At 52.7% G+C, this 50,087-nt stretch carries 74 protein-coding genes, 1 other RNA gene and 1 pseudogene (1 of these 76 cut by a window edge); 26 read left to right on the top strand and 50 right to left on the bottom strand.

Annotated features, from left to right (window positions below; all coding sequences use genetic code 11):
* Window positions 1–18: 18 nt before the first annotated feature.
* Both PYCH_RS00895 and PYCH_RS00890 read right to left on the bottom strand, forming a co-directional pair.
* The gene (locus tag PYCH_RS00895; RefSeq protein WP_013904954.1) at window positions 19–528 is read right to left on the bottom strand and encodes a hypothetical protein; all 510 of its coding nucleotides are present in this window, start codon (window positions 526–528) and stop codon (window positions 19–21) included.
* Between the two features lie 10 nt (window positions 529–538).
* On the bottom strand, window positions 539–979 hold the full coding sequence (locus PYCH_RS00890) for a helix-turn-helix domain-containing protein (RefSeq protein WP_013904953.1): 441 nt from the start codon (window positions 977–979) through the stop codon (window positions 539–541).
* A gap of 160 nt (window positions 980–1,139) precedes the next feature.
* On the opposite strand from PYCH_RS00890, the gene PYCH_RS10070 reads away from it, so the two are divergent.
* Together PYCH_RS10070 and PYCH_RS10065 are read left to right on the top strand one after the other, a co-directional pair.
* Window positions 1,140–1,676 (top strand): MFS transporter, encoded by a 537-nt coding sequence (locus PYCH_RS10070; RefSeq protein ID WP_237698678.1) that lies wholly within the window; start codon window positions 1,140–1,142, stop codon window positions 1,674–1,676.
* An 80-nt stretch (window positions 1,677–1,756) separates the two neighbouring features.
* Complete coding sequence (locus tag PYCH_RS10065; protein WP_237698677.1) at window positions 1,757–1,951, top strand: hypothetical protein; 195 nt, start codon at window positions 1,757–1,759, stop codon at window positions 1,949–1,951.
* 132 nt (window positions 1,952–2,083) lie between these two features.
* On the opposite strand, the gene PYCH_RS00880 is transcribed toward PYCH_RS10065, so the two are convergent.
* Window positions 2,084–2,437 (bottom strand): hypothetical protein, encoded by a 354-nt coding sequence (locus PYCH_RS00880; RefSeq protein WP_237698676.1) that lies wholly within the window; start codon window positions 2,435–2,437, stop codon window positions 2,084–2,086.
* Between the two features lie 492 nt (window positions 2,438–2,929).
* Here PYCH_RS00880 and PYCH_RS00875 point away from each other — a divergent pair, with 492 nt between their 5' ends.
* The 3 genes and pseudogenes from PYCH_RS00875 to PYCH_RS10055 all read left to right on the top strand — a co-directional run bounded on the left by PYCH_RS00875 (window position 2,930) and on the right by PYCH_RS10055 (window position 4,048).
* On the top strand, window positions 2,930–3,571 hold the full coding sequence (locus PYCH_RS00875) for a hypothetical protein (RefSeq protein ID WP_013904951.1): 642 nt from the start codon (window positions 2,930–2,932) through the stop codon (window positions 3,569–3,571).
* A 159-nt stretch (window positions 3,572–3,730) separates the two neighbouring features.
* Window positions 3,731–3,843 (top strand): annotated as a pseudogene (locus PYCH_RS10060) (GNAT family N-acetyltransferase); the annotation flags it as partial.
* A gap of 52 nt (window positions 3,844–3,895) precedes the next feature.
* Window positions 3,896–4,048: a GNAT family N-acetyltransferase gene (locus PYCH_RS10055; protein WP_237698675.1), complete on the top strand. Its 153-nt coding sequence runs from the start codon at window positions 3,896–3,898 to the stop codon at window positions 4,046–4,048.
* Between the two features lie 253 nt (window positions 4,049–4,301).
* Here PYCH_RS10055 and PYCH_RS09930 read toward each other — a convergent pair whose 3' ends face one another.
* From PYCH_RS09930 to PYCH_RS09730, 3 genes are read right to left on the bottom strand one after another with little or no spacing between them, the layout of a single operon-like run.
* The gene (locus tag PYCH_RS09930) at window positions 4,302–4,469 is read right to left on the bottom strand and encodes a hypothetical protein (RefSeq protein ID WP_158306783.1); all 168 of its coding nucleotides are present in this window, start codon (window positions 4,467–4,469) and stop codon (window positions 4,302–4,304) included.
* Between the two features lie 12 nt (window positions 4,470–4,481).
* On the bottom strand, window positions 4,482–4,814 hold the full coding sequence (locus tag PYCH_RS00870; RefSeq protein WP_158306782.1) for a GNAT family N-acetyltransferase: 333 nt from the start codon (window positions 4,812–4,814) through the stop codon (window positions 4,482–4,484).
* Complete coding sequence (locus PYCH_RS09730; RefSeq protein ID WP_048058132.1) at window positions 4,798–5,010, bottom strand: hypothetical protein; 213 nt, start codon at window positions 5,008–5,010, stop codon at window positions 4,798–4,800. Before PYCH_RS09730 ends, PYCH_RS00870 begins: the two co-directional genes overlap by 17 nt.
* Window positions 5,011–5,044: 34 nt before the next feature.
* Between PYCH_RS09730 and PYCH_RS09725 the strand changes: the two genes are divergently transcribed.
* From PYCH_RS09725 to PYCH_RS09925, 4 genes are all read left to right on the top strand, one after another.
* On the top strand, window positions 5,045–5,233 hold the full coding sequence (locus tag PYCH_RS09725; protein ID WP_013904949.1) for a hypothetical protein: 189 nt from the start codon (window positions 5,045–5,047) through the stop codon (window positions 5,231–5,233).
* Window positions 5,234–5,467: 234 nt separating this feature from the next.
* Window positions 5,468–5,944, top strand: a complete 477-nt coding sequence (locus PYCH_RS00860) for a GNAT family N-acetyltransferase (protein ID WP_237698674.1) — start codon at window positions 5,468–5,470, stop codon at window positions 5,942–5,944.
* A gap of 39 nt (window positions 5,945–5,983) precedes the next feature.
* Window positions 5,984–7,171, top strand: coding sequence for an MFS transporter (locus PYCH_RS00855; RefSeq protein WP_048058131.1), 1,188 nt, complete (start codon window positions 5,984–5,986; stop codon window positions 7,169–7,171).
* A gap of 555 nt (window positions 7,172–7,726) precedes the next feature.
* Window positions 7,727–7,867 carry a hypothetical protein gene (locus tag PYCH_RS09925; protein WP_013904945.1) on the top strand — a complete coding sequence of 47 codons (141 nt, stop codon included), beginning with the start codon at window positions 7,727–7,729 and terminating at the stop codon, window positions 7,865–7,867.
* Here PYCH_RS09925 and PYCH_RS00850 read toward each other — a convergent pair.
* From PYCH_RS00850 to PYCH_RS00840, 3 genes are all read right to left on the bottom strand, one after another.
* Complete coding sequence (locus tag PYCH_RS00850; RefSeq protein ID WP_013904944.1) at window positions 7,864–8,205, bottom strand: hypothetical protein; 342 nt, start codon at window positions 8,203–8,205, stop codon at window positions 7,864–7,866. The genes PYCH_RS09925 and PYCH_RS00850 overlap by 4 nt on opposite strands.
* A 102-nt stretch (window positions 8,206–8,307) precedes the next feature.
* Window positions 8,308–9,006 carry an acetate--CoA ligase family protein gene (locus tag PYCH_RS00845; RefSeq protein ID WP_013904943.1) on the bottom strand — a complete coding sequence of 233 codons (699 nt, stop codon included), beginning with the start codon at window positions 9,004–9,006 and terminating at the stop codon, window positions 8,308–8,310.
* A gap of 13 nt (window positions 9,007–9,019) precedes the next feature.
* Window positions 9,020–9,973: an SDR family oxidoreductase gene (locus PYCH_RS00840; protein ID WP_013904942.1), complete on the bottom strand. Its 954-nt coding sequence runs from the start codon at window positions 9,971–9,973 to the stop codon at window positions 9,020–9,022.
* A 73-nt stretch (window positions 9,974–10,046) separates the two neighbouring features.
* Here PYCH_RS00840 and PYCH_RS00835 point away from each other — a divergent pair, with 73 nt between their 5' ends.
* On the top strand, window positions 10,047–10,712 hold the full coding sequence (locus PYCH_RS00835; protein WP_013904941.1) for an HAD family hydrolase: 666 nt from the start codon (window positions 10,047–10,049) through the stop codon (window positions 10,710–10,712).
* Here the strand turns inward: PYCH_RS00835 and PYCH_RS00830 are convergent.
* Complete coding sequence (locus PYCH_RS00830) at window positions 10,693–10,968, bottom strand: hypothetical protein (protein WP_013904940.1); 276 nt, start codon at window positions 10,966–10,968, stop codon at window positions 10,693–10,695. The genes PYCH_RS00835 and PYCH_RS00830 overlap by 20 nt on opposite strands.
* 71 nt (window positions 10,969–11,039) lie before the next feature.
* On the opposite strand from PYCH_RS00830, the gene PYCH_RS00825 reads away from it, so the two are divergent.
* From PYCH_RS00825 to PYCH_RS00815, 3 genes are read left to right on the top strand one after another with little or no spacing between them, the layout of a single operon-like run.
* Complete coding sequence (locus PYCH_RS00825) at window positions 11,040–11,651, top strand: ArsR/SmtB family transcription factor (protein WP_013904939.1); 612 nt, start codon at window positions 11,040–11,042, stop codon at window positions 11,649–11,651.
* Window positions 11,652–11,682: 31 nt separating this feature from the next.
* Entirely contained in the window at window positions 11,683–11,961 is a 279-nt protein-coding gene (locus tag PYCH_RS00820; protein ID WP_013904938.1) for a Gar1/Naf1 family protein, read from the top strand.
* A gap of 44 nt (window positions 11,962–12,005) precedes the next feature.
* A complete protein-coding gene (locus PYCH_RS00815) occupies window positions 12,006–12,500 on the top strand; it encodes a metallophosphoesterase (RefSeq protein WP_013904937.1) in 495 nt (164 codons plus the stop codon).
* Here PYCH_RS00815 and cas4 read toward each other — a convergent pair.
* Together cas4 and PYCH_RS09530 are read right to left on the bottom strand one after the other, a co-directional pair.
* Window positions 12,497–13,102 carry a CRISPR-associated protein Cas4 gene (cas4, locus tag PYCH_RS00810; protein WP_013904936.1) on the bottom strand — a complete coding sequence of 202 codons (606 nt, stop codon included), beginning with the start codon at window positions 13,100–13,102 and terminating at the stop codon, window positions 12,497–12,499. The genes PYCH_RS00815 and cas4 overlap by 4 nt on opposite strands.
* Window positions 13,103–13,120: 18 nt before the next feature.
* Window positions 13,121–13,176: C/D box small nucleolar RNA (locus tag PYCH_RS09530), an RNA gene on the bottom strand.
* 279 nt (window positions 13,177–13,455) lie between these two features.
* Between PYCH_RS09530 and PYCH_RS00805 the strand changes: the two genes are divergently transcribed.
* From PYCH_RS00805 to PYCH_RS00785, 5 genes are all read left to right on the top strand, one after another.
* Complete coding sequence (locus PYCH_RS00805; RefSeq protein ID WP_013904935.1) at window positions 13,456–14,016, top strand: CBS domain-containing protein; 561 nt, start codon at window positions 13,456–13,458, stop codon at window positions 14,014–14,016.
* A gap of 104 nt (window positions 14,017–14,120) precedes the next feature.
* Window positions 14,121–15,548 carry an FAD-dependent oxidoreductase gene (locus tag PYCH_RS00800; protein WP_013904934.1) on the top strand — a complete coding sequence of 476 codons (1,428 nt, stop codon included), beginning with the start codon at window positions 14,121–14,123 and terminating at the stop codon, window positions 15,546–15,548.
* Window positions 15,545–16,048 carry a 4Fe-4S dicluster domain-containing protein gene (locus tag PYCH_RS00795; protein WP_013904933.1) on the top strand — a complete coding sequence of 168 codons (504 nt, stop codon included), beginning with the start codon at window positions 15,545–15,547 and terminating at the stop codon, window positions 16,046–16,048. The genes PYCH_RS00800 and PYCH_RS00795 overlap by 4 nt, the downstream gene beginning before the upstream one ends.
* Window positions 16,045–16,305 (top strand): (2Fe-2S)-binding protein, encoded by a 261-nt coding sequence (locus PYCH_RS00790; protein ID WP_048058130.1) that lies wholly within the window; start codon window positions 16,045–16,047, stop codon window positions 16,303–16,305. Before PYCH_RS00795 ends, PYCH_RS00790 begins: the two co-directional genes overlap by 4 nt.
* Entirely contained in the window at window positions 16,302–17,438 is a 1,137-nt protein-coding gene (locus PYCH_RS00785; RefSeq protein ID WP_013904931.1) for an NAD(P)/FAD-dependent oxidoreductase, read from the top strand. The genes PYCH_RS00790 and PYCH_RS00785 overlap by 4 nt, the downstream gene beginning before the upstream one ends.
* Here the strand turns inward: PYCH_RS00785 and PYCH_RS00780 are convergent.
* From PYCH_RS00780 to PYCH_RS00630, 31 genes are all read right to left on the bottom strand, one after another.
* Window positions 17,435–17,962, bottom strand: coding sequence for an EMC3/TMCO1 family protein (locus tag PYCH_RS00780; protein WP_013904930.1), 528 nt, complete (start codon window positions 17,960–17,962; stop codon window positions 17,435–17,437). The two genes, PYCH_RS00785 and PYCH_RS00780, sit on opposite strands and share 4 nt — an antisense overlap.
* Window positions 17,955–18,545 (bottom strand): adenylate kinase, encoded by a 591-nt coding sequence (locus PYCH_RS00775; protein WP_013904929.1) that lies wholly within the window; start codon window positions 18,543–18,545, stop codon window positions 17,955–17,957. The genes PYCH_RS00780 and PYCH_RS00775 overlap by 8 nt, the downstream gene beginning before the upstream one ends.
* Window positions 18,546–18,603: 58 nt before the next feature.
* A complete protein-coding gene (secY, locus tag PYCH_RS00770) occupies window positions 18,604–20,010 on the bottom strand; it encodes a preprotein translocase subunit SecY (RefSeq protein ID WP_013904928.1) in 1,407 nt (468 codons plus the stop codon).
* Window positions 20,011–20,044: 34 nt separating this feature from the next.
* On the bottom strand, window positions 20,045–20,488 hold the full coding sequence (locus PYCH_RS00765; RefSeq protein ID WP_013904927.1) for an uL15m family ribosomal protein: 444 nt from the start codon (window positions 20,486–20,488) through the stop codon (window positions 20,045–20,047).
* 11 nt (window positions 20,489–20,499) lie between these two features.
* The gene (locus PYCH_RS00760) at window positions 20,500–20,967 is read right to left on the bottom strand and encodes a 50S ribosomal protein L30 (protein WP_013904926.1); all 468 of its coding nucleotides are present in this window, start codon (window positions 20,965–20,967) and stop codon (window positions 20,500–20,502) included.
* Window positions 20,968–20,978: 11 nt separating this feature from the next.
* Window positions 20,979–21,689 carry a 30S ribosomal protein S5 gene (rpsE, locus tag PYCH_RS00755; protein WP_013904925.1) on the bottom strand — a complete coding sequence of 237 codons (711 nt, stop codon included), beginning with the start codon at window positions 21,687–21,689 and terminating at the stop codon, window positions 20,979–20,981.
* Window positions 21,686–22,297 (bottom strand): 50S ribosomal protein L18, encoded by a 612-nt coding sequence (locus tag PYCH_RS00750; protein WP_013904924.1) that lies wholly within the window; start codon window positions 22,295–22,297, stop codon window positions 21,686–21,688. The genes rpsE and PYCH_RS00750 overlap by 4 nt, the downstream gene beginning before the upstream one ends.
* 5 nt (window positions 22,298–22,302) lie before the next feature.
* On the bottom strand, window positions 22,303–22,755 hold the full coding sequence (locus PYCH_RS00745; protein ID WP_013904923.1) for a 50S ribosomal protein L19e: 453 nt from the start codon (window positions 22,753–22,755) through the stop codon (window positions 22,303–22,305).
* Window positions 22,756–22,764: 9 nt separating this feature from the next.
* The gene (locus PYCH_RS00740; RefSeq protein ID WP_013904922.1) at window positions 22,765–23,151 is read right to left on the bottom strand and encodes a 50S ribosomal protein L32e; all 387 of its coding nucleotides are present in this window, start codon (window positions 23,149–23,151) and stop codon (window positions 22,765–22,767) included.
* A gap of 10 nt (window positions 23,152–23,161) precedes the next feature.
* Window positions 23,162–23,716 carry a 50S ribosomal protein L6 gene (locus PYCH_RS00735; protein ID WP_013904921.1) on the bottom strand — a complete coding sequence of 185 codons (555 nt, stop codon included), beginning with the start codon at window positions 23,714–23,716 and terminating at the stop codon, window positions 23,162–23,164.
* 10 nt (window positions 23,717–23,726) lie between these two features.
* Window positions 23,727–24,119 carry a 30S ribosomal protein S8 gene (locus PYCH_RS00730; protein WP_013904920.1) on the bottom strand — a complete coding sequence of 131 codons (393 nt, stop codon included), beginning with the start codon at window positions 24,117–24,119 and terminating at the stop codon, window positions 23,727–23,729.
* A gap of 11 nt (window positions 24,120–24,130) precedes the next feature.
* Complete coding sequence (locus tag PYCH_RS00725) at window positions 24,131–24,301, bottom strand: 30S ribosomal protein S14 (RefSeq protein WP_013904919.1); 171 nt, start codon at window positions 24,299–24,301, stop codon at window positions 24,131–24,133.
* Window positions 24,302–24,304: 3 nt separating this feature from the next.
* On the bottom strand, window positions 24,305–24,865 hold the full coding sequence (locus PYCH_RS00720) for a 50S ribosomal protein L5 (RefSeq protein WP_013904918.1): 561 nt from the start codon (window positions 24,863–24,865) through the stop codon (window positions 24,305–24,307).
* Window positions 24,866–24,875: 10 nt separating this feature from the next.
* The gene (locus PYCH_RS00715; RefSeq protein WP_013904917.1) at window positions 24,876–25,622 is read right to left on the bottom strand and encodes a 30S ribosomal protein S4e; all 747 of its coding nucleotides are present in this window, start codon (window positions 25,620–25,622) and stop codon (window positions 24,876–24,878) included.
* A complete protein-coding gene (rplX, locus tag PYCH_RS00710) occupies window positions 25,622–25,987 on the bottom strand; it encodes a 50S ribosomal protein L24 (RefSeq protein ID WP_013904916.1) in 366 nt (121 codons plus the stop codon). Before rplX ends, PYCH_RS00715 begins: the two co-directional genes overlap by 1 nt.
* Window positions 25,988–25,997: 10 nt before the next feature.
* The gene (locus tag PYCH_RS00705; RefSeq protein WP_013904915.1) at window positions 25,998–26,423 is read right to left on the bottom strand and encodes a 50S ribosomal protein L14; all 426 of its coding nucleotides are present in this window, start codon (window positions 26,421–26,423) and stop codon (window positions 25,998–26,000) included.
* A gap of 5 nt (window positions 26,424–26,428) precedes the next feature.
* Entirely contained in the window at window positions 26,429–26,773 is a 345-nt protein-coding gene (locus PYCH_RS00700) for a 30S ribosomal protein S17 (RefSeq protein ID WP_013904914.1), read from the bottom strand.
* Complete coding sequence (locus PYCH_RS00695; protein ID WP_148236175.1) at window positions 26,770–27,150, bottom strand: ribonuclease P protein component 1; 381 nt, start codon at window positions 27,148–27,150, stop codon at window positions 26,770–26,772. The genes PYCH_RS00700 and PYCH_RS00695 overlap by 4 nt, the downstream gene beginning before the upstream one ends.
* Entirely contained in the window at window positions 27,036–27,335 is a 300-nt protein-coding gene (yciH, locus tag PYCH_RS00690; protein WP_193383887.1) for a stress response translation initiation inhibitor YciH, read from the bottom strand. Before yciH ends, PYCH_RS00695 begins: the two co-directional genes overlap by 115 nt.
* A 9-nt stretch (window positions 27,336–27,344) precedes the next feature.
* The gene (gene rpmC / locus PYCH_RS00685) at window positions 27,345–27,551 is read right to left on the bottom strand and encodes a 50S ribosomal protein L29 (RefSeq protein ID WP_013904911.1); all 207 of its coding nucleotides are present in this window, start codon (window positions 27,549–27,551) and stop codon (window positions 27,345–27,347) included.
* Window positions 27,538–28,170 carry a 30S ribosomal protein S3 gene (gene rpsC / locus PYCH_RS00680; protein WP_013904910.1) on the bottom strand — a complete coding sequence of 211 codons (633 nt, stop codon included), beginning with the start codon at window positions 28,168–28,170 and terminating at the stop codon, window positions 27,538–27,540. The genes rpmC and rpsC overlap by 14 nt, the downstream gene beginning before the upstream one ends.
* Window positions 28,171–28,174: 4 nt before the next feature.
* Complete coding sequence (rplV, locus tag PYCH_RS00675) at window positions 28,175–28,642, bottom strand: 50S ribosomal protein L22 (RefSeq protein WP_013904909.1); 468 nt, start codon at window positions 28,640–28,642, stop codon at window positions 28,175–28,177.
* Window positions 28,643–28,652: 10 nt separating this feature from the next.
* Window positions 28,653–29,051, bottom strand: coding sequence for a 30S ribosomal protein S19 (gene rpsS, locus PYCH_RS00670; protein WP_013904908.1), 399 nt, complete (start codon window positions 29,049–29,051; stop codon window positions 28,653–28,655).
* Between the two features lie 10 nt (window positions 29,052–29,061).
* Window positions 29,062–29,781 carry a 50S ribosomal protein L2 gene (locus PYCH_RS00665; RefSeq protein ID WP_013904907.1) on the bottom strand — a complete coding sequence of 240 codons (720 nt, stop codon included), beginning with the start codon at window positions 29,779–29,781 and terminating at the stop codon, window positions 29,062–29,064.
* Between the two features lie 20 nt (window positions 29,782–29,801).
* The gene (locus PYCH_RS00660; RefSeq protein ID WP_013904906.1) at window positions 29,802–30,062 is read right to left on the bottom strand and encodes a 50S ribosomal protein L23; all 261 of its coding nucleotides are present in this window, start codon (window positions 30,060–30,062) and stop codon (window positions 29,802–29,804) included.
* A 6-nt stretch (window positions 30,063–30,068) separates the two neighbouring features.
* Window positions 30,069–30,836 (bottom strand): 50S ribosomal protein L4, encoded by a 768-nt coding sequence (gene rpl4p, locus PYCH_RS00655; protein WP_013904905.1) that lies wholly within the window; start codon window positions 30,834–30,836, stop codon window positions 30,069–30,071.
* Window positions 30,837–30,847: 11 nt separating this feature from the next.
* Window positions 30,848–31,927: a 50S ribosomal protein L3 gene (locus PYCH_RS00650; RefSeq protein ID WP_013904904.1), complete on the bottom strand. Its 1,080-nt coding sequence runs from the start codon at window positions 31,925–31,927 to the stop codon at window positions 30,848–30,850.
* Window position 31,928: 1 nt separating this feature from the next.
* On the bottom strand, window positions 31,929–32,705 hold the full coding sequence (locus PYCH_RS00645; protein WP_048058327.1) for a putative RNA uridine N3 methyltransferase: 777 nt from the start codon (window positions 32,703–32,705) through the stop codon (window positions 31,929–31,931).
* Window positions 32,706–32,879: 174 nt separating this feature from the next.
* Entirely contained in the window at window positions 32,880–33,725 is an 846-nt protein-coding gene (locus PYCH_RS00640) for a CBS domain-containing protein (RefSeq protein ID WP_013904902.1), read from the bottom strand.
* A 123-nt stretch (window positions 33,726–33,848) separates the two neighbouring features.
* The gene (sepF, locus tag PYCH_RS00635) at window positions 33,849–34,244 is read right to left on the bottom strand and encodes a cell division protein SepF (RefSeq protein WP_013904901.1); all 396 of its coding nucleotides are present in this window, start codon (window positions 34,242–34,244) and stop codon (window positions 33,849–33,851) included.
* 75 nt (window positions 34,245–34,319) lie between these two features.
* On the bottom strand, window positions 34,320–35,558 hold the full coding sequence (locus PYCH_RS00630; protein ID WP_013904900.1) for an HD domain-containing protein: 1,239 nt from the start codon (window positions 35,556–35,558) through the stop codon (window positions 34,320–34,322).
* A 56-nt stretch (window positions 35,559–35,614) separates the two neighbouring features.
* Between PYCH_RS00630 and PYCH_RS00625 the strand changes: the two genes are divergently transcribed.
* From PYCH_RS00625 to PYCH_RS00615, 3 genes are all read left to right on the top strand, one after another.
* The gene (locus PYCH_RS00625; RefSeq protein WP_013904899.1) at window positions 35,615–36,067 is read left to right on the top strand and encodes a hypothetical protein; all 453 of its coding nucleotides are present in this window, start codon (window positions 35,615–35,617) and stop codon (window positions 36,065–36,067) included.
* Between the two features lie 212 nt (window positions 36,068–36,279).
* Entirely contained in the window at window positions 36,280–36,483 is a 204-nt protein-coding gene (gene hpkA, locus PYCH_RS00620) for an archaeal histone HpkA (protein WP_013904898.1), read from the top strand.
* A 74-nt stretch (window positions 36,484–36,557) separates the two neighbouring features.
* Window positions 36,558–37,367: a GTP cyclohydrolase IV gene (locus tag PYCH_RS00615; protein WP_013904897.1), complete on the top strand. Its 810-nt coding sequence runs from the start codon at window positions 36,558–36,560 to the stop codon at window positions 37,365–37,367.
* Here the strand turns inward: PYCH_RS00615 and PYCH_RS00610 are convergent.
* Window positions 37,339–37,959 (bottom strand): zinc metalloprotease, encoded by a 621-nt coding sequence (locus PYCH_RS00610; protein WP_013904896.1) that lies wholly within the window; start codon window positions 37,957–37,959, stop codon window positions 37,339–37,341. The genes PYCH_RS00615 and PYCH_RS00610 overlap by 29 nt on opposite strands.
* A 66-nt stretch (window positions 37,960–38,025) precedes the next feature.
* On the opposite strand from PYCH_RS00610, the gene PYCH_RS00605 reads away from it, so the two are divergent.
* Genes PYCH_RS00605 through PYCH_RS00595 form a run of 3 tightly spaced genes read left to right on the top strand, consistent with a single transcriptional unit; the run spans window position 38,026 to window position 39,412 of the window.
* Entirely contained in the window at window positions 38,026–38,499 is a 474-nt protein-coding gene (locus tag PYCH_RS00605; protein WP_013904895.1) for a DUF998 domain-containing protein, read from the top strand.
* Window positions 38,496–39,101 carry a 7-cyano-7-deazaguanine synthase gene (locus tag PYCH_RS00600; protein ID WP_013904894.1) on the top strand — a complete coding sequence of 202 codons (606 nt, stop codon included), beginning with the start codon at window positions 38,496–38,498 and terminating at the stop codon, window positions 39,099–39,101. Before PYCH_RS00605 ends, PYCH_RS00600 begins: the two co-directional genes overlap by 4 nt.
* Window positions 39,098–39,412, top strand: a complete 315-nt coding sequence (locus PYCH_RS00595; RefSeq protein ID WP_013904893.1) for a hypothetical protein — start codon at window positions 39,098–39,100, stop codon at window positions 39,410–39,412. The genes PYCH_RS00600 and PYCH_RS00595 overlap by 4 nt, the downstream gene beginning before the upstream one ends.
* Before the next feature lie 23 nt (window positions 39,413–39,435).
* On the opposite strand, the gene PYCH_RS00590 is transcribed toward PYCH_RS00595, so the two are convergent.
* Window positions 39,436–40,152, bottom strand: a complete 717-nt coding sequence (locus tag PYCH_RS00590; RefSeq protein WP_013904892.1) for an acetate--CoA ligase family protein — start codon at window positions 40,150–40,152, stop codon at window positions 39,436–39,438.
* Window positions 40,149–41,570 (bottom strand): acetate--CoA ligase family protein, encoded by a 1,422-nt coding sequence (locus PYCH_RS00585; RefSeq protein WP_013904891.1) that lies wholly within the window; start codon window positions 41,568–41,570, stop codon window positions 40,149–40,151. Before PYCH_RS00585 ends, PYCH_RS00590 begins: the two co-directional genes overlap by 4 nt.
* A 161-nt stretch (window positions 41,571–41,731) precedes the next feature.
* On the opposite strand from PYCH_RS00585, the gene pyrG reads away from it, so the two are divergent.
* Together pyrG and PYCH_RS00575 are read left to right on the top strand one after the other, a co-directional pair.
* A complete protein-coding gene (gene pyrG / locus PYCH_RS00580; RefSeq protein ID WP_013904890.1) occupies window positions 41,732–43,342 on the top strand; it encodes a glutamine hydrolyzing CTP synthase in 1,611 nt (536 codons plus the stop codon).
* A 6-nt stretch (window positions 43,343–43,348) separates the two neighbouring features.
* Window positions 43,349–43,783, top strand: a complete 435-nt coding sequence (locus tag PYCH_RS00575; RefSeq protein WP_013904889.1) for a hypothetical protein — start codon at window positions 43,349–43,351, stop codon at window positions 43,781–43,783.
* On the opposite strand, the gene PYCH_RS00570 is transcribed toward PYCH_RS00575, so the two are convergent.
* The 4 genes from PYCH_RS00570 to hmgA all read right to left on the bottom strand — a co-directional run.
* Window positions 43,768–44,424: a segregation and condensation protein A gene (locus PYCH_RS00570; protein ID WP_013904888.1), complete on the bottom strand. Its 657-nt coding sequence runs from the start codon at window positions 44,422–44,424 to the stop codon at window positions 43,768–43,770. The genes PYCH_RS00575 and PYCH_RS00570 overlap by 16 nt on opposite strands.
* Before the next feature lie 5 nt (window positions 44,425–44,429).
* A complete protein-coding gene (gene smc, locus PYCH_RS00565) occupies window positions 44,430–47,963 on the bottom strand; it encodes a chromosome segregation protein SMC (RefSeq protein WP_013904887.1) in 3,534 nt (1,177 codons plus the stop codon).
* A 205-nt stretch (window positions 47,964–48,168) separates the two neighbouring features.
* The gene (locus tag PYCH_RS00560) at window positions 48,169–49,494 is read right to left on the bottom strand and encodes a RuvB-like helicase (protein ID WP_013904886.1); all 1,326 of its coding nucleotides are present in this window, start codon (window positions 49,492–49,494) and stop codon (window positions 48,169–48,171) included.
* Window positions 49,495–49,649: 155 nt separating this feature from the next.
* Window positions 49,650–50,087 carry the 3' portion of a hydroxymethylglutaryl-CoA reductase (NADPH) gene (hmgA, locus tag PYCH_RS00555; protein WP_013904885.1) on the bottom strand. Its footprint extends 789 nt past the window's final position, so the window shows 438 of its 1,227 coding nt (coding positions 790–1,227); its start codon lies beyond the right edge, outside the window — the gene reads right to left on this strand; the stop codon is at window positions 49,650–49,652.

Genomic DNA, 50,087 nt, shown 5'->3' with positions numbered 1-50,087 from the left:
AAAAGCGAAGGGGAAGTCTCAAGCTCCCTCCTCCCCATCGTTTCCAGGCTTTTTAGGTGTCTGCCCCACCATCTTCATCCACCAGTTGCCCTGCTCCTTTCCATGGCCCATCACGCTTCCAAGGGACTCCATAAGCTTCTTGACGATGTTTATGCTGTCCATGTACTCCTTCGTCAGTTTTGTAGCCTCTTCTTTATCCATACCTGCTTCAACGAGAGTTTTATAGAACTCTGCCACACTTCTGCCCATAGCCTCTATCCTGTCTGGGCTATAGAGCTCTGCGAGGAGGTCCTTCAGCGGCCCAATAAGGTTCTCCATGACGTCGCCAAGCTTTTCCACAAGCTTTCCGACCTGCTCAAGGTCTTTGTCTCCCTCGTAGGCCTTGATGAGGTCTTCCACAATCTTCGCCTTCTTCTCAAGCAGCTCTACTTCCTCCGGCGTCTTGGCGTTTTTTATCCCTTCAACCAGCTCATCTAAAAGCCTTTCCAGCTGCTCGGGGGTTTTCTTCCCAGTCTCAACATCCACCATATCAACCACCTCAGTAATCATTAAGCTGGTCAAGCCTAATCGGCATTCCGATCATTTCAAGCCACTTCCTGACCACTTCCCTTGAGAGGGTGTAGGTCTTCCCCCTCTCGCCGGGAACCTCAACGACGATGCCGAGCTCCTTAAGCTCAGTCAGCTTTGCACGCACAGTATTTCTGGAGGCTTTCCCGCGCCTGCCTTTGAGCTCGCGCGCTATCTGACTTACGTTCGCGCGCTTGAGGTCAAAGAGAATCCTCACTATCTCCCTCGCTATGGGATCGCCCCTTACCTCCGGGACTGCCACATCGATGCCCAGCTCCCCATGCTGAGCGTAAATATTGAGCAGCTTGAGATAAGCCTGGGCTAGCTGAGAGACCAGGTTAAAGCTCTTCCTGAGCTCGGCAAGGGCTTTCTTGAGCTCCTGGACTTCCCTGGCAAGGTCATCGTCGGGCATGATTTTCTCTTGTGTGCTCAAGGCTTTAGCTTTTCTGGTTAGGTTTGAGCAGAATTATTTTAAAAGTCGGATTCAGAAAGCACCTCCATGAAACAAGCCCTCTACCGCCTCTACCTGCTCACGGCTTCACTCAGAGACCGTTGCCCTACCTTGGAGCATCTTGAACGCTACGGGCTCACTGATAAGCATAGGCAGCTACTCGCTCTTCACCCACCTGCCATGGGTCATCCTGCCACCTCTCCTCGGCCGAACCCTTGACAGAATGGCCGAAAAGGTGAGGCTGGCCTTTCTCGCGCTCATCCTTCAGGCTTTCCTGGCGGTTCTCATAATCCCTCTCTCCTCAAAAGTCTGGGCCTTCTATCTCCTCGTCTCAGGGATCTCAGCTTTAGACATCCTTCACCGATACTACGGCTTTTCGCTGGTTGCCTCGATGACCCTCCAAGAGTCCGAACTTCAGAGGCTCAACGCGACCAAGGAGACTGCTGGCGAGGCCACTTCACTCCTCGCGTATCCACTCGCAGGTTTTCTCGCCTACCGCTTCGGAATATGGAGCATGCTGATAGATGCAGCCCTCTTACTCATCGGTGCACTCACGCTGATTCCGTACCTCAGCGTTGAGGTGAAGCGGAAAAAGAGACGGAAGAAAGGTCCAAACCAGCTAAAATTAGCAGAAAGCTCGTCATCGGCTTCATGGTAACTCTCCTGCTCTTCAACTTCGCCCTTGGCTCCTTCAGGATATTCGTCTTCTCATCGCTCAGGGCCCTGTAAAAGGGGGAGGTGATATATGGCCTACTTCAGTCGCTGACAACGGTGGGGAGTTTAGTGGCCGTTCTGGGAATCACCTACTTTGCCCACAGAAGGAAACTGGATATCAGAAGGCCACTCTTAGCTGGTATGCTGCTCCAGAGCTTTGCTATCCTCATCGTCGGTGTTCCCGTACTGATAACGCTCTTCTTTCAGGGGTGCCTTTGATGCCATGGTGACACTGGTGATCCCCATCTCGCAGCTGACCTTCGCGTGGCTGATTGAGAAAAATCTCTCCAAACCCCCTGCTCTCATCGACGGCATTCATCATAGCCGTTATAGCCCTGGCATTCATGAGGTTCAGTCTGAGAGAGATTGGGTAAGATTGAAGAGCTTTTCCGCTTGGGCATCACTCAGCTCTTTCACTCCCCCGTTCTGGAGTATCGCGTTTATTTCCCGAGAAATCTTGTTGATAAGCTCCACATTGTCGGATATTTTCTCCTGAGGATTTTGACTGTTCATGGCTGTGTGGAAGTAGACCTCCAGATTACTGGCCGCCACGTGGAGCCTCCAGTATCTCTCATCCTCATTCAGCAGATAGAGGGAGAACGACGCCTTTTCCAGCGTCACAGAGCAGTAAGTGTATCTGCTTAGCCTCTCCCTAAAGACGTCATTGCTCACGTTGTTTTCGAGCATGATTCCGAGGGCGTTCATGTCTTCAAGGCAGAAAAGGGCGGTGTTTGAAACCTCAAACAGCCCATTCACAGTGGCCTCAACCTCTCTTCCCCTGATGGTATAAGTAACCGAGGGACGCGGCAACGACCAAGAGCACGGCGATGATGAGCGACGCAATGCGCCCCATTAATACCACCGGGCGTAATTGGGAAAGGGCCTTAAAAGGTTTTTCTCTGATTCTTCCAGACATTTGTCTGGAAGAGGAATAACTCCGCAAATCTATTCCGGATGGGAAGTTGAAGGGATCACAATAAGTGTAGTTGGACTATATGTGTGCAAATTTGGAATAGGAACAAGAGAAACAACTTGTGGCCATGTTACGAAAACAAATAAGGTCTCAGTGGGGCACCGGTGTTCGTGAAGCCGTACTATACTCCGAGTACAAGGATAGTGGGAATTCACTCAGGTTTCAGTGAAATTGAGAAATTGACGGAATATTCCGTGAGTTAGGAAATATGGAGGTCGCATACAATGGTTAAGCGCTCGATAATAGCCGTTTCCATTTTTCTTTTGCTGTTTTTCGGAGCTTTTGTATTTTCCCAAGCAATGAAAACGGTCGAGGTCTACGTGACCGTCTACTATCCCGGAGAACTCGAGGCTGATGGCTACTACGTAAAAGATGATCAAATAACTCTGACGTTCCACGTCCTCAAGGGCTCTGAGGACCTCAAAGGGCACTTCGAAAAGTTCAAAATTCGGTGCTTCCTCTGCAATCTCGACCTTGAGAACGCGACCGTTGTGGTTGATATTGATGGAACACCTTTGTATCCAACCTGCAGAGATTACATCATGAGCTTCGACAAAGGGGGTAACATCAAGGGAATGCACTATGTCGTTAGTCCTTACAACTTGACCGAGATTGCGAAGATTAGGATTTTGGAAGGATACGTATTCAGAGAGCTAAAATTTGAAAATAACACTCTCACAATTTTCTTATCTCCTGGAAATGGTGAAGAAGTTGAGATTATTCGGTCAAATATCATAGCAGAACACCAGAAGGGGCTTAAGAGGGGATGGGTAAAGGTTGTCTATACTGATGGGAGTAGAAAATGGGAGGGCAGAGTGTATAGCATGGGAGAAGGAGAGTGTCCGGTGCTCATCGAGGCAGAGTAACTTCCAAAGCAATGTGTAAGTCCCAAATTTTCGTCATGGGGGGTCTCTGGCTGTTGCTACATCTCTATCTCTGTCTCTGTTCATTCAGGGGGTACTTCAGAAAGCAAAGGCATAAATGCAAGAAGGCAGGATATATTGTTGGTGAGAATATGGGAATAGATAGCACGCCTAACCTGGGACGGCGGGCGCGGGTCTTCGACGAGTGGCTTCGAGATGGGCACTTCTACGTCCTCGAGCTTGATGGCAAAGTCATCGGCACGGCAAAGCTCACCCCGACGCGAAGGAAGGAGCAAGGAAGATGAAGGCGATGCTTCCAGCGATGGCGTGGGTTGCTTTTGGGTCGAGGAGGTATACGTCAGGTCTAAGTTTAGAAGGCGCGGAATCGAAAGGAAGCTCGTCAAAAAGGTAGAGCAAGAGGTCTTCAAGTGGAACAGCTGGCTCTACCTCTTCGTTCCCCTCAGGACAAGGATGCAGTAGCCTTCTGGAAGAGGCTCGGTTATGACATGATAAACACGATTGAGCTTGTCAAGGATCTGGAGCCAACACCGAGGAGCGAAAAATCCTCATACTGTTGAGTTCTTAGAAGAGCCCTTCAAGATAGCTAGATGGAGCAGAGAAAGGTTTATCAAGGAGAAAAAGAGTTTTTAGGGTTGTTGAATGAGTTTTACAAAAGGAGAGGAACTAAAGAAGAATTTTTAAGAATTGTGAACTAAGGTACTAAAAGAGTGGTTTAAGTGAAAACCTTTTCCATCCACTCAACTTTACCGATTTCCTTAAAGCCTTCTTCCTCTAAAATCTTCCAGTCTTTCATCCAAACCTGAAGGAACATCCTTTTTCCTGATTTTTCTGGCAAGACACTCGGCAACTTCCACAATTCTTCTGTTGAGTCTCTTCCCATAGATGACGACATTTACACAAAGTCCTTAAATCTAACTCGGAGAGCTCTTTTGTGGAGGTTCCAAAGGAAGAGACCGGAAGTATAAACGGCTGAAATGTTTGGAAACGCTGGAGGATTATCATAATTGGCATAACAGGTCTCTATTTTCATGTTACATTCTTCAACATCTTTTATGCCCTTTATCTGCCAGTCTTTTAATTCAAATCCATTTTTCATATAAAACTTCATGGCATTCCTGTCTTCCGGAATGACGCTTAATCCTTTCAGGCCTCGTTTCTTTGCCCATTCCTTGGCAAATGCCAAAAGCGTTGAACCTATTCCTCTCCCCCTACATCCTTCTCGCACCCAAAGAACATGGATGTGAGCTTTCCCATTGAATGGTAAAAGAAAGCTCGATTTCCCCTTTATCTTCGTAAAGAAATATGTCTCCGCCGGAGTTCCTGATGGCTTTCAGGTAAACTTCAAAGTTTTCCCATGGAGGTTCTCCAGCGTGTATTTCTTCTAAAATATCCTCATCTTCAATTCTTGCTCTTCTTATCATCAAAAAAGCTTAGTCCAGCGCCTTAAAAAAATATTTGCTTAATGGTGGAAACCAGAATCAAAAACGAATAACTGAACTGTCAAAAAGACTTGGGAAGGAGTTTAACGTTTCCCTCGAAGAGTTTTACACATACCCGACCGCTGAGGCTTATGAGGACGATAAATACCCGGATGCTGAGGGCTATCTTAGTGATGAGTATCTGCCGAAAGATGTTGAGAGATAAAGTTGTGAAGAAGGCCTTGAACGGGAGATTTCTTACTACAAACTACAAAAGATGCTCCCAGAGGGTCCAGGATTTTCATTGTGCTGGATGCATTCTTAATTGGTCTTGTTGCTGGTTACTTTAGAGCAATCAGTTATTCTTGGATTCCAGCCTATGCCTTTCACTCAGCGGCTAATTGGGTTGGAATGACTGGCTGGCTGTGGCTGGAAAGAAATTAAAACTTTAAGAAGGGTGTTGGATATAATCATCAAATCTCTACAGACCGATGACGAAAGAAATGCATGTCTTGAAGTAGCCCGCAATTTGTCAGAGTGGTTCAATGAAGCTGGACTCAGGGCTATTGAAGAGGATTTAAAAAGTGAGATCACGTTCATAGCCCTCGATAAAGAAGTCCTTGGTTTCATAACTGTCAAGTCTCTTAATGAAAAAGTCCTTGAAATTCTCTGGATGGCGGTAAGAAGGGAACACAGAGGGAAGGGCATTGGTTCCAAGCTGTTAAACTTCGTCGAGGAGTGGGCAAAGGAACATAGATTTGAAGTACTCCTCGTCAAGACATCCGGCGACCTCTCATACAAGCCCTACGATGAAACGAGGAAGTTCTACGAAAAGAACGGCTTCGTGAGTGTCGCGCTCATTGATCCCTATCCCGAATGGGGCGAGCCTGCACTGATATACGTGAAATGCCTAAAGGGAAAGGAAAAGGAGCATTAGGCTTATAAGTTCATTCTAAAAAGCTCATATGGTGTTTCTATGCGCTGGAGTGAAATTCCTAGAGATGCCAAAGCCTATATGCTCTACCACACCATCATAGCTCCCCAGCTGATAGTCTGGATTCTCTTCCCGCTTTACCTCATGAAGACTGGTTATTCCATCCTTGAAGTCGGAGCGTTTTTTACAGCAGTTAATATCGTCTCAATTCCTCTGACTTATCTCTTCGGCAGGGCCTTTAACCGCTGGGACATTAAGAAGGGGCTAATTGCCATCGATTTTCTCGATGGTGTCGCTTACGTCCTCTATGGATTTGCCAAGGGGACAGTAGCCCCGCTTATGCTCTTTGCGGGTAGGATTGTTGAAAAGCTCTCCACGGTACTCTACCCCCTTTACAGAGCATATGAGCAGATAATCTATCCCGAAGACAAGTACGAGGAGATATTCGCCTGGCACCTGCGCCTTCCAGAGATAGCAAGGCTGATAACCTTTCCCATCCTCGGTTACCTCTTCGGCTACGTCTGGAGCTCTGCAGAGCACTACCGCTTGGCGTTCCTCTTCTTCGGCCTGCTCTCGATACCGACCATCGCCTACATCTGGTTCTTCCTTCCGTCGGTTGGCAGAGAGGAGAGGATAACCTCTGAGAGTTTCACCTTCAGAGTTGGCGAGTTTAAGCTCCTGCTGGCCTTTGAAGCGCTGCTGACTCTGGCGTGGTCCCTCGCGCCTGAGCTGGTGCTCATAAACTACGTCGTCTTCGTGCTCAAGAAGACCGTCTTTGAGGTAACACTGATAGCCTGCGCGAGCAGTGTAGCCTCGGTAATAGGAACCTACGCCAGCGAGAGGGTTCCGAAGGAGAAGGGCTTCCATGTCATCGGCCTCGGAATGCTCATCAACGCCTTCTATGCCCTCGTGATGGCTCTAGCACCTCCTTTCTGGCTGGCACTCGCGGTTTATGCCCTGGGGGACTTTGGCAACACTTTCTGGTTCCCATTTTACCGCTCTTGGATGTTTTCTCTTATCCCAAAGGAGCGGGCGAGCGAGTTCCACGCGGCGATATCGAGCTACAACAGGCTTATTGGGCTTTTCACACCCTTCGTTGCCGGCGCACTGGCGAGCGTACATGCGACGCTGCCCTATGCGGTAAGCTTCGGGCTGTTCCTCTTAGCTGGGGGACTTTTCGTTAAAGGACAAGCCTTTAGAAAGGCGAAGGTCAAAAACAGCTCTCAATGAGAATGGACAATAAAGAAGGTCGCAAGAAGGATTGACGAGGAGACTTTCCTTAGGCCAAGGGAGAAGGTCAGTGTGAGCTCCGAGGCAAGAGAGCTCGTCGAGACGCTCAGGGAGAGGGGCTTTAAGGAGGAGATTCTTGAGCCCTTTAAGGCACTCGGAGACCCAACCGAGCAATTTTGAGGACGGGGCAAGGAAGAGCTCCTCGAAAAATTCGGGAACGGTTTTATCCTCGCTATAGGGGACGGTTACGCGGACGCCAAGATGTTTGAGCGGGCAGACATAGGTATAGCCATCGGGAGGCCTGCTATTACGTTAAAGACCTGCGGGAGCTTAGCGGGCGAGACCGGTTGCGGAAAAATCAACCCTCCTCAAAGTGATGACGGGTCTTTTGATTCCAGATCCTGGAACCGTTAGGGTTCTCGGCTTCGATGCCATTAGAGAATGAAAGAAGCGTTTCTCTCGCAAACGAACGCCCCCTCTACTGGAAGCCTACAGACCTAGAGAACTTGGAAGTCTTCGGCGGCCTCTACGGCATTAAAAACGCCCGGAAGAGGGTTGGAACTCCTGAAAAGGCTTGGCCCTAGCGAGGCTAAGGACAAGCTCGTGGAGGAGTACTCGACAGGCATAACATTCGGAACCCTAACCCTTCAACGGTTGGAGAAAATTGCGAGAAAGAAGGGGCTTCAAGGATTCTAAGACGCCTTTGTCCGAATTTCCTTCTTTATTGAATAGCTCAGGCCATAGGCGGGCCAGAGGCCAGGGGGCTGGGAGTAGTGGTGGAGGTTCCTCAAAACCTTCTCAGCCTCCTTCCTGTTGCTTGCTTTAACCCTAAGCTTTCCCCTGCTTAAGATGACCTCCGCCTTGGGAAGTCTGAGGACGATGTCCTCCCCCCTTACCTCCGGCTTGGCCCTCATTAAAAGGGATTTCAGTTCCTCATAAGCGTCATCCGTTATCTCCTGCTCAAGCACCTCTGCCTCAGGCTTCTTCTTAAAAAGCCTCATCAACCAGAAACTATTCGATTCCTCATCCTCCATCGGCGCTCGAAACCCCCATGAGTTTTTCATTTAAAGGTCCAAAAGAGAGCTTTTAAGCTTTTTCCTAGTGGCGGGGACGATGTGATGAAATATAAAAGTTAGTCAGAGAAGCATCCTGGCATCGACGGCAACAGCTCCATCCTCATAGGCGAAGATCGGGTTGATGTCGAGCTCCTTGATTTCTGGAAGCTCAAGGGCGAGCTCGCCGACCTTGACAATTATGTCTGCCAAAGCCTCGATGTCAACGGGCTTCTCACCGCGCGCCCCAGCCAGAATTGGGTAGGCCCTTATCTCCTTTATCATGTCGAGGGCTTCCTCCCTGGTTATCGGGGCGACCCTGAAGGAGACGTCCTTGAGGATCTCGACGAAGATTCCACCGAGACCGAACATTATAGCTGGACCGAACTGCGGGTCGCGGATCATACCGACTATAACTTCCTTGCCGAGCGGAAGCATCTTGTAGACGATGACGCCCCAGAGGTCTGCATCGGGCTTATATCTCTTGGCGTTCTCCATTATCTCCCTAAAAGCCTGCCTGGCCTCCTCATCGTTCTTGATGTTTATCTTAACGCCGCCAGCATCGCTTTTGTGGATGATCTGCGGGGAAACGATCTTCATAACCACCGGATACCCGATTTCCCTCGCGAATTTCACTGCCTCATCCTCGTTGGTGGCAACTTTGAAGTCCGGAACGGGAACGCCGTATAGCTTGAGTATCTCCTTAGCCTCTGGCTCGACGAGTGGCCTGTTCTCGGCCTTGGCCTTCTCAATGATAGCCCTAGCCTTCTCAATCCTGCTCATATCAATCACCCCGTTAGAGGGACTCACCACCGGATTGGTTTACAATGTTAAAAGTCTTTTGGAACCATTCGAGGGTCTCCCTAAGCCCATCCTCAAGGGTGTATCTAGGCTTAAATCCAAGCCGGGAAATCTTCTCCACGTTCGCGACGCTCCTCCTTATATCTCCAGGCCTAGGAGCGTCAAAGAGTACCGGACTACTAGAGCCCGTGAGCTCGATGACCTTGAGGGCAAGCTCCAAGATCGTTGTCTCCCTTCCCGTCGCCACGTTAAAAGTTTCTCCTTCGGCCCTTCTCTTTTCGGCTACGATTATGTTGGCCCTGACTACGTCCTTAACGTATATGAAGTCCCTCGTCTGCCTACCGTCTCCAAATATCACGAGGGGCTCCCCCTTAAGCGCCCTCTCCATGAATATTCGTATGACACCGGCATACTGATTGCCTCCCTGTCTCGGTCCAAAGACGTTGAAGTACCTGAGGACAACCGTCGGAACCCCATAAAGCCTGTGGAAGACCATGCAGTAGTGCTCACCAGCTACTTTACTCACACCATAGGGGGAGAGAGGCCTCGGGGGCTCATCCTCTCTCAGGGGCAGATTTGAGCTGTCACCGTAAATCGCGGCCGAAGATGCAAAGATTAACTTGCCGTGACCTTCACTCAAGGCCCTTAGAATGTTGAGCGTGCCAAGGACATTGACCTCCTCCGTCAGCAAAGGGTTCTCTATGCTCTCCTGAACGCTGACGATTGCGGCCTCGTGGAAGATGTAGTCAGCATGCCTTATCATTTCGGCTATGGAATAGTCCCTTACGTCAGCCTCAACAAATTTGACGTTTGCGGGGATGTTCTCTTTTCTGCCCGTATAGAGGTTGTCGATTACAACGACCTCATTGTCTTCTGCGAGCACCTCGGCTATATGAGAACCTATGAATCCAGCGCCGCCCGTGACGATGATAAACTTGTTCCTCAGCATACAGAGGAATGGAAGCCCTACTCCTTTAAGCCCTTTGCTCAATCCTTATAACGGTTAAAGCATAGGAAACACCATGCTGAGAGGAATAATATTTGATGTCGATGAGACCCTCGTCTATTATGAAGGTTACTCTCTGAGAAAGTGGTACGAGAGCATCGCCTTACCCGCGATGAAGGAGCTCGAGATCGTTGTGGACTGGGAAACCTTTCGAAAGATGGCGAAGGGGGAGCTTCCGAGGAGTTACGTGGAGAAGTTCGGAATCGACCACGTGGAGTTCTGGAAGGCTCTCGATAGGGCCAACAGAGAATATCGGGAGAGACTTTTGAGGGAGGGCAAGATAAAAACTTTCCCAGACGTAGGAGTCCTGAAAGATCTAAAGGCCATGGAAATCAAGCTTGCAGCCGTCAGCAACGCCTCCCAGGACAACACGGAGCTCGTCTTGGAGGCATTTGGGCTGAAGGACTACTTCGACGTAATCCTCGGAAAGGACTACGCGTACCTCGACGGCGTCAAGCCGAATCCGTACCTTGTAAAGAAGGCCCTAAGGCTGATGAATATTGGACCGGAAGAAGCCCTCGTCGTGGGGGACAGCGAGTTGGACGTAAAGGCCGGACACGCTGCAGGCGTGAGAGTTGTCCAGGTCATTAGAGAAAAGAAAGTCGAGGGCGCCGACTATTACGTCAGGAACCTATGGGAACTCCTCGAGCTCGTCAAGGATCTCAAAACTCGTGACCCCTGAAGTTCCTCAGCGCTTCCAAGTATCTAACGAGGGCATCAATATCTTCTCCCCTAAGCTCCTTGTCCGGATTTAGGGCCTCAAACTCCTTTCTCAGCTTTTCAAGCCTCTCTACCTCTTCTTGGAGCTCGAGACTTTTCTGAAGAAATTCATGAGCCGTGTGGGGGCTCTCTAAGATTCTCATCTGAAAAGCCACAATTGCCGTCCTCACGTTTGCCAAGGCCTCATCTATGAGGTTCAAGAGCTCGCCAGCCTTCATGCACCGGGTTAAGGCAAAAACATTTATAACACTTTTTCCTAACCCACCGTTAGGAAAGGAGGTGAGAAAAGATGAAATTTAACGAGGAGCTTGGAAGGCTCCTCGACGTGCTCGGTAATGAGACGAGAAGGAAGATACTCCTCCTGCTCACCAAGAGACCTTATTTCGTCAGCGAGCTAAGCCAAGAGCTCGGAGTGGGTCAGAAAGCCGTGCTGGAGCACCTGAGGATGCTAGAGGAAGCAGGATTGGTGGAGAGCAGGATTGAGAAGATTCCCAGGGGCAGACCAAGGAAGTACTACATGATAAAGAGGGGATTGCGCCTTGAGATACTTCTGACGCCCCACCTCTTCGGCTCTGAAGTCTATGAACCTAGGGACATAACCAAGAGCCCCGAGTATGAGCAGGCTAGGGAGCTCATAAAGTCTCAGGAACCCGTTCAGGTCAAGATGAGAGAGCTTGCAGAGTTTCTGAGCGAGCTGGACGAGAGAATAAGAGAGATCGTGAAGGAGAAGAGGGAGCTCGAAGAAGTCAGGATGCTCGTAGAGAGCTACATTGAGAACGTCATGAGAAGAATGCTCGATGAGAACAGGAGGATGTTCGAAGAGATACTCGCCGAGATAGAGAAGATACTCCCCCCAGGCTACGCGAGGAGGATAAAGGAGAAGTTCATGGAAAACATTTAAAGGTCTCAACGAACCCTCATCGGGGAAGCCAATGAAGAGGCTCGGGAAGGTTAGTCATTATGCCAAACAAGGGCTCCTCATAGTTAGGACGAACTGGGTTCCCACCCTGAACGAGCCAGTCGTTGACAAGAACCTCAAGCCAGTTGGAATAGTGAAGGATGTTTTCGGGCCAGTCAAGGCGCCCTACGTGGCTGTGAAGCCCAAGGTTAAGGACCCGGAGAGGTACGTGGGTGAGGTCCTCTACATCGATGATAGGAGGAAGAGGAAGCACAGGGGGCGGAAAGAGAGGGAGAGAAAGAAGGGCAGATGAGGACCAAACTCACAGCTGAATTATGATGAGAGGGGACCTCACCGATGCTCGTGGGTGTTTTGAGCGATACCCACTATCCGAAAGCCTACTTTCCAGACGTTGTCCTTGAGGTGTTCGAGAAGCAGGACGTTGAGCTGATAATCCACGCGGGGGATATCACTGAACCCATCCTTTTGGAAAAGCTCAACGAGGTCGCCCCAGTCCTCGCCGTCAGGGGGAACGCGGATCCCCCCGGCTTGAGAGAGGTAGAGGTCGTTGATATAGGTGGCATGAAGACTCTCGTAATTCATGGCCATCAGTTTCTCTCCCTAACGGCCCAGAACCTGGTATACAAGGCCTTCGAGGAGGAGGCCACGCTGGTAATATTCGGCCATACTCACAGGCCCTACTTCGAGGCCGTGGAAGCCATGAGGAGAAAGGTCTACCTGCTGAACCCCGGATCACCCACACTTCCTAGGCTCTCTCCACCGAGCTTCGCCCTGATGGAGGTTGAGAAGGAAAGAGTGAAGGTGCGGTTCTACAACCCCTGGGATGTCTAGAGGCCGTCCGGAAAGCAGAGATAGTTGTAGGGGCAAAACCTGCAGTGTGGGCCCTTCCAGCCTCCGGGAAGCTTATCCTTCTCGAAGTATCTCTTTACGGAGTAGAAGTGCCTGACGGTCTCCCTAAAGAGGGAATCATCATAGGGAACCTCGAATGCCTTGAAGTTCCTTCCTTTCACTAAGGGAAAATTGGAGAAGTTTATGGACCCCACTATTTTCTCGGGCCTATTGTCGAGCTTGACGTAGTAGAGGTAGCCATACTCAGTCTCGGCCCACCTCAGGTAAACATTCAGCTGGGCTAGGTGGTAGTCGGGAGGAACCTTGGGAAGGCTCGACTTGCCCTTTATCTCTATGGGAAAATCCCTGAAGGCATCTATTTTCCCGTGTATCTCTATGCCAAGCCTGGAGGAACGGAGCACTATATGCTTTTCGAGCTCGAATCCGAACCTCTTCCGGAGTATTTCCCCGAGAACCGAGTGGGTTCTGTTGCCCTTCTCAAGCCTAGGCTTCGCAATATCTGGCCACCTTTCCGGATACCCCTTTAGGCGGAAGTATATCCTTCTGGGGCATATCAAGGCCTCACTGGCGTAGAACTCTATCATCGGGTACCCCTCCAAGGGGCGTCAGCTAATACCGACCTCATCACGTCTCAGGCTGGGCAAGGCACATCATCCGCCGAAGGCTAGGTCTTTCCAAGGGCATTATAAGGGTTTCCACAAGAGTTTTAAGTTCCACTATATAATTCTCAATCGCCGACAGCGAGGGTACATTTCCTCGCAGGGGCTCGGTCCACCCGCCCCCGCAAGGTTCCGGGTTCGATGAGCGGGGTGTGCTCACGCCGAGCCCACAGGGCCGGTGCATCCGCCCCCGGGAGCGGTGACCGGTGGGTCTCTGTTGCCGGCCCACATCAAAAAGTTAATTAACCTGGCCGACGTTTAATAACCGGTGGTTATTTGTGGTAATAGTGCCCCGGCCGATCGATCCAAGGGATATCAAAAGGATAAGAAAAGAGCTAGGAATAACTCAAGAGGAGCTGGCGAGGAAAGCTGGAGTAACCCAGGCCTACATAGCCAAGCTCGAAGCCGGTAAGGTTGATCCCCGCCTATCTACGCTCAACAGGATTCTTCGAGCCCTTATAGAGTGCCAGAAGGCGAGGGTAACGGCCAGAAGCATAATGTCGAGTCCCATAATCTACGTCAGGCCCGGGGACAGGGTTGAGAAAGTTGTTAGGCTCATGAAGAAGCACAACATATCCCAGGTCCCAGTGATTGATAACGAGAAGGTCATAGGAGCCATAACTGAGAAGAACCTCGTCAGAAGGAGTCTTGAGGATGAGGATATATACTCCCGGAACGTTACGGAGGTCATGGAGGAACCATTCCCTCTCGTTTCTGAGGAGGAAGACATAGAAGTTATAAAGTACCTCCTTGAAAAGCACCCGGCCGTTATAGTTCAGGGGAAGAACGGCAAGCCAATTGGTATAATAACGAGGTCAGACATCTTCAGGCTCGGATAGCTCACTTCCCTTCGGACGTCTAAAAAGGAAAACCAAAGGTGCAAAACTTCTTTATGAAAAAAGCCTCATAAACACCGCCTCATATTTTACCCCGGTGAAATGGGGTGCGCCTTGGTGAGCATCCGATTCTCAACTTCTCCCGCGGAAGGAAGGTCACCATATACTTCGAAGGAAAGCAGATAGAAGCCTACGAGGGAGAAACCATTGCGGCAGCCCTCCACGCGGCCGGTATACGAGTCCTCAACTACTCAAGAGTTGAGGGAAGACCTAGGGGTCTCTTCTGCGCCATAGGCAAGTGCTCCTCCTGCCTCATGACCGTCAACGGCGTTCCGAACGTCAGGACGTGCATAACCCTTGTCGAGGACGGCATGGTCATCGAGCGAGGACAGGGAGAGCTGACAAAGGACAAAGAAATTCCAAAGTTCGGAAAGGCGAGGAAGGTGGAAGGGGACATCATCGTCATCGGGGGCGGGCCAGCAGGACTGATGGCAGCCATAGGGGCGAGCGACGCCGGTGCAAAAGTCGTTCTGATAGACGAGAATCACATGCTGGGGGGCCAGCTCGTAAAGCAGACCCACAAGTTCTTCGGGAAGAGGGAGCAGTTCGCCGGCGTAAGGGGCATTAAGATTGCGAAAATCCTGGAGGAAGAGGTAAGGAAGAGGGGAATAGAGGTGTTCCTCGAAACATCGGCGGTGGGCATATTTCAAGAGGGCGATGAAAAGCTCATCGTGGCCATCAGAAAGAACGAGGAGCTAATAGAGTTCCGCGGTAGAGCAGTGATAGTGGCTACTGGGGCCATGGAGAAGAGCGTCCCCTTCGAGAATAATGACCTACCCGGAGTATATGGAGCAGGAGCTATACAGACGCTCATGAACACTTATGGAGTTAAACCGGGGGAGAGGGCCCTCATAGTGGGGGCTGGAAACGTTGGCCTTATTCTAGCCTACCAGCTTCTTCAGGCGGATGTCGAGGTCAAGGCCATCGTAGAGGCCATGCCAAAGATAGGTGGCTATTTCGTCCATGCTGCGAAAGTCAGGCGTCTCGGCATCCCCATACTAACGAGACACACCATTCTGAGGGCTGAGGGAAGGGAAAGAGTCGAGAGGGCTGCCGTGGCTCAGATAGACGAGAACTGGAAGCCGATTCCGGGGACGGAGAAGGTCTTTGACGTTGACCTCATAGCCATAGCTGTTGGTCTGAGACCAAGCATCGAGCTCCTCCACCAAGCCGGCTGCCAGATAAGGTATGTGCCAGAGCTGGGCGGCCACGTCGCCGTTAGGGACGAGTGGATGGAGACAACGGTGAGGGGAATATTCGTGGCCGGCGACTCCGCCGGAATCGAGGAGGCCACGACGGCGATGCTTGAGGGCAGGATAGCCGGCATTGCCGCAGCTCTGAGGCTCGGTATAGCCGACGAGAGCTGGGTAAGGGAAATTGAGAAAGCGCAGAAAGAGCTGGAGGAGTTCCGGTCCGGACCCTTCGGTCAGCACGTTGTCGAGGGCATTAAGAAACTCCTGGGGGTGAGAGCATGAGCATCCCTCACTACCTTAGAGAGGGCTACCTAACGGTCGAGGAGCTGAAAGAGCTCATAGGTCTGCCGAGCGAGGAGAGGCTGAGGAGAGGACCCGTCGCTATACCCGAGTGTCCCCAGCAGATACCCTGCACCCCCTGCAAGGAGGTCTGCCCCACCGGGGCCGTGGCCATGGAAAGGCCCAATGACATCCCGAAAGTTGACTATGAGAAGTGCATTGGATGCTCCCTCTGCGTGCAAATTTGTCCAGGTCTCGCATTCTTCATGGTCCACTACATTGGCGACAGGGCGAGGATAACGATGCCCCACGAGCTTCTACCCCTGCCGAGGGTCGGGGAGGAAGTCGTTCTGCTGAACCGCATCGGCGAGCCCGTCGGAAAGGGGAAGGTCGTTGCCGTTATCCCACGGGAGAAGGCGAAGGGAGATACACCCATAATAACCGTCGAGGTTCCCATCGAGCTCGCCTGGGAGGTTAGGGCCGTTAGGGTGGTGAGAGAATGAGAATCGTGTGCAGGTGCAACGACGTGACGGTTGAGGACGTTGAGAGGCTAATTGATGAGGGCGTAACAGATATAGAAGAGCTCAAGAGGCTGCTCCGCATAGGGATGGGGCCCTGCCAGGGGAGGACGTGCCTGCCGATAGTCATCTCAATCCTCGCAAGGAAGACGGGGAAGAGGCCAGAGGATATCCCCCTGCCGGCGACGAGGTTCCCCGTGAGGCCCGTTCCAATAAAGGCCCTCGTGGAGGGTGAGAAATGATAGGGATAATTGGTGGCGGCATAACAGGCATCGCCACTGCCTACGAGCTGGCCAAGCTCGGCGAGGATGTCGTCGTCTTTGAAAAGAGGTTCTTCGGCTCGGGCTCGACCTTCCGGTGTGCCAGTGGAATCAGGGCTCAGTTCACGGACGAGGCCAACATCAGGCTGATGAAGTACACCATCGAGCGCTGGAAGAAGCTGGGAGAGGAACTTGGCCACGATGTTCACTTCCGCCAGACGGGCTACCTTTTCCTGGCCACGAGTGAGGAGGAAGTGGAAGCCTTCAAGGAAAACATAAGACTCCAAAACAAGCTTGGCGTTCCCACAAAACTCATAGATATGGACGAAGCCAAAGAGATAGTGCCCCCACTCAATACCGAACCATTTCTGGCCGGTGCATGGAACCCCGAGGATGGGAAAGCGAGTCCATTCCACGCCCTCTACGCCTACAAGAAGGCGGCCGAAGAACTGGGAGTGAAGTTCTATGAATACACGCCCGTCGTTGGCTTGGAGAGGCTTGACGGTAGCTGGCTGATAAAGACGGAGCGTGGGGACTTCAAAGTGGATGTCATCGTGAACGCGGCGAACGCCTGGGCCCCCCAAATCAACGCCATGGCCGGCCTCGACGTTGTTCCAATAAAGCCTATAAAGCATCAGATAATCAAGACGGAGCCCATTAAGAGAGGCCAGATAGAGCCCCTCGTCTGCCCTCCAAGCTGGAACGACAGCTACGTGATTCAGGACGGCGAGGATGGAGGTGTCATGTGCGGAACAGGTCTAGAGTACCCATCCTCGCCCGACGACTTTACCCCAACCTACGAGTTCGCCAGGGAGGTCTTGAAGTGGGTCGTGAGGATAGTGCCAGCCCTCAAGCACGTGCACGTCGTCAGGCAATGGGCCGGACACTACGCCAAGACCCCAGACAATAATCCCGCGATAGGGAAGCTCGCCGAAGGATTCTACATCGCGGCCGGCTTTTCCGGACATGGCTTCATGATGGCACCGGCGGTTGGTCAAGCAATGGCGGAGCTCATCGTAAAAGGTCGTTCCAAGGTTCCCCTTGATTGGGAGTGGTTTGACCCAAGGCGCTTTGAAAGGGGAGAATTAAGAAAAAGTGCGTTCCAGATAGGCTAAGCCATGTCCAGGAACTTCCTCAGCACGGAACCGACCACGTAGGAGGTCAGGAAGTACCAGCCGAGGTATCCGAGCTCATCTGCCTGCAGGGCCGAGTGATAAATCTTATGGAAGATGTCGAACAGGAAGAAGTTGAAGGGGTACTTGACTATGGCCACCTCAAAGTACCAGCGCCTTAGCCAGCCCCAGAATACTATGATTATCGGCCAAGTTATGAGCATTGGCTTGAAGAAGGCATCCTTCATGACCTCGTTCTGCAACTTTATGAGCTCAAGCTGCTTCTGCTGAAGCTTTCTCAGTTTCTTCTCATCCCCTTTTTCCCTTGCCTCTCTGAACTCCTTCTGAAACTCCATGCTCATCTTCTGGAGTCTTTTGACTTTCTCTTGGTCAACGAGGAAGTAGTTGAGCAACACGAAGAAGGCACCGAGGATTATGCCAGCTACTGTGACGACCAGCATGGGATGGGTGTTCATCACAAGCGGCCCAAAGAGCTCATCCAGCGCGGCATATATTCCCTCAAGCATACTCCTTCACCGCCAAGTCGAGTATTTTTACGAGCTCGTTTACGGCCTCCTCCAGGCCTTTATCCTCATGGTTTTCAATAATCTTTATCAGGGCATTCGAGTGCATCGCGTAGGCTATTGCTGCAGCTCTATTTAAATCTTGGTGCCTCTGTATCTGCTCCTCAGTCTCGACATCCCTGTCCCTTTTGAGATCCCTCAGCCTCCTGCCAAGTATCTCGGCCGGAGTGGCTTCGATTATGACGATAAAGTTAGGATTCAGTGTCCTGATGACATCGTAGGGTAGACCAAGGAGGTAGCCATGCGGTGTCTTTATCGTGGCGTGCGTGTCGAGAAGAATTGGCTCTTTTTTGGCCATCTCAGCTATCTTTTCCGCAGCCCTATGCTGGAGCTCTCTTTGAACCTCGAGTGGGAGCCTCCTCATCTCGTCCCTGTGCTTGACGAGACCTGCCTTGACAGCCTCCTCAAACATAACGTCCCCAAAGTTTATGAGCTTGAACTTTGCCCTCGTCTTCTTGAGGGCGAGTCTCGTTATAGTGCTCTTGCCAACTCCTGGAATGCCTGTGATTATTACGACGAAGGGCATGCCTCACCCCCATTCTAAGAGAGAAAAGCCGCTTAAAATTGTTGTGGAGGGAAGAAAGTCAGGAACCGAAGAACCTTCTCAGGACCGGGAACATTTCGCTGACCTGTTCCCTTGCTATCTCCTCGTAGAACCTGTAGAGGATGCCAACCGTCAGCAGTATTCCTGTTCCCGTTCCCAGTGCGCCGAGGAAGTCCGCGAGCACAGATATGAGGGCTACCGTGAGCGAGCCCCAGAAAGTCACGTAAGGTATGTACCTCTGGAGCACCCTTTCCAGTATCCTTGGATCCCTCCTAAAGCCGGGTATCTGAAGGCCGGCCCTCTGAAGTTGCCTGGCTATGCTTCTAGCGTCGAGGCCTGTCAGCTCAACCCATAGGAAGCCGAAGAGCAGGCTGAAGCCCACGGTGAGCAGGAGGTAAACGATGGCCCTCACGGGGTTATCAATTACCGTGAAGATGCTTCTTGGCGGTATAACATAGAGGACCGGACCGCTAATAGGATTGCCAGTAGTTGGGTCGAAGGTTCCAAGCCACGGGTGGCCAAACCTGTCCAGTAACCTGGCCCAGAGCTGGATATTTGCATAGAGAGCGAAGGTGAGGATTATTGGTATGTTGCTGACGTAGAGGAACCTTATGGGATAGCGGCCCCTAACCGTTACGCGGCCATAGCTGAGGGGTATCTCGACGCGCATGCTCTCGAAGTATACGACTATGAGGAACACGATTACCGTGGCTATCACGGCTATCATGTCAGGGGCGCTACCTCCTCTGTAGAAGCCTCCCCACAGGTCACCCTTGAGGATGTGCTGGATGAAGTAGGGTATGGCACCAACTATGGCGGGCTCCCCTGTGAGAGGATCAACTATGTTAGGATCTGTGAGGGGGTTGAGGCTCCTAGTGAGTATCGTCTGCGAAACTCCAGCCGCTATGAAGAGGCTTATACCGCTACCTATGCCCCACTTGCTTACAAGCTCATCGAGGATTATCAGGAGGATTCCACCCATAGCGAGCTGGAGGATGAGCAGGACGGCTATTGCATGGGTTATATCAATGCCCACCCTACCGAAGGCCCCTCCAAGCACCCATACTGCCGCCTCGAAGAAGCACATGAATACTGAAAATACCCTCTGAAGGGCCTGATAAAACCGCCTGTCCTCCGGGTTCGCAAGGTCGAGCTTGAGTATCTCGGAACCCACAAGGAGCTGGAGGATAATACCTGCGGTAACTATAGGACCTATACCCAACGTGAGAAGGGAACCGTTCCTACCTGCAAGGACTACCCTCAGGAACTGGAAGTAATCTTGAATTCGCTCAGGGATGCCGTACAGGGGAATTTCAGAGAGCACATAGTAGAGCAGCAGGGCCAGCCCAGTCCACACGAACTTCTCCCTGAGAGGAACGTGCTTCTTCGGCCGCTCGACCTCTGGAAACCATTTTTCAAGCGCGTAGACTACATCTCTTGCCCCCATTTCTCAACACCCTTGAATGTTTGTGAAAAAAGAATCAGGCAAGAACGGCCTCTCCCCCGGCCGCCCTTATCTTCTCCTCGGCCTTAGGGGAGAAGGCCTTAGCCTTTATGACGAGGGGCCTTGTGAGCCTTCCGGTTCCAAGCACCTTGTCGGCAAACTGGGTGGTGTCAACGACTATCCTTCCCTCTTCCTCGTAGGCTATGCCCATCTGCATAAGCTCCTCAAGGTGCTCGTCGATGAACTTAAGGTTGACAACCTTCACGTCTCTCTGAACCTCGGGGGGCCTTGTGAATCCCCTCTTACCGAGGTGGTCGGGGGCGTACTTGATCGTCCAAGTCCACTTGGTTTTGTTTCTCTTGCCAGTTCCGGCCATGCCGCGGCCACCCTTGCTTCCGCCACCTCTGTGCTTCTTCTTGCAACCCCATCCGTGAGTGTGACTGCCCCTCATTTTGCGGACCTTCTTCCTCCTTCTAATCATGTCTCGCCACCTCAGAGCATTCTCTCAATCAAGTCATTTATCTTCTCGCCCCTGTAACCGAGGGCCCCACCCTCCTTAAAAGAGCGCTTTTTGCTGCCCCTGAAGCCGCCCCTGGGCGGGTGGAGCCTGAAGACAGGCTTGAGGTTCGGCAGGTCCTTGAGGCTCATCTCACCCCTGATGACCTTTTCGGCGAACTCTTCGATGGTCATACCAAGCTTCTCCTGAACGTACTCATCTGTGACGGGCTTGTTGCCGATTAGCTTGCCTCTCTTCCTTATGAGCTTGGCAAGGGTTTCCTTGTTAATCTCGCCCCAAGTGATGTAATCCTTAGCCTTCTGGAGCATGCCGAGATAGCTGGGAGTGTCGTCCACGATAACGCAGTGGTTGACTCTGTGGAGCCTGAGCATTGCAAGGGTGTCCCTGATAGGCCTCCTAACGTTGACCCTACCCCTAATCCTTATTACGGCGAGCTTTGCCATCGCTGCTCACCTCACTCGAGGCTGAAGGTAGCGGGCATGGCCCTTCCAACGACTATGCCGTAGCGCTCTATCATCTCGGGGCTTATGGCAACGCGGTTGGTGTTGTAGAGGGCGTCGAAGACTGCCTTGGCAAAGTTGACTGTGGTCCTTGTCTCACCGAGGGTCTGAGACCAGACGTCCTGAATACCGGCAAGCCTAAGGATCTTCTTGCCAACGTCACCTATGACCAGGCCAAGACCACGCGGTCCAGGGATGAGCTTGACGCGGACGCTTCCCTCCTTGCCCTCGACTGTGAAGGGCACGGAGTGAGGCCTCCTGCACCTGCACTCCCAGGAACCGCAACCGCGCTTTATTTCGATGATGTTGAGCTTGGCGTAGTTAATGGCCTTCCTGATGGCTATTCCTACTTCTCTGCCGTGCCCTATTCCCAAGCCAACATAGCCGTCCCTGTTGCCGACCGCCGCCAAAACCCTGAACCTAACCCTCCTACCGCTGTCAGTCATCCTGACGGTAAGGGTTATGTCAAGAACCTCCTGGTTTTCCCTAGCGTTAACCTCGGGTAGGAGGACGTCGATAATCTCGGGCTCCTTTATCTGGTAGCCCCTGCGGAATATCTCGTGGATGTCAGTTATCTGGCCCTCCTTAACGAGCATACCAAGCTTCGTCTTGGGCTGCCACTCGTCGAGAACCCTCTTAGCGTACTCCCTCCACTCCTGACTCATTCTCTCGCCCCCTCACCCTCAAACTTCTCAATTATTCTCGCCTTGACCTCCTCAAAGTGCTCGGGGAGCTTCTCGGGGTCGAGCCCCTTTGCGAGGTAGCCCCCGAACTGCCTCCTAAACATCTCCTCGTCCTGTTCCTTGAGCATCCTCGCGTATTCCGCTATGTGCTCGCCCTTAATCCTGTAATCGTCCGGGAATATCTCGGGGCTGTGTGGAACGTTGAGGCCTGCATCGACGGCACCCTTGAGCACTGCGAAGACACTGGAACCTCTTACGGGCGGATGGAGACCTATGTCGAGGATTGCCTCTTCAATACCGGCCTTCTTGGCCTTGTAGCCTATGAGCAGGCCAAGGAGGTAAGCCGAGGGTGTGTTGCCGCAGTGGCCCTTCCAGCCGAAGTCTCTAATGAGCTCCCTCGTGTGCGCCGAAACCAATGTCCTATCTCCCTTGGGATCGTAGACGATTATCTGGGCTATGTGGTGGTTGAGGCTCTTCCTCACGACGAGCCTTGGCTTGCCGGACTTTAGGAGGGCGAGCCTCTTCCTGTAATTGGTCTTACCTTCCCTCCTTCTCCTGAAGGGAACCCTATACCTAGGTCCATGGGCCATCGCTATCACCTCTTAAGTATGCCCCTCTCCTCAAGGAACAGGTAGAGCTGGTGCTTGCTCTTGAACTGGCCGCCCTTAGCCCTGATGTAGAGCATCCTGTAGGTGTGGGCGTCTATCTTCTTCTCGGCCTTGAGCTTTCTGAGCTCCTTTCTGAGTGCCCGTATGGTCATTATCCAGCGCTCCTTCTTGCCCATCCTAGCTGTCTTCTTACCCTTCCTGCTTCCAGGTCCGCGATGGCGTCCCTTCTTCTTCTGCTCGTGCCTTATCCTGGCCCTGTACCTGCTCTGACCCTTAACAGGCTTCTTCTTAATGATGCCCTCCTTTATGAGCCTCCTTATGTCCTCCCTAGTTATAGCGGCCGCAACGTCATCAATTCTCTCCGGGTCTATCCAAATCCTGTTCTCGCCGCACTTGAGTATGTCAGCGGCGATTCTCCTTTGCATCCTGAGCGTGCTCATAATACCACCTCACACCCTTGGGTTAAGCACTTTTATCCCGAGCTCCTTGGCCCTCTCAAGTATGGCAAGCCTCTTCTTCCTTCCCACGGTGTGAGCTATCCTCGCGGCCTGCCTCGCCGGGTCGAGCTTCTCGAGCTCCTTGACGTTATGAACGAGGACCTCCTCGTAACCGCTCGGGTGGAGACCCCTTACAAGACGGGGAGAGCTCCACCCAATGCTCGGAGAGCGCGGCTTGCCCTTCTTCTTGAGCCTCATCTTGCTGTCAATACCCTTGGGCCTGCGCCACTTCGGGTCGTTCTTGAACTTGGGATAGCGCCACCACTCCTGCCTAAGGAAGCGTGGCTTCTTCCTCTTGAGCTTTGCCCTAACCCTCAGGAGCCTCGCCTTCTCGTCCATCTATCTCACCTCAGAACTTTATCGGCTTGCCCGCCTTTTCGACGATGTATATACCGTCTTGGAAGACACGCCTATCCCACTTGGTTATCCTTGTAGCTTGTTCAATATTTGCCGCGGTCTGACCCACGGCCTCCTTGTCTATGCCCTCGACGGTTATCTCCTGCCCCTTGACCTTCACGGTAACGCCTGGGAGGATTTTAGCCTTTCTCGGGGCCTTCTCACCAAGGAAGTTCTCGATTATAACCTCATCTCCCTGAACCTTGACGGTTATCGGGAAGTGGCTGTAAACGACCTTCAGCTTGTAGACGAAGCCCTCGGTGACGCCCTTGATCATGTTGGTGATGTGAGCCCTGAAGGTGCCGACCACAGCCACGTCCTTCCTCCTAGGGAACTCCTTGTATATGACTACCTTACCGTCCTCGGTGAATATCTTGACGCCCGGATAGCTGAAGTCCCTCTTCAGCTCGCCCTTCGGTCCTTTGACCGTGACGGTGCTCCCCTCAACGATGACCTCAACGCCCTCCGGAATCTCTATCTCTTCCCTAATCCACGCATCAACTGGCATCACTCTCACCTCAGTAGACGTAGGCTATCAGCCTTCCGCCAATACCCTTCTCTCTGGCTTCCTTGTGGCTCATAACTCCCTGGGAGGTCGAGACTATGAGGATTCCGAACTCGAAGGCTGGAAGGAACCTCTTCTCCCACTTCTCAAACTCGGTGACCTTCACAGGGAAGCGGGGCTTTATAGCACCGGCCTTGTTTATCCTGCCGAGCAGCTGAACCCTATAGATGCCGGCCCTTCCGTCGTCTATGAACTCGAACTCACCGATGTAGCCGTTCTCCTGCATGACCCTGAGGACCTCGCCTATAAGCTTTGAGGCTGGCTTTATGTAGACTTCCTTCTTCCCGACCCTCTCGCTATTGGTTATGTGAGAGAGAGCGTTAGCAAGCGGATCGAGCAGCGTCATGTCTCCTCACCTCACTCATACTTTCTGAAGCCAAGCTTGGGCGCTACCTCTCTAAAGCAGTGCCTGCAGAGCATCAGACCATATATCCTGATTATGGGCCCGTACTGCCCGCAGCGAATGCACCTTCTCGCACCCTTACCAAACTTCCTCGGCTTCCTCTTGTTGTAGTCAGCCTTCGCCATGCATCATCCCTCCACAATCTCAACGCCGAATTCCTCCATAAGGTAAAGCATACCCTCCTCCTTCGTCAGCTTGTGCCTTGTGGGTATCTTAGCCCTCTTCCTCTTCCTTCTCGCGACCCTGAAGCCGGGCCTCTCGAGGGTTACGCAGACGTCCATACCGAAGATACCTATTTCAGGGTCGTACTCAACGCCCGGGATGTTTATATGCTCCTCGATTCCGAAGCAGACGTTACCGTGCTCATCGAAGCTGCTGGCCTTAAGCCTATTGTCAACCGCTGCCAGAAGCCTTCGGAGCATCTCGTAAGCCTTCGGACCGCGGAGGGTAACCTTAACGGCTATGGGCTCACCCCTCCTGATTCCAAAGTCCCTGTTAGTCTTCTTGGCCTTCCTCCTTATGGGCTTCTGGCCGGTGAGTTGCTGGAGCATTATCTCGGCCTTTGTAAGTCTTTCACCGCTCTCGCCCACGCCGATGTTTATGGTCACCTTCTGAATCCTTGGCCTCCTCATAGGGTGAGCTTCCCAGTCCGCGAGGATGGCTTCCCTGTTAGGTATGGTAACCGCCATTGCTATCACCTCACGGCAGCGATATCCTCGGGCTATCTTTGCCCACGACAAAGGCGTACTCCTTGAGTGTGTCGAAGAGCTCGCCCTCCTCATCCTCTATCGTCACGACGTCCGGCCAGCCCATTGGGAAGTGCCTTATCTCGACTATCCTGCCCTTCCTTGCAACGTTCTTACCCTGGGTGACGAAGACGTATGCCCCGACCTCGAAGGGAAGCACCTCGATTATCTCCCTCTCGGGGACACGCATTATCAGGGTGTCCGAAGTGTGGTAGCGGTCCTTAGTCTCGTCGGTGAGAGAGCTGAGCCTTATCAGGTGGTTGCTGCCATCGTGAAGGTTGAGCTGGAGGTTACCTCCCTTGACCATGCGCTTGTTCCTGATGCGGAAGGGCTTTATCTTAGCCTCCTCCTCGCTTATCGGATGGAGGATTAGCTTGCCTATCCTGTTGGGCAAAACCCTATAGTGCTCGCCGGTCTCTGGAATAGAGACCACGTCCATTATGCCAACCGGGAACTTGTAGTCTTTCCTGACCTTGCCATCAACGAGTATCTTGCCCTCGTTGAGTATCTTCCTAGCCTCCCTTGCCGTTTTCGCGTAGCCGAGGTAGTCCCTGACGATGTAGAGGAGCGGTATGGAGGTCTTCATGCTGTGCGGTCCGGGCCTCGGCCTGACGGCCCATTTGTAGGCCTTCCTCTCTATATACCAGGAAGTTGGAGCGGCAAGCCTCTTAAGATGCCTCTTTGGGCCCTTTCTCGCCATCAACCAGCCCTCCTCTCAATTATTTTCTTCCTCCTATCATCCTCGAGGTTAAGCTCGATTATCATGACATTGGAGGGGTGTATCGGGTAAAAGACCTCTGTTCCGTTGGTCTTCCTTATGGTGGCACCCTCAACGTAAATCCTGTAGCGCTTGAGGTCAACCTCGACGACCTTACCCTCGTGCCCCCTGAAGTCCCCCCTCATTATCCTGACCTTGTCCCCCTTCCTTATGGGGAGGTTCCTCACGCCGTACTTCTGCCTGAGCTCCTTGCTGAGGGTCGCGCTCATGATTTTATGCCTCAGGTGAAGGGGAGCGTTATAGAGGAACTTCCTCTGCTTCCTTGGTTGCTTGGAGTTGAGCCTCATCCTTATCACCTCATATCACTATGCTCGCTATGCTCCCAATCCTAACCCACTTCTCAGCGGCCTCCCTCGCGACGGGGCCTCTAATTTCAGTTCCCCTAGGAACGCCCTCTGGCGTGACTATCACAGCTGCGTTATCCTCGAATTTAACTCTCATCCCATCGAGTCTCCTGTACTCCTTCCGCTGCCTTATTATGACGGCCCTAACGACCTGGTGCCTCATGTCAGGCCTGCCCTTCTTAACCGTCGCGACCACCATATCCCCAACGCCCGCGCTCGCGAGCCTCCTCCTCGTGCCGTGGTACTCGACAACACCAATAACCTGGATGACCTTAGCACCGCTGTTGTCAGCCACCGTCAAATAAGCCCCCACGGGTATGGCCCTCGTTGGTCTAACGGGGCTCACACCTCTCGTGGCACCCGCACCCTTCTTCGCCATCTACCTCACCTCCCCGCCCTCTCCTCGGCCTTCTCGAGGATTGCCACGACGACGAAGTGCTTGGTCTTGCTAAGAGGCCTAGTCTCTGCAATGAGGACGCGGTCACCAACCTTAGCGTTTATGCAAGGCGGATTGTGGGCATGAATCTTGCTCCTCCTGAGCTCATACCTCTCGTACTTCTTGAGGTAGTGGTAGTACTGCCTTTCCACCGTGACGGTCTTCCTAGGCTTGTCGCTGACCACTATACCTTCGAAGACCCTGCCATGTACCTTGAGGTGCCCGTGCCATGGGCACTTGGGATCATCACACTTCTCAGCAGGAGGCTGAACCCTCAACCCTATGTCTCTCATCTTCTCCACCTCTTTTTCAGTCTCATCTCGGGCCTGCCAACCAGTTCCCGACCGGGTATTTTAATTTTTGCCCCGTCCTCAAGCTCGAACTCAATCTCGACGACGTCCTTAGGGACCACCCAAATCTTCTTCCCGGCTATCACGAGCGTGTTCCGGGTCTCGTCAATCACATACCCCTCTATCCCGAGATAGCCCGGATGCGTAGCCTTGACTATCCTAGCCTTGAGGCCTATGAGTTCGTGCCAGATTATGTTTCTCCGCGTCACTCGACCTCTATGAGCTCCTCGGAAAATCCAAGTTCTGCCAGCAACTTCTTGACCTTGTCTCTGTGGTCTCCCTGAAGCTCTATTCTTCCTTTCTTTGCTGTTCCGCCGCATGCTAGCTTCGCCTTCAGCTTCTTGGCTATCTCCTCTAGGTCAAACTCTTTCTCATCTATGCCCTCTATTATGGTCTTGAGCTTACCGTAGCGGGCCCTTTCCACGTACACCCTTATCCTCTGCTGCTCCTTCAGGACCTCCTTAAAGAGCATCTCGTCAAGGGGGTTTACAATCCTCGGCACCAAACACCACCTTCACTTTTTGGCCCTTTCCCTAAGCTTCTCCCTCTTTATGGTTAGGAGGCGAGCTATATCCCTTCTTAGATTCCTAATCACCATAGGGTTCTCAAGGGAGGTCCCCATGGTGAGCATTCCCCTCTCCTTGGCGAGCTGGAGGCGGAGCTCCCTAATCTTCTGATCTATTTCCTCAATGCTCATCTCCCTAATCTCACTCGGCTTCATTGGTGCTCACCTCTTCCTCAACGGGCTTCTCGATTATCTCTATCTCATCAGGAAGCCTTGCCTCAGGTGGCATTATGGCAACCTTGACGCCGATGACGCCAAGCTTAAGGAGCGCCTGAGCGTAACCCTTGCTGACGAGGGTCTCGGCAGGGTTCCCGACCTTGGCAAGGTAGCCCTGGTAGAAGCGGACGCTCTTGGCTCTCTCTCCGGTTAGCTTTCCGCTGAGCCTTATCTCGACACCTCTTGCTCCGTTGTTCATTATGGCCCTCATGGCAGCATAGGCTGCCCTTCTGAAGTGGATTCCCCTTTCGAGGGCCTGGGCAAGCCTTACCGCCTGAACCTTGGCGTTGAGGTAAGGATTCTTTATCTCCTCTACCTCAATTTGCGGGTTCTCGAGACCGAACTGCCTCTCGAGAACCCTAGTGAGCTCCCTAATCCTACGGCCACCCCTTCCGATGACGTAACCGGGGTTGGCGGCGAAGATTATGACCTTTGTCCCAAGGGGAGTCTTCTTGATGTCGAGACCGCCGTAGCCCGCCCTCCTGAGCTCCTTTTCGAGGTACTCGTCAATGAGCATCTCTCTAACGGCCTCGCGAATGAAATACCTCTCAATTGCCATGGGCTCACCTCCTAACCTCCTCGACAACGACCTCTATGTGGGTGGTTTGCTCGTTGAAGGGGGTAGCTCTACCGAAGGCCCTCGGGTACCAGCCCCTGAGGACGGGACCCTTGTGGGCGGCTATGTGGATTATTCTGAGCCTGTCGGGGTCGAGGCCCTTCTGCTCGGCGTTGTTCTTAGCGTTGAGGAGGACCTTCTTTATGGCCTTAGCGACCTTTACGGGATAGCGACCAGGACCAAAGCCTTTACCCGGCTTGTGGCCTTGGCTGTCGTTGTAGCGCCTGAGGGGAACTGGCCTTTTGAGGGCTATAACTTCATCGAGGTATCGAATGGCGTCGTTGAGCATCATACCCCTTATCTCCCTGCAGACCTCAACGGCGAACTTGGGCGATATCCTAAGGTCTCTCCCGCTAGCCCTTGCCATTCTCTCTGGGTCAAAATTTTGGAAAGAGTAGCCAAAGCGCTTCCCCATTGGGACCACCTCACTTCACGGCGACGAACATCGAACTCCTGGTAGCACCGATACCGGGTGCTCCGTGCTTGACGGGCTTCCTCGTGAGGGCAAACTCGCCGAGATAGTGGCCTATCATCTCGGGCTTTATCTCAACGGGAACGAAGTCCTTGCCGTTGTGGACGTAGATGGTGAGACCGACCATTTCGGGAAGCACTATCATATCCCTGCAATGAGTCCTGATTGGCTTGTTGTACTTGCCCTTCTTCGCGAGCCTTATCTTTCTGAGAAGTTTCTTTTGCTCTGGCGTGAGACCCCTCTTGAGGCTCCTCCTCTGCCTCGCCGGGAGGAGCTTGGCGAGCTCCTCGAGAGACATATTCATAAGTTGCTCAAGAGTATAACCGCGATACCTAAACTCCCTCCTCGCCATTCACACCACCTCACTTCCTCCTTCCGGTTCTTCTCGCGGCTATGTGACCAACCTTCCTTCCAGGCGGGGCTCGTCTTGAGGTTGTCGTGGGTTTGCCCGGGTGGTGCTCCTTACCACCGAACGGGTGGTTGACGGCGTTCATCTTGACGCCTCTTGGAGTCGGCCAGAACCTGTTCCTGGCCTTGTACTTGTAGTAGGCCTTACCCGCCTTAACGAGTGGCTTCTCGAGTCTACCGCCACCAGCAACCACGCCTATTGTAGCCCTGCACATTGGGTTGAAAGCCTTGAGCTCGCCACTCGGGAGCTGAACGATGACCTTATCCTTCTCTCTACTAACCACGAGAGCGTAGGTTCCTCCAGCGCGGACGTACTTTCCACCGTCGCCCGGAACACCTTCTATGTTGTAAATGTAAGTTCCCTCTGGTATCTTGGCGAGCGGGAGGGTGTTGCCTATCGCTACCGGAGCTTCGGGCCCTATGTATATCTCCTGGCCGACGAGGAGGCCCTCAGGGGCTATTATGAGCTTCTCTATGCCGTTCTCGAACTTGACCCTTGCGACGGGAGCTGTCCTGCCAGGATCGTGCATTATCTCCTCGACGACGCCCCTTATGGTTCTCTCTGCGGTGTAGTTCAGCGGGATGTACTTAACGGCACCCCTAAAGCGGTGGGAAGGAGACTTAAACGTGGGGCTTCCCTTTCCTCTCCTCTGCTGAATTAGACTCTTACCCAACTCACATCACCCCCACAACTTCAGAACAATCCAAGCCTTGCGGCGACCTCACTCGCGCTGTATTCAGGCTTGAGTTTCACGTATGCCTTCTTTTCTCCCCTCGGAGTTATGAGTGTGTTCACCTTCTCAACCTTGACTCCGAATATCTCCTCCACAGCCCTCTTTATGTCCGTCTTGGTGGCCCTTCTGTCCACTATGAAGGTGAGCTTGTTCTCCCTCTCGATTAGAGATATGGCCTTCTCGGTGACGACCGGCCTTATGATAACCTTGTATGGGTCCATCTCCCATCACCCATAAATCTCCCTAAGCCTCTCTATGGCTGACTTTGTCCAGATGGTCAGCCTACCCGGGTGGGTTCCAGGGGCCAGGTGTTCTATGCCGAGGTTGTCGACCACAACAACGTCAACACCTGGGTGGTTGCGGGCCCCGAAGACTATGCCCTCGTTCTTGGCGACGACGATGAGCGGCCCCTTTGCCTTCTTGTAGCGCCTGCCACGCATCTTACCCTTGCCCGCCCTAACGCCGCTCTTCTCCTTTGCCCTCATTATATCATCCCAGATGCCAAGCTTCTTAAATATCTCCCTTGTTTCTCTCGTCTTGCTGACTTTCTCGAGCTCGTCAACGACAACAAGTGGTATCTGCGGAACGTTGTCGATTATGTGACCCCTGGCCTTGACAAGGTCGTAGTTGGCCGTTGCCGCTATGGCGCTCATTATAGCAAGCCTGCGCTCCTTCTTGTTGATGTTCTCCCAAATTATCTTCTCCACCTTTGGTGGGTGGGTTCTCCTTCCACCCCTGGCGAAGGGCACGAAGGCGGCATACCTCGGTGGGGTCTTGAGGCGCTCGACTCTCGCCATCCCATGGCCCTTACCGATATTCTCAGTGACCCTCCTCTTACCAGCCATTGGGTCCCTGCCCTGGGGCTGAATCCTGTGGGTCCAAGATGCTATGACCGCCCTCCTTATGAGATCGGGCCTGAAGGGGGTTTCAAAGACCTTAGGAAGCTCTATCTCCTCGACAGGCTCGCCGTTGAGGTCGAAAACCTTAACCTTCATTCTAACCCACCTCACTGCTTGGACTCAACACTCACGTAGGTTATCTGGGGCCTCTGAACGGGCGGCTTCTTCTTGGGTGGCCTTATGGCAGGCCTGACCCTGATTATCCTCTTGATAGCACCGGGGACGCTCCCCGCTATCATCATGAAGTCGCTCCTCACTATACCGTAGTGGGGGAAGCCTCCCTTCGGAGTTATTTCAATCTCGTTGCCGTCAAGTACAAGCTTGCCGTTCTCCCCTATAGCTATGAGCCTCTTGTTGAGCTCGGTCCTGTGGTGGAAGCCCATCTGACCAGCCATAGGAACCGTCCACATTACCCTGGCCGGATGCCAGGGACCTATGGATGCCACCTTTCTCCTGCCCTTGCTGTCCTTATGAGCCCTGAGCTTGACGCCCCACCTCTTTATGACGCCCTGGGTACCCTTGCCCTTAGTGACCGCTATGACGTCAAGGAGCTCGCCCTCCTTGAGGACGTCCTTAACACGGAGCTCCTTTCCAAGCCGCTCCTTTATATAGTTGAACTTCTCCTCGACGCTTGTTCCACCTATAGCGTATTCCATGACCTCGGGTTTCTTCTTGAGCTTGATTATCCAAGGCTGAGTGCTCACGAGGGCCCTAACCTCAACGATCTCACCTTCCTTGATGAGATCTTCGAGCTCGCCAAGCTTCTGCTGGAAGTCGTCCTCAGTGTAGTTCTTCGGAAGCGTAGCTATCCTCCTGCGAAGGAGTTCATAGAAAGTCTTCTGCTTGCCCTTCTTGGTGACGTAGTTGTCGAGGGTAAAGTCCGGAACTATGACCTCCGTGGCCGTTTCAAGGCCAAGATATCCCTGCCTGTAGGCCCTTACGCCGAAGACTCGCAGCGGTGGTGTCTCAACTATGGTAACTGGCATGAATATCTCCTTGCCGTTTGTGAGCCCCGGCTCGTCATCTATCATGAGTATGTGGGTCATTCCTGCCTTGTAGCCCGCAAAGCCAAGCATTCTGACCTCGGTCTCCTTGGGCCAACTCCTAATCCTGGGCACTATGCTCTTTGCCCTCTTCCTTGGGGTGAATCCGAGTGAACCCCTCCTTGGTCTGTGAACCTTTCCCATCTCAATCCCCCCTCATGAGATTCAACACGGCCAGCGTCGCCAGCACGGCTTCCTCCGTTCTAACTGTCTTCGTCTTTTGACCTGGTATCGTGTTGAGGATTACATCGAACTCGTAATCCTCATTGAACTCCCTCAATATCTCCATTACACCCCTCCTCGGGGAGCCGAACACTATCCCGACATCTCCTTCCAGGGTCACATCGGCCCTCCTCACGTCAACTCCCTTACGGGAGGTCGCGATGACCACGTCAAGGTTGGCCTTTTTAAGCGTTTTCGCCAGCGTCATCCTAGTGAGATGCACCTTGTAACCCCAGTATCCTTCTGGCTTAGTCGGGACCACACGGAGGGGCTTCACCGAAATAACTTTGAAAGTTCCTCGACCCTCCTGTGCAACCCCCTTCACGAGGGCTGGCCTGTCAAGGCCTATGTCCGCAAACAGCTTTTTGCCCTTCCTGTAGGCAAAGCCTTCCCTGATTTCTCCTATCCTTGGTGACTCCTTAGGCTTATGGCTGGGTATCTGGAGAGGCGGCATGACGCCCGCATACCTCAGCTCGGGCATCAGCGGGAACAGTCTCTTGCGGAGGTACTGGGGCGTTTCGGCGTATTCGAGGAGTGTTTTTATGAAGCGGCCATCTCTTCCGCCCGCCCTGTATATCCAGATGTGCTCGACGCCGAATATCGCCGCTGCCCTTGCTATCTGACCAACTTTGTAGGCCCTGAGCTTTGGGTCGTGAGTTTCCTCGAGGAGCGAGTCAGGGATAAAGACGTGCCAGGTAATCCCCGCCATCCGCAGCTCCCTCTTACCCGGAAGGCTGTGGTGGTGTTTCAGTGGACGATTTAAAAGGCTTTCGAAGGTTTCCACCCTTCTTGATTTTGATGTTGTGAAAAATTTTTGCAAAGATACGTCTTCACCCCGAATTTGAGAAGAGAAATCCAAAAGAAAACTCCTTTATCACTTCCCCTTCACTAGAACCTTCAGGAGGTCAAAGTCCCTTATCAGGCCAACGAGCTCGCCCTCTCCCCTTATAACGGGGAGCTGCTCTATATGATATTTAGCCATCTTCTTGGCAACCTCGTAAACGGTCATATGAGGAGTTGCTATTATCAGTTCCCTCGTCATGATATCCTCGACGGGCTTGTTGGGAAGCTGCAGCTCGAACTTCTCGAAGAGGAGGGTCGGGTGACTCTCGAGTATCCAGTCCTCCTCACTCGAAGCAGACAAAGAGGTGCTCTTCATGACCCTCACTATCTCGCTGTCCTTGAGAAGATCCGTTTCATCGACTATCCCCACCAGATTACCATTATCATCCACAACGGGCAGGGCCATGGCATTCGAGAGCAGGAGGGCCTTGAGGGTAGCTTTAAGGGGTGTTCCCTTCCATACTATGCTCACGTGCCTCTGGTAGTAGGGCTCTATTTCAACCTCCTTGTATTTCTCATTCTTGGCAAGGTAGCGCCTTATTATGTCCCCGACCGTAAGGATGCCTATTGGCTTGTCCTCATTATCAACCACGACGACCCTTCTGTAGTCATGCTCGAGCATGAGCCTCGCAGCCTTCTTGAGGTCGTCGTCTGGCTTGACGGTGGGCACGTCCCTCTTAACAAGCATCGCTAGCTGTTCCTCATCAGGATGCAGGAGAACACTCTTGATGCTCACTATCCCAACCAGCTTTCCTTCCCTGTTGACTACCGGAAAGCTCCTAACCTTGTGCTTTTTGAATAAATCTAGGGCATAGTTTCTTGTCGCCGGAAGGGTGATGACGGCGGGGTTAGGGGTCATTATCGTCTTTACTTTCACACATACCACCGGTTATCATAGCCAGCCCAGTCCATATTTAAGGCTTTCTGGAGAGAAATGTTCAATGAACTAGACAAAATTTTCCAAGACCGTGCAGCCCAAAATATTAATGTGAGTTAAGAGTCATTCCCTCGATATTTTTATGTCGGAAGGCGTTATTATCAGTTTTATCTCACACTTGGAGATCTTCGCGACATCCCCTCCAAGAGCCTGGGCCATGCCCTTTATCTGCTCCGCAACCTTTGCCAGAATCTCTGTTTTCGACTCCAGAGGTGTTAAGTCAGCTATCACGATGTTGCCAGCCTGAAGCTCAGACGATATCTTCTCAAGGTCGGCGTAGCTTGTAACGACTATCTTCTTGATGTACCTTGTCTGAGGCTTGACGAGCTCTCTCGCAATGGCATCCTCCTCAAGTGGTACGAGCTCGACATCTGGAGTCTTCCCCTTGACATCCTTTCTTATAGACGCCACAGGCTTTCTTTGAGCTTCCCCCTTCTTTAGCTTGTCAAAGAGCCCCACTTCCATCACCTCTACTTCTTCCACTAGACGATTGCTAATCTATCTGAGGGCAGCTCCTTTATATTTCTTTAGGTATCAACCAAAGAGGACTTCTTTCCACACTTTCCTCACGGCTTCCACGTACTCTTCAGGTGTGGCTATTAGAACAACCCATCTCGGAGTTTGACGTCTTTTTATCGCCCCAGCAAGTGGGGTTACCCTAGTTATGGGCTCAACCCTTCCATCGTCAAGAAGAACGCCTATTCCAGCCTGTTTTATCCTAGGCTCGCTCGATATAAGCTCCGCAGTTGAGAACTCCAGGATTATTTCTCCCTCTTTGGCCCCAACTCTGTCCGCAAGCTCCTTTTCAACTTCTCTACGCTTTCTAACGCTTCTATATATTGAGTAAAGAATCCTCTTTTCTTCCCCCGTTAGGTCTTCTGGACCTGCCACGACCGCCGCCTTATAGAGCCTGCGCCTTCTCAGGCGCGCCACTATCTCCGAAGGATATCCCTCAAGGTCTTCAAGCTCCACCATAAGCCTGCAGTCTGTCATCTTCCAGAAGTCCCAGAGCAAGCCCTCCTCAAGAGCGAACTCAAGGGCTCTTGTAAGCATGCCTTCGGCTATCTTAACCGTGTGGTGGAAATATACACGGGAGTACATAAGCGAACGGGCGACGAGCATCCCCTCGACCGCCTCGACGCCCTTTTCATCCACCACCAGTTCGCCCTCATGAATCTTTAAAACCATTAACAGCCTCTCCAAGTCTATTATTCCATGGGCAACGCCTGTATAGTGGGCGTCCCTGGCAAGGTAATCGAGCTGGTCTACATCGACGTCCCCGTGGATCATCATTCCAAGATAACGCTTCTCGTGTGTCCCGAAGATTAATTCTCCAATCTCCCGGGGTTCGAAGCCGAGCCCTTTTATGAGGTCTGGAATCTCCCCCCCTTCTACTATCTCGACTTTCCCCTCAACTATCGCTCTGGTCAAGGACATATGGTCGTGTCCCTTTGCATACTCCCTGTATATGGACTCGAAGGTATGGCTGAAGGGTCCGTGACCAACGTCATGGAGAAGGGCGGCTAGCTGAACTAGGAGGGCCTCTTCTTGAGGGAGTTCTAGCTCAACCGCCAGTTTCCTCGCGAGGTGCCACGTGCCAAGGGAGTGTTCAAACCTCGTATGGTTTGCCCCAGGATAGACTAGGTAAGCAAGACCCAGCTGTCTTATGTACCTCAACCTCTGAAATTCCGGCGTCTCGACGAATCTCATAAATACCTCGGGAATTTTCATGCTCCCGTGAACGGCGTCATGGATAATCTTTCCGTCCGACAACGGAGACACCCGAAGGTATTCCTACACCCGACTTAATAAGGTTTGGAGGGATCGATGTGCTCAGGGATATCCTCAGAATGGAGAGGGGTGTCATAATGATTACCGGGGACGCCAAAAGAATAACCAAGATTCTCGTTGACAACTGGACAGGAAGGGGAATAGTGTTCCTGGCCGAGGAGCTCCCCTTCACCCCTGAGATTCCCGAGATGGTCTACATAGGGAGACCATCCGAAGGTTTCGGCGGCTACCTGCTCGTTGACGTTCTGAAAAAGGGCAAGATGGAAAGGAAAGGTATATACGAATGGATAAACGCCGTTAGAGATATGGCCATTGTTGTGCTCTATGAACGAGCCTATTATCTTGACTCAGTTCTTAGGCACGGAATCTCAAAGTTTCTCGACTATTTACTTGCATACAAAAGAGAAACAGTCGGATTTGAACTTCTAACAGTCTACAAGTTTGAAAATGGCAAGATCGTTGATAGGAAGCGTTACGTTCGAAAGAGATAAGTAAAAAATTTTTTAGTATTGGAAATTATCCAAGCCTCTATAACCGGAAGTCCCGAGAGAAGTCAACTCCTCTCGGCGAGAATGTTAAGATAGCTTAGCAGATGCGCCAAAACTATCGCCAAAACGCCCCAATTCCGAAAAGTTTATATATCCCCTCTTTCAAAAAATAGAATGCAAAACCCCTACAAATAGGGGATTTGGAGGTGATAAAGATGGCCGAGCTTCCAATTGCCCCAGTTGACAGGCTTATAAGGAAGGCCGGTGCTGAGAGGGTTAGCGAGGAGGCTGCCAAGATCCTAGCCGAGTACCTCGAGGAGTACGCTATTGAGATCTCCAAGAAGGCCGTCGAGTTTGCCAGGCACGCCGGCAGGAAGACCGTCAAGGCAGAGGACATCAAGCTTGCCATAAAGGCCTGATGTCCCTTTTCTTTTGTGTAACTTTTCTCGCCAAACCTTAAAAACTTCCCACCAAAGGGTTTCTAGGTGAGGGTATGAGGTTTTATGAAACCCAAGAGGAGCCTCCAGACATTAAAGAAAGGCTTCACCGCGTTGGAATTACCAATCTCAGGACCGTGGCAAAAATAAATTGGAAGGGGAGGGTCTACACGTTCATTCCGACCTTTGAAGTTACAATAGACGTTCCTGAGGACAAAAAGGGCATTCATATGAGCCGCCTCGTCGAGAGCATAACCGAGGCCATGAGCGAAGCCGTCGAGGAAGAGGTCATGCTCTCTCACACCTCCCTCGAGGAGCTCGCTCTCGCCGTGATAAGGCGGATTGAGAAAAAGCACAGGCACAGAAGAGCGGAGGTCTGGATAAGGACACACCTGATACTGGAGAAGACGACGCCTGCAAGCGGGCGGACGAGCCTTGAACCCTATGATGTCGAAGTCGGCGTAATCAAGGAGTATGAAAAGCTCGAGAAGGTCCTTAGGGTGACAGTTATCGGAAATACTGTCTGCCCCCACGCAATGGCCAACAACGATGGGAGAACCCACATTCAGAGGGCCGTTGCTACTCTCGAAGTTAGAACGGACTTTGGGGAAGACATCACCTTGGAAGACATGATAGAGGTCGTCGAGAGCTCATTTAGCTCCCCCACCTACACACTACTCAAGACGATGGACGAGAACGCTGTGGTTCAGAAGATGTATGAGAATCCTAAGTTCGTGGAGGATGTTGCCAGGGAGATTCTAGCAAAGGCCAAGGAACGCTTCAGGGGAAAGATTCACGTCAAGGTGACAAGCCACGAGAGCATACATAAACACGACGTTATAGCGGAAACCTGGGCATTGGTTTGAGTTCTTCCCTGTCCCTCAGCTTTTTCAGACAGGAGTTGCAGTAGGTGGGCGGCCTTGAATCCCACTCCTGAACGTCGGAGGGAGGGTTCATGACACATCTGTTTCTGCAGTGATCTAGACCGTAGAGATGGCCTATTTCATGGAGAACCCCCTTGAAGACACGCTCCACGAAGAGGAACCTGTTTTCAGACTGGAAGGGCTTCATGGAGAGTACCATGACGTGGTAGTTGGCCACAGTCACCTGGAGGCCGAGGTACTTCTTGTAGAAATCAAGATGAGGGTCGCGGGAGCCGACGGGATAAGTTGTTAAGCCGAATATCTTCGTAAGGCTCTCATCGTGAACACTCTCTTTCATCTCCACAAGCTTGCCGTAGAGGGCCTCCACCACGGCCTCAAAGGAGTACATCTTAACATACCCTTCCGAGGTCTCTACCCTCGCCAGAGTACCAGGGGGAAGGGGTATTCGACCAACATAAATAGGGACAATAGCGAGTCCAACGTCCCTGAAGTACCTTCTCACTCTATCGTAGACTTCAAAAAATACGTCAGAGAACTCCTCACCCCCCATGTAGGCGAAGGCTATTCTATCCATACGGCCCTTGAAAGAGGGGATCAAGTATATAAATTTTCTTTTCGGAGAAAAGGTGGGGGTGATCACGTGAAGCCAAAGGTTCTTGCAATACTTTTCCTCATGTACTTTGTAGTGGGGCTTGCCATTGTCCTTAGGCAAAACCCTTGGTTCTCCTTCACCGAGAATGCTCTAAGTGACATGGGATCGGTCAAAAATCCAGTCGGCTGGATGTTCAACGGCTTTGTAATGGGGCTGGGAGTACTGGGAATTATTACTGCCCTCGCCCTCGAAAGAAAACTGTTGGCCCTTTCAATGGCCTTCCTGTTTCTCGTAGGAGTATTCCCCGAGGAGACAGAACCTCATGGCCCAGTGGCTGTTCTGTTCTACCTACTAGCCTTAACGGATATGGGGCTTTACGGTGGAATCTGGAGGATTATTTCAGTGGCCACACTATTGGGAATGCTCGTCCTCATGAGGGTCTTTGATGGGCTCGCAATCCCAGAGCTCCTCGGAGCAAGCTCGATACTCTCTTATATTCTCTGGCTGGGGATGAGAAAATGAGAGTTGTAGCTCTCCTCAGCTCGGGCATAGACTCACCTGTCGCCATTCACCTCATGGCCAGCAGGGGTGCGGAGGTTTTCCCGCTCCACTTCAGACAAGATGAAATCAAAGAGAGTAAGGTTAGGAGGCTGGTGGGAAGACTCAGAGAAATCCACGGAGAGCTCGTCAAGGAACCGAAAATCGTGGACGCCTTCGAGGTTCAGGAGCCTGTCTTTGACAGACTAAGGGAGATTGGAAAGGAAAAGTGGACGTGCGTCTTCTGCAAGTACATCATGTACATCATTGCGGAAGGTTATGCAAGAAGAATAGGGGCAAAGGCTATAGTAACGGGCGACTCCCTGGGACAAGTTGCCAGCCAGACTCTCGATAACCTGATGGTTATAAGCTCGGCGACATCCCTTCCCGTCATCCGACCCCTTATAGGGCTTGACAAGGAAGAGATAGTCCAAATAGCTAAGGAAATTGGGACGTTTGACATAAGCACCGAGGAGGAGCCCGGATGCCCCTTCGTTCCCAAGTTCCCAGTGGTTAGGGCAAGCCCCAGCCAGTTTAAGAAAATCCTTGAGGAAGTTAAGGACAAACTGCCGAGGGGCTATCCATGAAGCCCTTAAAGCTGGCTACCTCTCTCCTCTTTCTCAACGGATTATTGCTCCTTTACTATGCCCACTCCCTTGGTTCAAGAGCGTATTTGGCTTTTAGCCTTTTCAGCATAGGCTTGGCCTTGGGTTTGCTCTGGGAGAGCAGAAAAGCCGTGAAGGTAGCTCTCATTTACGCCGCTTCCGAGTTCTTTTTCGCTTTGCTCTTCCTTATGGCGGGCAATGTGCTGTCGGCGATTGATGCCGGAATAAGCCTCCTCATAATTCACGACATCATCGGATACATCGAGAAACGGGAGCAAAACTGCAGGGCGTGAAGCAAAAATGAATAGAAAAGGAGTCAGGCCCGTTCCTTCAGTATTATCCTAGCATCCACGATGACGGCACCTTTCCCCTTCTCATAAACAAAGACGGGGTTGAGGTCCATTTCCTTAATGTAGTCCTTCAGCTCGTCCACGAGCTGGCTGACCTTAAGGAGCATGTCAACTATAGCCTCTATGTCGGCGGGCTCCTCACCACGAGCTCCTGCAAGAATTGGATAACCCTTTATTTCGCTGATCATCTTCCTGGCGTCCTTTTCGGTTATGGGCACGAGCCTGAAGGTCACGTCCTTGAGTATTTCAACGAAAATGCCACCAAGACCGAACATTATCGCGTGGCCGAACTGCGGATCCTCGGTGACGCCGATGATTATTTCCCTGCCTGGCCTGAGCATAGGGGCTATAAGAACGCCAAGTATCTCAGCATCTGGCCTATACTTCCTCGCGTTCTCATGGATGAGAGCCCACTTCTCCTTGAGCTCCTCAGGACTCTTTACGTTGAGCATGACAACCTTCGCGTCGCTCTTGTGGAGTATCTGGGGGGACATGAGCTTCATGACAACGGGATAGCCTATTTCCTCAGCGTACTTGAGGGCCTCGTCGAGGGTCTTGGCGAGCTTCTCCTCGGGAACTGGAAGACCATAGGCCTTGAGCACCTGCTTGGCCTCGTACTCAACCATGGCGGTCCTCCCGGACTTTAAAACCTCCTCAATAACCCCAAGGGCCTCCTCCCTCATTCGGCATTCCCCCTCTCAAGATACTTCGCGTATTGAACGAGGGCCGCAAGGGCCCTAACACCCCTTTCAGGCGTCGGATAAACGGGAACACCCTTCTCTTCGAGCATCCTGGCGTAGCGATCCGTCTTCTTACCGCCCATGGCTACGGCAACTATGGGCTTGTCGCTCTTTCTAGCGTAGTCCGCTATTATCTCTATGACTTCCTCCTCGTTCAGGAGCGGGACCTGGAAGAGGACTATGACGAGTATTGCGTCAACGTTCGGATCCTTGACGAAGGCCTCGAGGGCCAGCCTGTAACGCCCCGCGTCCGTATCCCCGACGACATCTGTCGGATTTCCGACGACGGCGTGCGGCGGGAACTTCTCCTTGAGGAACTTGAGCGTCTCTTCGCTAAGCTCCGCTAGCCTAAGGCCGAACTTGGCGACGGCGTCACTTGCCATAACCCCAGCACCACCGCCATCCGTTATTATGCCTATCCTGTCCCCCTTGGGAAGCTTGCACTTGGCGAAGGCCTTGGCTAGGTCAAACATGTGCTCGAAGTCTTCAGCCCTGATTATTCCGGTTTGCTTGAAGACCGCATCATAGATAACATCCTGCCCAGCGAGAGAGCCAGTATGCGACGAGGCAGCTTTAGCACCGTACTCCGTGCGGCCGCTCTTGAGAGCTATGACCGGCTTAACCTTGGTGACCTTCTTGGCGGCCTCCATGAACTTCCTGCCGTCCTTCACACCCTCAATGTAGAAGGTCATGACCTTTATCTGATCATCGTGCATGAAGTACTCCATAATGTCGGCGTCATCAACGTCGAGCTTGTTACCGTAGCTGACCATCTTGCCAATGCCTATCCCGGCCATTGCCGCCCAGTCAAGCATTGCAGCCGCAAATGCACCGCTCTGACTGATGAAGGCTATCGGCCCACTTTTTGGTCTGTCCATCTTCTCCTCGGGCAGGAAGACGGTATCGACGCCAGTATCTGGAGCGTAAACACCGACGCAGTTGGGGCCAATTACCCTAATGCCATTGGCCTTCGCTATCTCCAGTATCTCACGCTCCATCCTCTTGCCCTCTTCGCCAAGCTCTCCAAAGCCGCCAGTGATGATTATCACGGCCTTTATGCCCTTCTTCGCTATCTCCCTCATGGTGTCGGGGACGAAAGGGGCGGGTATCGCTATTACGGCAAGGTCAGTATCATCCGGCAACTCCTCCACGCTGTGATATACCTTGTATCCATCGATTTCATCGAGCTTCGGGTTCACCGGGTATATGTTGCCCTTGAATATCCCGCGCTCCTTGTTCCGCTTGAAGTTCTCAAAGATGACGTTACCGACTTTACCCTTCTTGTTGGTCGCCCCAATGATTGCGACGGCCCTCGGCTCAAAAAAGGGCTTCAACTCCTGAACTATGCGATCGTTCTCCATGGAGCATCACCTTCATCCAAAATTGGGCCCTTTCGTGAAATTTCTGTCAAGTTAAAATGGGGAGAGCTGTATAAAAGTTTTATGGGGGTGAAATGGTTGCATCGACAATAAGGTTTTAAGACCGGGAATTCGAGGGGCTAACCATTAAGGAGGGAGGAAAAATGACGAAGTTCATATTCGTGACCGGCGGTGTCGTGAGTGGGCTCGGAAAGGGAATAACGAGCGCTTCCATAGGGCTCTTAATGAAAGCCCGCGGCTTCAAGACGACGAACATCAAGATAGACCCCTACATCAACTACGACGCTGGAACGATGAACCCTTACCAGCACGGCGAGGTCTTCGTCCTCGACGACGGCGGTGAAGTTGACCTCGACCTCGGGAACTACGAGCGCTTCCTCGACACCAGCTTGAGCTTCGACCACAACATAACGACCGGAAAGATATATTCCGCCGTCATCGAGAAGGAGAGGAAGGGTGAATACCTCGGCGCCACCGTCCAGGTCATCCCACACATAACTGACGAGATCAAGTCAAGGATAAGGGCAATAGCAAAGGACTACGACGTAGTCGTGGTAGAGATAGGTGGAACTGTCGGTGACATCGAGAGCATGCCCTTCCTCGAGGCTGCGAGGCAAATGCAGCTGGAAGAGGGAAGGGATAAAGTCGCCTTCGTCCACGTCACCTACGTGCCGAAGCTCAGGGTCGTAGGAGAGCAGAAGACCAAGCCGACCCAGCACAGCGTCAAAGAGCTCCGCTCCCTCGGAATCCAGCCCGACGCGATAGTGGCCCGCTCCGAGGATCCACTCGAGGAGGAAGCCCGCAAAAAGATCAGTCTCTTCACCAACGTCCCCGAGGAGGCAGTGATCAGCGCCTACGACGTCGAGGACACTTACGAGGTTCCTCTGCTCCTTGAAAGGGAGGGCCTCGGCCGTTACCTCACGAGGAGGCTTGGCCTTCCAGAGAGAGAGCCTGACCTGAGGGCCTGGGAGAAGATGGTCGCGAGATACAAGGCCCTCAAGGAGAGCGTTGAGATAGCGGTCGTCGGCAAGTACGTCAAGCTCCCCGATTCGTACCTCAGTATAAAGGAGGCCCTGAAGCATGCGAGCGTGAGCAATGACGTGAAGGTTAAGATTAGATGGGTTGAAGCTGAAGACGTCGAGAAACACGGAACGAAACTCCTTGAAGGGGTCGATGGCATAATCGTCCCCGGCGGCTTCGGTGCCCGCGGTACAGAGGGTAAGATAATGGCCATAAGGTATGCAAGAGAGAACGACATCCCATTCTTGGGCATATGCTTCGGCTTCCAGCTGACCGTTGTGGAATTCGCCAGAAACGTCCTCGGCCTGAAGGGGGCACATTCAACCGAGATAGACCCACAAACACCCTATCCCGTTGTCGACTTGATGCCTGAGCAGAGAAACCTTGACAGGCTCGGCGGCACGATGAGGCTCGGCGCATACCCCGTGAAGATAAAGTCCGGCACCTTAGCCCACAACCTCTATGGGAAGGAACTAGTTTACGAGAGGCACAGACACCGGTGGGAAGTGAATCCCGACTACATAGAGGAGCTCGAGAGGGCAGGGCTCGTGTTCAGCGGAGTCGCCGGCGATGACGAGAGGAGGATGGAGATACTGGAGCTCCCGGACAAGAGGTACTTCATAGCAACCCAGTTCCACCCAGAGTTCAAGTCGAGACCCATGAAGCCTGCCCCAGTATTCCACGGGCTCGTAAGGGCGGCCAAGGAGTTCAAGAGGGAGAAGGTGGACGTGTGACGGGGAATGCTCCTCACGAGGCATGCCAAGGAGAGGATTGCCAAGAGGCTTGCGAAGAAGAGAAGCCTTTCTCACATCTATTCTTCCCTCTGGGCCTTTCTGGAGCGAGCCGTCAGGATTGAGATTGCAGAGGGCGTCGTGGCATTCACGGACGGCAGGAAGACCCTCGTTTGCGTTCCCCTTGATTGCGAGAGGCTGAGTAGAGGCGAGATACTCGAAAAGGTTAGGGGAGTTGGTGTTTACGAGTGCATCTTCCCGGAGGGGAGACTGGCTAAGCTCACGAGGCCGGAGAAGTTCCTCGAAAGCGTTCCTCCTGGTGAGTACTACTTCTACATGAATGATGAGAAAAAGGTCCTCTACGTTGGCAAGAGGAGGCCCCTGCTGGCCATAACTTTCAGGCCGGCAAAGAGGGACGAGAGGCTCTTCTACATCTGGGCCTGAGGGACAATGTAGATGTCGCCAAATGGCTCCTCCTGAACTAGTTCGACCTTGCCCATGTTGGCGAGAAAGAGTAGGTAAAGGAACGTCCTGGCTATCACCTTTGGACTCGGGTCAAAGACGAGGTCCCAGAAGAGAATCGGCTTCCCCGTCTCCTCATAGAGCTTTTTGACTATTTCATAGAGCCTGTTCACGTGCTTCTCAATGTCCACGCGGAAGTCATCCACGACGAATATCTCCTCCTCTATCTCGACCTTCTTCTTTTTCTTCGGCTTCCTCCTCTCGGCCTCTTCGAGGGCGTCCATAAGGGCCTCTATGAGGTCCTCCAGCGTGTAGTAACGCTCAACCCTTCGGAGAGGCGGAACGAGGGGGTCAACCTCAACCCTTATGCGCTCCTCCTCGGGCTCCTTCTCTTCCTCATCCTCCCTCAGCAGGGCCTCGCTCTTCATTCTCACAAGTATCGACGCCGCTAGGATTGCCCTCGCCGAAACCCTAAGGTCAAGCTCCTGCATCTCTTTGAGCCTTTGAATGTACTTTTCCGTCAAGTCCACTATGTCTATGTTCCAAGGATCCACCTTGCCCATCTGGACCAGCTGGAGGAGGATGTCAATTGGTGTTACCTCGGGCTCGAACCTGGATTCCATTCAAATCACCCGCCAATCGTTGCCTCATTTCTCTTCTTGGCCTCCTCAAGTATCTTCATGGCCTTCTCAAGGCTCAGCGAGACGACCCTTGAAACGCCGTCCCTCATAGATACGCCTATTATCTTGTCCGCGTTGGCCATCATGACATCGCGGAGCGTTATGACTATGAACTGGCTCTCCCTGGAAGACTCCTTTATGAGGTCAGCAACCCTCTTCACGTTCGCGTCATCGAGGTGGGCGTCTATCTCGTCGAAGAGGTAGAAGGGGGCAGGCTTGAACCTTTGGATTGCAAAGATGAAGGCCAGGGCCGTTAAGGCCTTCTCGCCACCGCTCATGGCCTCAATCCTCTTGACGTCCTTTCCGGCCGGCTTAGCCTCGATTTCAAGGCCGCCAGAGAAGGGATCTTCCGGGTTTTCGAGGATTAGGCGGGCGCTCCCTCCTGGCGAGAGTTTGGCAAAGAGCTCCGAAAAGTTCTTCGCTATGGCCTCCAGCGTCCTCATGAAAACGTTCTTCTTCTCCTTCTCAATCTCGTTTATGAACTCGATGATGCTCTCCTTCTCTGCCTCAAGCTTCTCCCTTTTACTCTTGAGTTCCAGGTAACGCCTCTCGACGACCTCGAAGTCCTCTATCGCCTTCATGTTTACCGGCTCAAGGGCCTTTATTTCAGCCTCCATGTCTTCTATCTCCTTTCTCAGGACCTCCAAGTCTAGGGACACTTCCTTCACCGACCTTATGAGGGCCGCGTCGAAGTGCTTCAGCTCTCTCCTCTTCTCCTCAAGCTGGATCCTCAGCTGGGCGCTCTTGACTTTGATTGTGTTCTCCTCTATCTGGAGGGTCTGGAGCCTGTTCCTGAGCTCCTCCTTCTCCTTCCTTAGGGCAGTTATCTCTTCCTCAAGGGTCCTCCTCCTAGCTCTCAGCTCCTTAATCTTACCCTTCATCTTTTCCTCTTCAATCTCAAGCTCCCTTAGCTCCTCCTCAAGCCTCTTGAGGGCTTCCTCGTTTTCCCTGATGTTCTCCTTCAGGGCATTTATCCTGTTGACGAGCCCCTCTATTTCCTCCTCGAGGGCTGCCTTTCTCGGCAGGAGCTCCTCATCGAGCTTGGATTCAAGGCCCTCAAGCTTGCCCTCGACCCTGCTGAGCTCCTCCCTTAGGGCCGCTATTTCCTTTTCAACAGCCCTGATTTTTTCGGTGAGCTCTCTCGCCTCGGGATTCTCCAAGGCTTTCTTCAGCTTGTCCCTCTTCCTCTCTAGCCTCTCGATTCTGCCGCGGAGCTTCGCCAGCTCACCTCTCTCCCTCTCTATCAGGGTGTCGAGTTCGTTTATTCTTCTCTTAGCTACCTCGATTTCCTCCCTAACGGCTCTTTCCTCGGCTAAAACCTTCTCGAGGTCCTTCCTCGCCAACTCCAGCTCCTTCTCAAGGTCAGAAAGCTTTATCCTAAGCTCGAAGCTCTGGCTCTCAAGGGCCCTCAGCTCGACCCTCAGGGCGTTCACCCTCCCCTCAAGGGCCTCCCTTCTCGCCTTTAGGGCATCAACCTTCGCTTTAAGCTCCTTCGTGTCAACCCTAAGTCCCCTCGGCCTGTAATAGCCTCCCGTTATTGCACCGCTCTTTTCGAAAAGCTCACCTTCCAGCGTGACCATCCTGACCTTTCCTATGTACGGCCTTGCCTCCTCCATATTCTCCACGACGACGGTGTCTCCGAGGGCAAACTTGACGGCGGGCTCGAAGCGGGGGTCGTACTCGACGAGATCAGCTGCCCTCACGCCCACCTCTGCCTCCACGCTCCTCGGCCTAATCTTGTTTAGGGGTAAGAATGTCAGACGGCCCAGCCTGTTTGCCTTTAGGAACTTTATCGCCTCTTCCGCGACCTTCTCGTCGTCCACAACCACGTGATCGGCCCGATTTCCAAGGGCGACCTCTATGGCAACGGCGTGTCTCTCGTCCTTCACCTTTATGAGCTCGGCAAGGGCCCCGTGGATTCCAGGAATGCCAGCACTCTTCAGCGCCTCGACGGCCCGATTTCCCCTCACCTCGCTTTGAGCCTCGGCCCTTATGAGCTCTTTCTCAGCCTTCTCAAGTTCCTCCTTTACCTTTTCGAGCTCTTTAACGGCCTTCTCTAGCTCACCCTCCGCCCTAATCCTCTTGGAGGTTATCGAGGAGAGCCGACGTTCAAGCTCGCTAATCTCGGCCCTCTTCTCTTCGACTAGCCGCCTGAGATTCTCGGCCCTCTCCCTCAGGCCAGGAAGCCTCGCCTCTCCCGTGAGGATTTCCGCTTTCAGCCTCTCCTTCTCCTCCTCGGCCCTCTTTATCCTTGCCTCTCCTTCGTATAGAGACTTGCGAGCTTCCTCAAGCTCCTTTACGACGGTGTCGAACTCCTCCCTGGCGACCGCGAACGTCCTGTCTATCTCGCCAAGCCTCACCACGAGGGCGTTTCTCTCCTCCTCCCTAGCCCTTATCTCCTCGATGAGCTTCTCTTTCCTCTTGCCCCACCTAACTATAGCTCCCTTAGTCTTTTCTATCTCCTCGAGCGTCTTCCTGAGCTCGTCCTTAGCCCTTATGAGCCTCATCTGGCTATCCTCTATTTCCCTCTTCGCGAGCTCCACGTTCCTCTTTGCGAGCTCCATCTTCGACCTTACGTCCCCAATCCTCCTCGTTACCTCGATGACACCCTCCCCTCCTTCTCTCTCCAGCTCCTCCTCAAGCTTTCTCAGCTCCTTCTCCTTCTCAACGATTGCCCTCGCAAGCTCTTCAAGCCTGACCTCAATTTTCCGAGCTTCCTCCTCTATCTCGGCCCTCTTCCGCTCTCCCTCATCTATCATGGATTCAAGGCGCTTTATCTCGCCGAGAAGAAGCGCCACCCTCGCCCTCTCGAGCCTCTCCTTCAGGTCAAGGTAGCGAAGGGCGTCGTTCCTCTCCTTCTCAAGCTTGTCCAGTTGCTTTTTAACCTCCTTTATGAGTAAGTCGACACGAGCTAGGTTCTCCTCGGCCTGCTTCAGCTCTTCGAGGGCCTTCTCCTTCTTGGCGTCGTACTCGGCTATGCCGGAAATCTCATCTATCAGCTGACGCCTTTCAAGGGGGCTCATCTTGATGAACTTAGTTATATCCCCCTGGAGCACGAGGTTGTAGCCCTCAGGAGAAATCATGGCGGCGCTGAGAAGGTCGAGTATTTCACTCCTCGTTGCCCTCCTGCCGTTTAGCCAGTAGGCGCTCCTGCCGTCCGGGTAAACACGCCTCTTAATCACCACCTCATCCTCATCTATTGGGAAGCCCCTGTCCTCGTTATTGAAATATATCGCAACCTCGGCGTATTTGGCAGGTGGCTCCCCTTTGCTGCCCGCAAAGATTAGGTCGCTTATCCTTGTAGCCCTCATGGCCTTAGCAGAGAGGCCGCCGAGAACGAAGAGAATTGCATCGCCGATGTTGCTCTTTCCGGAGCCGTTCGCCCCCACTATCGCCGTAAAGCCCTTTGAGAAGGGAATCACGACCTTCCTGTTCCCATATGATTTGAAGCCCTTGAGTTCAAGCTTCTCTATATAAGGCATGGGGCACCCCTATCCTCGGGGCGGGGAGCCGAGGTATATATAACTTGTGGGACTATTCACTAACGGCTGGAAAACTATTGGATGGCCCAGAGCGGTAGAAAAAATTTCAGGACAAGGTAGGCATTGATATAGTCACCCGAGAACCGGCTGGCGTTGTAATCTATAGCCCCCACTTGACAACAAGATGAAAAGGGAGATTAGGATATCACTTCAGCATCCCCTCAAGCTTCTCAACTAGGCCTATGCTCCTCTTAACGTCGGCGAAGTATTCCCTGGCTTTCTCAACATGCTTCTTCTCCACGCGCTTGCCGCCGGCAATTATGCTGGCCGGTGCAAGAAGCTGGACTGCATAGCGAAGACTTGTCTTCTCGCCGAGCTCCGCTAGATACTCGAGGGCATCCTCGCTGAGCTCCACACCCTCTTCCCTGGCCCTTATCTTGACTATCTCCCTGATCTCCTCCTTCTTGTAAGGTTCAGTGTTTATTATCAGCAGTCTGTCGAGCATGTCGAGCGGTATGCCGTGCGGCGCTTCAATGTCCGTGCCTCTTATTTTCGCCACGCCTCTGTTCGTCGCGAGGATAAGTATCGGAGCTAGCTCGCCTTCCATCGCCCTCGCGAGGAAGGAGAAGGCCTCTATGTCCAGCATGTGGCACTCGTCTATGAAGAGGACACCTGGAACGAGCGTGGCCTTGCCCTCCTCAACCCACTGCTTAACCATCTGATCGACCCTTTCCCTTATCTCGTCGTTTATCTCAAGGCCGCCACCGAAGAGCAGGCTGAATATCCCTCCAGCCCTCGCGTTCACGATGTCGAGGTCATGGAGCGTAACCGTGTAAGTGAACTCCTTTATCTTGAGCACGGGGCCGCTCGGGAGCTCCACCTTCCTCCTGAAGAAGAGACCTTCCTCCTCCTTCGTGGTTCCAACCTTGGACACCCTGCCCGTTTCGGCGTCTATCTGGATAACGTCGCCTTCCTCGACACTCAGCTCAAGGAGCTGATAGGCGATTTCACGGCCAGCTCTTATCGTCTTCCTATCGTCCTTCGTTCTGAGCGTTATTATAACGCTCTCCGGTATCTCAACGTAGGGGTTGAAGGGGTGCCTCGTCTTCCTCAGCTCTATCTTCTCGACGGCACCCTCGTAAACCTTCTTCTCCTCACTTATCCTAACGCCTATCGCCCTCCTCAGGGATTGCTTCAAGAACTCCGTCTTCTTGACCTCCGCGGAGTAAATTTCACTCCCGCTTATCTGGACGAAGGGAACGTCCTCTCCAAGCTCCTTCGCTATGCCCATGGCTATCGCGGTCTTACCGCTCCCTGTAGGTCCAACGAGGAGTATTCCCTTACCGGCCAGCTTCCCCTGCTTTATGAGCTTCACGGCTATCCCGGCGGCCTCCCTTGCCCTTATTTGACCAACCATTCCGTCCCCTATGAACCTCGCCCTTCCGTTTTCGTCGAGGCCGAGGCCTTTTATGTGAGAGTGGCTCCCGACGCGCTCGAACTTGACTGTCGGAAGCTCCTCTATGACGGCCATCCTCCTCCCTCCGACACTTTTTTACCGTCTGGTTATTAAAATGGGGGCCTTAAAAATGTAACGGAAGGCCTATCTTTGGAGAACTCTACGAGGCTTGGAAGAGATGTTGAAAGTGCCGTCAAAAAGGAGCATTCAAAGTTTAGGGAAATCGAGCTTTAGCGCCCCAGCATCTTGTGAGCCCTGGCCAGATGCTTAGCTGCGATAGCAGCCAAGAGTGAGAGCTCCCCTGCTAAAACGGCCCCCGCGACTATCTCGGCGAACTTCTTGGCGTTGACGCCGGGCGGATCCCCGCCGCCAGCCACACCCATGATACTCAGGGCTTCCCTCTGCGTAGGCACCCTCGTCCCGCCACCAACCGTCCCGATTTCGAGGCTCGGCATCGTGACGCTTATGTAGAGGTCGCCCTCCGGCGTAACTTCGGCGAGCGTTATCCCATGAGCCCCCTCCGTTATCTGGGCCTCGTCCTGCCCTGTGGCGAGGAATATAGCTCCGACTATGTTGGCGAAATGAGCGTTGAAGCCATAGGCCCCGGCCTGGGCCGAGCCCACGAGGTTCTTGAGGTAGTTAACCTCCGCTATCAGCTCGGGCGTCGT

It is taken from the genome of Pyrococcus yayanosii CH1, assembly GCF_000215995.1.
Classification (GTDB): Archaea; Methanobacteriota_B; Thermococci; order Thermococcales; family Thermococcaceae; genus Pyrococcus; species Pyrococcus yayanosii.
The sequence above is the reverse complement of the archived record's forward strand: the minus strand, read 5'-3'. Positions and strand labels throughout refer to the sequence as shown.

What these genes read in the sequence shown, in the direction of transcription:
- PYCH_RS00895 (WP_013904954.1), bottom strand. Translation starts at nt 528, where the DNA reads ATGGTGGATGTTGAGACTGGGAAGAAAACCCCCGAGCAGCTGGAAAGG.
- PYCH_RS00890 (WP_013904953.1), bottom strand. Translation starts at nt 979, where the DNA reads ATGCCCGACGATGACCTTGCCAGGGAAGTCCAGGAGCTCAAGAAAGCC.
- PYCH_RS00880 (WP_237698676.1), bottom strand. Translation starts at nt 2,437, where the DNA reads ATGAACGCCCTCGGAATCATGCTCGAAAACAACGTGAGCAATGACGTC.
- PYCH_RS00875 (WP_013904951.1), top strand. Translation starts at nt 2,930, where the DNA reads ATGGTTAAGCGCTCGATAATAGCCGTTTCCATTTTTCTTTTGCTGTTT.
- PYCH_RS09930 (WP_158306783.1), bottom strand. Translation starts at nt 4,469, where the DNA reads ATGGGAAGAGACTCAACAGAAGAATTGTGGAAGTTGCCGAGTGTCTTG.
- PYCH_RS09730 (WP_048058132.1), bottom strand. Translation starts at nt 5,010, where the DNA reads ATGATAAGAAGAGCAAGAATTGAAGATGAGGATATTTTAGAAGAAATA.
- PYCH_RS00855 (WP_048058131.1), top strand. Translation starts at nt 5,984, where the DNA reads ATGCGCTGGAGTGAAATTCCTAGAGATGCCAAAGCCTATATGCTCTAC.
- PYCH_RS00850 (WP_013904944.1), bottom strand. Translation starts at nt 8,205, where the DNA reads ATGGAGGATGAGGAATCGAATAGTTTCTGGTTGATGAGGCTTTTTAAG.
- PYCH_RS00845 (WP_013904943.1), bottom strand. Translation starts at nt 9,006, where the DNA reads ATGAGCAGGATTGAGAAGGCTAGGGCTATCATTGAGAAGGCCAAGGCC.
- PYCH_RS00840 (WP_013904942.1), bottom strand. Translation starts at nt 9,973, where the DNA reads ATGCTGAGGAACAAGTTTATCATCGTCACGGGCGGCGCTGGATTCATA.
- PYCH_RS00835 (WP_013904941.1), top strand. Translation starts at nt 10,047, where the DNA reads ATGCTGAGAGGAATAATATTTGATGTCGATGAGACCCTCGTCTATTAT.
- PYCH_RS00830 (WP_013904940.1), bottom strand. Translation starts at nt 10,968, where the DNA reads ATGAAGGCTGGCGAGCTCTTGAACCTCATAGATGAGGCCTTGGCAAAC.
- PYCH_RS00825 (WP_013904939.1), top strand. Translation starts at nt 11,040, where the DNA reads ATGAAATTTAACGAGGAGCTTGGAAGGCTCCTCGACGTGCTCGGTAAT.
- PYCH_RS00820 (WP_013904938.1), top strand. Translation starts at nt 11,683, where the DNA reads ATGAAGAGGCTCGGGAAGGTTAGTCATTATGCCAAACAAGGGCTCCTC.
- PYCH_RS00815 (WP_013904937.1), top strand. Translation starts at nt 12,006, where the DNA reads ATGCTCGTGGGTGTTTTGAGCGATACCCACTATCCGAAAGCCTACTTT.
- cas4 (WP_013904936.1), bottom strand. Translation starts at nt 13,102, where the DNA reads ATGATAGAGTTCTACGCCAGTGAGGCCTTGATATGCCCCAGAAGGATA.
- PYCH_RS00795 (WP_013904933.1), top strand. Translation starts at nt 15,545, where the DNA reads ATGAGCATCCCTCACTACCTTAGAGAGGGCTACCTAACGGTCGAGGAG.
- PYCH_RS00790 (WP_048058130.1), top strand. Translation starts at nt 16,045, where the DNA reads ATGAGAATCGTGTGCAGGTGCAACGACGTGACGGTTGAGGACGTTGAG.
- PYCH_RS00785 (WP_013904931.1), top strand. Translation starts at nt 16,302, where the DNA reads ATGATAGGGATAATTGGTGGCGGCATAACAGGCATCGCCACTGCCTAC.
- PYCH_RS00780 (WP_013904930.1), bottom strand. Translation starts at nt 17,962, where the DNA reads ATGCTTGAGGGAATATATGCCGCGCTGGATGAGCTCTTTGGGCCGCTT.
- PYCH_RS00775 (WP_013904929.1), bottom strand. Translation starts at nt 18,545, where the DNA reads ATGCCCTTCGTCGTAATAATCACAGGCATTCCAGGAGTTGGCAAGAGC.
- secY (WP_013904928.1), bottom strand. Translation starts at nt 20,010, where the DNA reads ATGGGGGCAAGAGATGTAGTCTACGCGCTTGAAAAATGGTTTCCAGAG.
- PYCH_RS00765 (WP_013904927.1), bottom strand. Translation starts at nt 20,488, where the DNA reads ATGATTAGAAGGAGGAAGAAGGTCCGCAAAATGAGGGGCAGTCACACT.
- PYCH_RS00760 (WP_013904926.1), bottom strand. Translation starts at nt 20,967, where the DNA reads ATGGCAAAGCTCGCCGTAATAAGGATTAGGGGTAGGGTCAACGTTAGG.
- rpsE (WP_013904925.1), bottom strand. Translation starts at nt 21,689, where the DNA reads ATGAGTCAGGAGTGGAGGGAGTACGCTAAGAGGGTTCTCGACGAGTGG.
- PYCH_RS00750 (WP_013904924.1), bottom strand. Translation starts at nt 22,297, where the DNA reads ATGGCCCATGGACCTAGGTATAGGGTTCCCTTCAGGAGAAGGAGGGAA.
- PYCH_RS00745 (WP_013904923.1), bottom strand. Translation starts at nt 22,755, where the DNA reads ATGAGCACGCTCAGGATGCAAAGGAGAATCGCCGCTGACATACTCAAG.
- PYCH_RS00740 (WP_013904922.1), bottom strand. Translation starts at nt 23,151, where the DNA reads ATGGACGAGAAGGCGAGGCTCCTGAGGGTTAGGGCAAAGCTCAAGAGG.
- PYCH_RS00735 (WP_013904921.1), bottom strand. Translation starts at nt 23,716, where the DNA reads ATGCCAGTTGATGCGTGGATTAGGGAAGAGATAGAGATTCCGGAGGGC.
- PYCH_RS00730 (WP_013904920.1), bottom strand. Translation starts at nt 24,119, where the DNA reads ATGACGCTGCTCGATCCGCTTGCTAACGCTCTCTCTCACATAACCAAT.
- PYCH_RS00725 (WP_013904919.1), bottom strand. Translation starts at nt 24,301, where the DNA reads ATGGCGAAGGCTGACTACAACAAGAGGAAGCCGAGGAAGTTTGGTAAG.
- PYCH_RS00720 (WP_013904918.1), bottom strand. Translation starts at nt 24,865, where the DNA reads ATGGCGGTTACCATACCTAACAGGGAAGCCATCCTCGCGGACTGGGAA.
- PYCH_RS00715 (WP_013904917.1), bottom strand. Translation starts at nt 25,622, where the DNA reads ATGGCGAGAAAGGGCCCAAAGAGGCATCTTAAGAGGCTTGCCGCTCCA.
- rplX (WP_013904916.1), bottom strand. Translation starts at nt 25,987, where the DNA reads ATGAGGCTCAACTCCAAGCAACCAAGGAAGCAGAGGAAGTTCCTCTAT.
- PYCH_RS00705 (WP_013904915.1), bottom strand. Translation starts at nt 26,423, where the DNA reads ATGGCGAAGAAGGGTGCGGGTGCCACGAGAGGTGTGAGCCCCGTTAGA.
- PYCH_RS00700 (WP_013904914.1), bottom strand. Translation starts at nt 26,773, where the DNA reads ATGAGAGACATAGGGTTGAGGGTTCAGCCTCCTGCTGAGAAGTGTGAT.
- PYCH_RS00695 (WP_148236175.1), bottom strand. Translation starts at nt 27,150, where the DNA reads ATGCGGCGGAACAGCAAAGAAAGGAAGAATAGAGCTTCAGGGAGACCA.
- rpmC (WP_013904911.1), bottom strand. Translation starts at nt 27,551, where the DNA reads ATGAAGCCGAGTGAGATTAGGGAGATGAGCATTGAGGAAATAGATCAG.
- rpsC (WP_013904910.1), bottom strand. Translation starts at nt 28,170, where the DNA reads ATGGCAATTGAGAGGTATTTCATTCGCGAGGCCGTTAGAGAGATGCTC.
- rplV (WP_013904909.1), bottom strand. Translation starts at nt 28,642, where the DNA reads ATGGGGAAGCGCTTTGGCTACTCTTTCCAAAATTTTGACCCAGAGAGA.
- rpsS (WP_013904908.1), bottom strand. Translation starts at nt 29,051, where the DNA reads ATGGCGAGGAGGGAGTTTAGGTATCGCGGTTATACTCTTGAGCAACTT.
- PYCH_RS00660 (WP_013904906.1), bottom strand. Translation starts at nt 30,062, where the DNA reads ATGGACCCATACAAGGTTATCATAAGGCCGGTCGTCACCGAGAAGGCC.
- rpl4p (WP_013904905.1), bottom strand. Translation starts at nt 30,836, where the DNA reads ATGAAGGTTAAGGTTTTCGACCTCAACGGCGAGCCTGTCGAGGAGATA.
- PYCH_RS00650 (WP_013904904.1), bottom strand. Translation starts at nt 31,927, where the DNA reads ATGGGAAAGGTTCACAGACCAAGGAGGGGTTCACTCGGATTCACCCCA.
- hpkA (WP_013904898.1), top strand. Translation starts at nt 36,280, where the DNA reads ATGGCCGAGCTTCCAATTGCCCCAGTTGACAGGCTTATAAGGAAGGCC.
- PYCH_RS00615 (WP_013904897.1), top strand. Translation starts at nt 36,558, where the DNA reads ATGAGGTTTTATGAAACCCAAGAGGAGCCTCCAGACATTAAAGAAAGG.
- PYCH_RS00610 (WP_013904896.1), bottom strand. Translation starts at nt 37,959, where the DNA reads ATGGATAGAATAGCCTTCGCCTACATGGGGGGTGAGGAGTTCTCTGAC.
- PYCH_RS00600 (WP_013904894.1), top strand. Translation starts at nt 38,496, where the DNA reads ATGAGAGTTGTAGCTCTCCTCAGCTCGGGCATAGACTCACCTGTCGCC.
- PYCH_RS00595 (WP_013904893.1), top strand. Translation starts at nt 39,098, where the DNA reads ATGAAGCCCTTAAAGCTGGCTACCTCTCTCCTCTTTCTCAACGGATTA.
- PYCH_RS00590 (WP_013904892.1), bottom strand. Translation starts at nt 40,152, where the DNA reads ATGAGGGAGGAGGCCCTTGGGGTTATTGAGGAGGTTTTAAAGTCCGGG.
- PYCH_RS00585 (WP_013904891.1), bottom strand. Translation starts at nt 41,570, where the DNA reads ATGGAGAACGATCGCATAGTTCAGGAGTTGAAGCCCTTTTTTGAGCCG.
- pyrG (WP_013904890.1), top strand. Translation starts at nt 41,732, where the DNA reads ATGACGAAGTTCATATTCGTGACCGGCGGTGTCGTGAGTGGGCTCGGA.
- PYCH_RS00575 (WP_013904889.1), top strand. Translation starts at nt 43,349, where the DNA reads ATGCTCCTCACGAGGCATGCCAAGGAGAGGATTGCCAAGAGGCTTGCG.
- PYCH_RS00570 (WP_013904888.1), bottom strand. Translation starts at nt 44,424, where the DNA reads ATGGAATCCAGGTTCGAGCCCGAGGTAACACCAATTGACATCCTCCTC.
- smc (WP_013904887.1), bottom strand. Translation starts at nt 47,963, where the DNA reads ATGCCTTATATAGAGAAGCTTGAACTCAAGGGCTTCAAATCATATGGG.
- PYCH_RS00560 (WP_013904886.1), bottom strand. Translation starts at nt 49,494, where the DNA reads ATGGCCGTCATAGAGGAGCTTCCGACAGTCAAGTTCGAGCGCGTCGGG.